At 69.5% G+C, this 57,671-nt stretch carries 48 protein-coding genes, 1 tRNA gene and 2 pseudogenes (1 of these 51 running past the window's edge); 28 read left to right on the forward strand and 23 right to left on the reverse strand.

What is annotated here, in order from left to right; translation table 11 throughout:
* Positions 1-331 (forward strand): tyrosine-type recombinase/integrase (locus tag FVE89_RS22520; protein WP_160536506.1); only part of this gene is annotated, 331 nt, incomplete at its 5' end.
* 2 nt (positions 332-333) lie between these two features.
* Here FVE89_RS22520 and FVE89_RS22525 read toward each other — a convergent pair.
* A tRNA-Sec gene (locus FVE89_RS22525) sits at positions 334-426 on the reverse strand.
* 688 nt (positions 427-1,114) lie between these two features.
* On the opposite strand from FVE89_RS22525, the gene FVE89_RS22530 reads away from it, so the two are divergent.
* From FVE89_RS22530 to FVE89_RS22565, 8 genes are all read left to right on the forward strand, one after another.
* A complete protein-coding gene (locus tag FVE89_RS22530) occupies positions 1,115-3,478 on the forward strand; it encodes a PAS domain-containing sensor histidine kinase (protein ID WP_160536507.1) in 2,364 nt (787 codons plus the stop codon).
* Positions 3,475-4,839, forward strand: coding sequence for a sigma-54 dependent transcriptional regulator (locus tag FVE89_RS22535; protein WP_160536508.1), 1,365 nt, complete (start codon positions 3,475-3,477; stop codon positions 4,837-4,839). Before FVE89_RS22530 ends, FVE89_RS22535 begins: the two co-directional genes overlap by 4 nt.
* A 193-nt stretch (positions 4,840-5,032) precedes the next feature.
* On the forward strand, positions 5,033-5,284 hold the full coding sequence (gene hfq / locus FVE89_RS22540; protein ID WP_007563033.1) for an RNA chaperone Hfq: 252 nt from the start codon (positions 5,033-5,035) through the stop codon (positions 5,282-5,284).
* A 1,279-nt stretch (positions 5,285-6,563) separates the two neighbouring features.
* Positions 6,564-9,965: a family 43 glycosylhydrolase gene (locus FVE89_RS22545; protein ID WP_246731136.1), complete on the forward strand. Its 3,402-nt coding sequence runs from the start codon at positions 6,564-6,566 to the stop codon at positions 9,963-9,965.
* 297 nt (positions 9,966-10,262) lie between these two features.
* Positions 10,263-11,675, forward strand: a complete 1,413-nt coding sequence (gene hflX / locus FVE89_RS22550; protein ID WP_160536510.1) for a GTPase HflX — start codon at positions 10,263-10,265, stop codon at positions 11,673-11,675.
* Entirely contained in the window at positions 11,675-13,054 is a 1,380-nt protein-coding gene (locus FVE89_RS22555; protein WP_160536511.1) for an adenylate/guanylate cyclase domain-containing protein, read from the forward strand. The genes hflX and FVE89_RS22555 overlap by 1 nt, the downstream gene beginning before the upstream one ends.
* A gap of 92 nt (positions 13,055-13,146) precedes the next feature.
* On the forward strand, positions 13,147-13,377 hold the full coding sequence (locus tag FVE89_RS22560; RefSeq protein WP_160536512.1) for a hypothetical protein: 231 nt from the start codon (positions 13,147-13,149) through the stop codon (positions 13,375-13,377).
* A 164-nt stretch (positions 13,378-13,541) separates the two neighbouring features.
* Positions 13,542-13,742 (forward strand): hypothetical protein, encoded by a 201-nt coding sequence (locus FVE89_RS22565; protein WP_160536513.1) that lies wholly within the window; start codon positions 13,542-13,544, stop codon positions 13,740-13,742.
* 226 nt (positions 13,743-13,968) lie between these two features.
* Here FVE89_RS22565 and FVE89_RS22570 read toward each other — a convergent pair whose 3' ends face one another.
* Positions 13,969-15,171 (reverse strand): XRE family transcriptional regulator, encoded by a 1,203-nt coding sequence (locus tag FVE89_RS22570; RefSeq protein WP_160536514.1) that lies wholly within the window; start codon positions 15,169-15,171, stop codon positions 13,969-13,971.
* Positions 15,171-15,842: a hypothetical protein gene (locus FVE89_RS22575; protein WP_160536515.1), complete on the reverse strand. Its 672-nt coding sequence runs from the start codon at positions 15,840-15,842 to the stop codon at positions 15,171-15,173. The genes FVE89_RS22570 and FVE89_RS22575 overlap by 1 nt, the downstream gene beginning before the upstream one ends.
* Before the next feature lie 235 nt (positions 15,843-16,077).
* On the opposite strand from FVE89_RS22575, the gene FVE89_RS22580 reads away from it, so the two are divergent.
* Complete coding sequence (locus tag FVE89_RS22580; RefSeq protein WP_160536516.1) at positions 16,078-16,980, forward strand: putative selenate ABC transporter substrate-binding protein; 903 nt, start codon at positions 16,078-16,080, stop codon at positions 16,978-16,980.
* Between the two features lie 6 nt (positions 16,981-16,986).
* Complete coding sequence (locus tag FVE89_RS22585; protein ID WP_160536517.1) at positions 16,987-17,658, forward strand: ATP-binding cassette domain-containing protein; 672 nt, start codon at positions 16,987-16,989, stop codon at positions 17,656-17,658.
* An 8-nt stretch (positions 17,659-17,666) separates the two neighbouring features.
* On the opposite strand, the gene FVE89_RS22590 is transcribed toward FVE89_RS22585, so the two are convergent.
* From FVE89_RS22590 to FVE89_RS22600, 3 genes are all read right to left on the reverse strand, one after another.
* Positions 17,667-17,900: a hypothetical protein gene (locus tag FVE89_RS22590; RefSeq protein ID WP_160536518.1), complete on the reverse strand. Its 234-nt coding sequence runs from the start codon at positions 17,898-17,900 to the stop codon at positions 17,667-17,669.
* 73 nt (positions 17,901-17,973) lie between these two features.
* Positions 17,974-18,219, reverse strand: a complete 246-nt coding sequence (locus FVE89_RS22595; protein ID WP_160536519.1) for a hypothetical protein — start codon at positions 18,217-18,219, stop codon at positions 17,974-17,976.
* Positions 18,220-18,329: 110 nt separating this feature from the next.
* Positions 18,330-20,195 (reverse strand): glycosyltransferase, encoded by a 1,866-nt coding sequence (locus FVE89_RS22600; RefSeq protein ID WP_342390027.1) that lies wholly within the window; start codon positions 20,193-20,195, stop codon positions 18,330-18,332.
* 265 nt (positions 20,196-20,460) lie between these two features.
* Between FVE89_RS22600 and FVE89_RS22605 the strand changes: the two genes are divergently transcribed.
* From FVE89_RS22605 to FVE89_RS22620, 4 genes are all read left to right on the forward strand, one after another.
* Entirely contained in the window at positions 20,461-21,285 is an 825-nt protein-coding gene (locus tag FVE89_RS22605; protein WP_342390095.1) for a transporter substrate-binding domain-containing protein, read from the forward strand.
* A 64-nt stretch (positions 21,286-21,349) separates the two neighbouring features.
* Positions 21,350-21,577 (forward strand): hypothetical protein, encoded by a 228-nt coding sequence (locus tag FVE89_RS22610; RefSeq protein WP_160536522.1) that lies wholly within the window; start codon positions 21,350-21,352, stop codon positions 21,575-21,577.
* Positions 21,574-21,852 (forward strand): type II toxin-antitoxin system RelE/ParE family toxin, encoded by a 279-nt coding sequence (locus FVE89_RS22615; protein ID WP_160536523.1) that lies wholly within the window; start codon positions 21,574-21,576, stop codon positions 21,850-21,852. Before FVE89_RS22610 ends, FVE89_RS22615 begins: the two co-directional genes overlap by 4 nt.
* A gap of 112 nt (positions 21,853-21,964) precedes the next feature.
* Positions 21,965-23,665: a lysine--tRNA ligase gene (locus FVE89_RS22620; RefSeq protein WP_160536524.1), complete on the forward strand. Its 1,701-nt coding sequence runs from the start codon at positions 21,965-21,967 to the stop codon at positions 23,663-23,665.
* Positions 23,666-23,877: 212 nt separating this feature from the next.
* On the opposite strand, the gene FVE89_RS22630 is transcribed toward FVE89_RS22620, so the two are convergent.
* From FVE89_RS22630 to FVE89_RS22650, 5 genes are all read right to left on the reverse strand, one after another.
* On the reverse strand, positions 23,878-24,201 hold the full coding sequence (locus tag FVE89_RS22630; RefSeq protein ID WP_160536525.1) for a type II toxin-antitoxin system PemK/MazF family toxin: 324 nt from the start codon (positions 24,199-24,201) through the stop codon (positions 23,878-23,880).
* Positions 24,198-24,422: an antitoxin MazE-like protein gene (locus tag FVE89_RS22635; RefSeq protein WP_160536559.1), complete on the reverse strand. Its 225-nt coding sequence runs from the start codon at positions 24,420-24,422 to the stop codon at positions 24,198-24,200. Before FVE89_RS22635 ends, FVE89_RS22630 begins: the two co-directional genes overlap by 4 nt.
* A 108-nt stretch (positions 24,423-24,530) precedes the next feature.
* Positions 24,531-25,430: a transglutaminase family protein gene (locus tag FVE89_RS22640; RefSeq protein ID WP_160536526.1), complete on the reverse strand. Its 900-nt coding sequence runs from the start codon at positions 25,428-25,430 to the stop codon at positions 24,531-24,533.
* Positions 25,427-27,964 carry a circularly permuted type 2 ATP-grasp protein gene (locus FVE89_RS22645; RefSeq protein WP_160536527.1) on the reverse strand — a complete coding sequence of 846 codons (2,538 nt, stop codon included), beginning with the start codon at positions 27,962-27,964 and terminating at the stop codon, positions 25,427-25,429. The genes FVE89_RS22640 and FVE89_RS22645 overlap by 4 nt, the downstream gene beginning before the upstream one ends.
* A 13-nt stretch (positions 27,965-27,977) precedes the next feature.
* Entirely contained in the window at positions 27,978-31,271 is a 3,294-nt protein-coding gene (locus tag FVE89_RS22650; RefSeq protein ID WP_160536528.1) for a transglutaminase family protein, read from the reverse strand.
* Positions 31,272-31,462: 191 nt separating this feature from the next.
* On the opposite strand from FVE89_RS22650, the gene FVE89_RS22655 reads away from it, so the two are divergent.
* Positions 31,463-32,647 (forward strand): putative zinc-binding peptidase, encoded by a 1,185-nt coding sequence (locus FVE89_RS22655; RefSeq protein ID WP_160536560.1) that lies wholly within the window; start codon positions 31,463-31,465, stop codon positions 32,645-32,647.
* A gap of 8 nt (positions 32,648-32,655) precedes the next feature.
* Here the strand turns inward: FVE89_RS22655 and FVE89_RS22660 are convergent, their stop codons facing one another.
* The 3 genes from FVE89_RS22660 to mntR are packed head-to-tail and all read right to left on the reverse strand — an operon-like array spanning position 32,656 to position 33,782.
* Positions 32,656-33,012: a DUF6883 domain-containing protein gene (locus FVE89_RS22660; RefSeq protein ID WP_160536529.1), complete on the reverse strand. Its 357-nt coding sequence runs from the start codon at positions 33,010-33,012 to the stop codon at positions 32,656-32,658.
* Positions 33,009-33,269, reverse strand: coding sequence for a DUF4926 domain-containing protein (locus FVE89_RS22665; protein ID WP_160536530.1), 261 nt, complete (start codon positions 33,267-33,269; stop codon positions 33,009-33,011). Before FVE89_RS22665 ends, FVE89_RS22660 begins: the two co-directional genes overlap by 4 nt.
* 51 nt (positions 33,270-33,320) lie before the next feature.
* Positions 33,321-33,782 carry a manganese-binding transcriptional regulator MntR gene (mntR, locus tag FVE89_RS22670; protein ID WP_160536531.1) on the reverse strand — a complete coding sequence of 154 codons (462 nt, stop codon included), beginning with the start codon at positions 33,780-33,782 and terminating at the stop codon, positions 33,321-33,323.
* A gap of 155 nt (positions 33,783-33,937) precedes the next feature.
* On the opposite strand from mntR, the gene FVE89_RS22675 reads away from it, so the two are divergent.
* From FVE89_RS22675 to FVE89_RS22685, 3 genes are all read left to right on the forward strand, one after another.
* Positions 33,938-35,266 carry an Nramp family divalent metal transporter gene (locus tag FVE89_RS22675; RefSeq protein WP_160536532.1) on the forward strand — a complete coding sequence of 443 codons (1,329 nt, stop codon included), beginning with the start codon at positions 33,938-33,940 and terminating at the stop codon, positions 35,264-35,266.
* Positions 35,267-35,385: 119 nt separating this feature from the next.
* The gene (locus FVE89_RS22680; protein WP_160536533.1) at positions 35,386-35,637 is read left to right on the forward strand and encodes a hypothetical protein; all 252 of its coding nucleotides are present in this window, start codon (positions 35,386-35,388) and stop codon (positions 35,635-35,637) included.
* Positions 35,638-36,258 (forward strand): Shedu anti-phage system protein SduA domain-containing protein, encoded by a 621-nt coding sequence (locus tag FVE89_RS22685; protein WP_160536534.1) that lies wholly within the window; start codon positions 35,638-35,640, stop codon positions 36,256-36,258.
* Between the two features lie 99 nt (positions 36,259-36,357).
* Here FVE89_RS22685 and FVE89_RS22690 read toward each other — a convergent pair whose 3' ends face one another.
* Positions 36,358-38,046 carry a thiamine pyrophosphate-binding protein gene (locus tag FVE89_RS22690; RefSeq protein WP_160536535.1) on the reverse strand — a complete coding sequence of 563 codons (1,689 nt, stop codon included), beginning with the start codon at positions 38,044-38,046 and terminating at the stop codon, positions 36,358-36,360.
* 241 nt (positions 38,047-38,287) lie between these two features.
* On the opposite strand from FVE89_RS22690, the pseudogene FVE89_RS22695 reads away from it, so the two are divergent.
* Positions 38,288-38,557, forward strand: a pseudogene (locus FVE89_RS22695) (acyl-CoA dehydrogenase family protein); the annotation flags it as partial.
* A 485-nt stretch (positions 38,558-39,042) separates the two neighbouring features.
* On the opposite strand, the gene FVE89_RS22700 reads toward FVE89_RS22695, so the two are convergent.
* From FVE89_RS22700 to FVE89_RS22710, 3 genes are all read right to left on the reverse strand, one after another.
* Positions 39,043-41,241 carry a CHASE domain-containing protein gene (locus FVE89_RS22700; RefSeq protein ID WP_160536536.1) on the reverse strand — a complete coding sequence of 733 codons (2,199 nt, stop codon included), beginning with the start codon at positions 41,239-41,241 and terminating at the stop codon, positions 39,043-39,045.
* A gap of 253 nt (positions 41,242-41,494) precedes the next feature.
* On the reverse strand, positions 41,495-42,079 hold the full coding sequence (locus FVE89_RS22705) for a phospholipase A2 family protein (protein ID WP_160536537.1): 585 nt from the start codon (positions 42,077-42,079) through the stop codon (positions 41,495-41,497).
* 232 nt (positions 42,080-42,311) lie between these two features.
* Positions 42,312-43,193, reverse strand: coding sequence for an AraC family transcriptional regulator (locus FVE89_RS22710; protein WP_160536538.1), 882 nt, complete (start codon positions 43,191-43,193; stop codon positions 42,312-42,314).
* 586 nt (positions 43,194-43,779) lie between these two features.
* Between FVE89_RS22710 and FVE89_RS22715 the strand changes: the two genes are divergently transcribed.
* The 5 genes and pseudogenes from FVE89_RS22715 (at position 43,780) to FVE89_RS22730 (ending at position 49,310) form a co-directional block, all read left to right on the forward strand.
* Positions 43,780-45,426 (forward strand): NAD(P)/FAD-dependent oxidoreductase, encoded by a 1,647-nt coding sequence (locus FVE89_RS22715; RefSeq protein ID WP_160536539.1) that lies wholly within the window; start codon positions 43,780-43,782, stop codon positions 45,424-45,426.
* A gap of 116 nt (positions 45,427-45,542) precedes the next feature.
* Positions 45,543-46,706, forward strand: a complete 1,164-nt coding sequence (locus FVE89_RS22720; RefSeq protein ID WP_160536540.1) for a serine hydrolase domain-containing protein — start codon at positions 45,543-45,545, stop codon at positions 46,704-46,706.
* Between the two features lie 230 nt (positions 46,707-46,936).
* A pseudogene (locus tag FVE89_RS30645) lies at positions 46,937-47,146 on the forward strand (IS630 family transposase); the annotation flags it as partial.
* 11 nt (positions 47,147-47,157) lie between these two features.
* Positions 47,158-47,376, forward strand: a complete 219-nt coding sequence (locus FVE89_RS22725) for a hypothetical protein (protein ID WP_160536541.1) — start codon at positions 47,158-47,160, stop codon at positions 47,374-47,376.
* A gap of 341 nt (positions 47,377-47,717) precedes the next feature.
* Entirely contained in the window at positions 47,718-49,310 is a 1,593-nt protein-coding gene (locus FVE89_RS22730; protein ID WP_160536542.1) for an ABC transporter substrate-binding protein, read from the forward strand.
* Between the two features lie 13 nt (positions 49,311-49,323).
* Here the strand turns inward: FVE89_RS22730 and FVE89_RS22735 are convergent, their stop codons facing one another.
* A complete protein-coding gene (locus tag FVE89_RS22735; RefSeq protein WP_160536543.1) occupies positions 49,324-50,790 on the reverse strand; it encodes an amidohydrolase family protein in 1,467 nt (488 codons plus the stop codon).
* Positions 50,791-50,932: 142 nt separating this feature from the next.
* On the opposite strand from FVE89_RS22735, the gene FVE89_RS22740 reads away from it, so the two are divergent.
* Positions 50,933-51,613, forward strand: coding sequence for an aspartate/glutamate racemase family protein (locus tag FVE89_RS22740; RefSeq protein WP_160536544.1), 681 nt, complete (start codon positions 50,933-50,935; stop codon positions 51,611-51,613).
* Positions 51,614-51,626: 13 nt separating this feature from the next.
* Positions 51,627-52,946 carry a dihydroorotase gene (locus FVE89_RS22745; protein WP_160536545.1) on the forward strand — a complete coding sequence of 440 codons (1,320 nt, stop codon included), beginning with the start codon at positions 51,627-51,629 and terminating at the stop codon, positions 52,944-52,946.
* A gap of 13 nt (positions 52,947-52,959) precedes the next feature.
* Here FVE89_RS22745 and FVE89_RS22750 read toward each other — a convergent pair whose 3' ends face one another.
* Positions 52,960-54,246: a hydantoinase/carbamoylase family amidase gene (locus tag FVE89_RS22750; RefSeq protein WP_160536546.1), complete on the reverse strand. Its 1,287-nt coding sequence runs from the start codon at positions 54,244-54,246 to the stop codon at positions 52,960-52,962.
* 133 nt (positions 54,247-54,379) lie between these two features.
* Here FVE89_RS22750 and FVE89_RS22755 point away from each other — a divergent pair, with 133 nt between their 5' ends.
* Entirely contained in the window at positions 54,380-55,114 is a 735-nt protein-coding gene (locus FVE89_RS22755) for an aspartate/glutamate racemase family protein (protein ID WP_160536547.1), read from the forward strand.
* Positions 55,115-55,124: 10 nt separating this feature from the next.
* Here the strand turns inward: FVE89_RS22755 and FVE89_RS22760 are convergent, their stop codons facing one another.
* The 3 genes in view from FVE89_RS22760 to FVE89_RS22770 are tightly spaced (at most 25 nt apart) and all read right to left on the reverse strand, a layout consistent with a single transcriptional unit that may run on beyond the window.
* Complete coding sequence (locus FVE89_RS22760) at positions 55,125-55,883, reverse strand: aspartate/glutamate racemase family protein (RefSeq protein WP_160536548.1); 759 nt, start codon at positions 55,881-55,883, stop codon at positions 55,125-55,127.
* Positions 55,884-55,886: 3 nt separating this feature from the next.
* Complete coding sequence (locus FVE89_RS22765) at positions 55,887-57,428, reverse strand: amidohydrolase family protein (protein ID WP_160536549.1); 1,542 nt, start codon at positions 57,426-57,428, stop codon at positions 55,887-55,889.
* A gap of 25 nt (positions 57,429-57,453) precedes the next feature.
* Positions 57,454-57,671, reverse strand: the final stretch of a protein-coding gene (locus FVE89_RS22770) for an ABC transporter ATP-binding protein (RefSeq protein WP_160536550.1). Its footprint extends 589 nt past the window's final position; the window shows 218 of its 807 coding nt (coding positions 590-807); its start codon lies off the right edge, out of view; the stop codon is at positions 57,454-57,456.

Consider the following 57,671-nt stretch of genomic DNA (forward strand, 5'->3'; position numbering starts at 1 on the left):
TGATCGTCGCTACGTGTTCTGGCACGGGGAGGAGGGTCAGCGGTACACCCACTTCGCCAGCCGCTTCGCCGTCATAGCAAAACGGGCCAAGGTACCGTGGCGATGCCATGATCTGAGACATCGTTTCGCGAGCGTGTTCCTCCAAGAGACCGGGGACCTTGCGGCCTTGCAGGCGATCCTGGGCCACCGGCACATCGCCATGACCCTCAAATACGCTCACCTAAACACCGCGCATCTACATCGCGCCATTAAGCGGGTAGGCACGAAAACCGGCACGGCACCGCTGGTTTCGAGAGAGCCCACGGTGAGTGAGACGATGGTAAGTGCTTGATCTGGCGGAAGCGGATGGGAATCGAACCCACCGTACGCTGTTGGCGTACCGCTGGTTTTGAAGACCAGGAGGGCCACCAGACCCCGTTCGCCTCCGGGATCGGGGTTATGGGCCGCCATCGCCGGGGTCAAGGGCCGACGGCGGCCGGCGCACGCAGCCGCAGGGACGCACCCGGCGGGGCGTGCGCAAAGGTCGCGCCCGAGCCGCCTCCTCTTCAGGTCCCCCGCGCGGCGGGCACGGGCGACAGGCTGACCGACGCCCCGTCCGCGCCGACGTGAAGGCCGCTTCGCGACAGGCCATCACGCGGACGGCCTCCAGCGCGGCTCGCGCCAGGCGCGCATGGGTGTCCAGGGGCGCGGATGTCCAGGCGCGCGCGGGTGTCGTTGGCGGCGGCGATCACCGCCGAGTCCACGACGTCCGCGATGGCGCCGGCCACGACCGCCACATGGGAAGGTCGGCCGCGACCCGGGCGGGATCGTGCGAGCCGATCAGCCGCAGATCGAGCCCTGCGGCGCAGCGGATCAGGGGCGCGTGGAAGGTCCGACCGGCACAGCCGTAACCGATCAGGCCGACCCGGATCGGGCCGTCCGGGGGCGCCGCTGTCATATCCGGCCGCCCGTCGCGCGTCGGACACCGCCGAGGCTGCCTAAGTCGCCACCGGACGACCCAATCGCCCGCGATCGTCCGTGCGGTGGCAGACTCGTGATGAATTCAACCTGTGAGGGTCGCCGCGGAGGGCGACTCGTATTAATTCCGCCACACTGTTGTGGCCCTGCACCACCCATGCCGTTCCTGCAGCGCTCACTGACAGTGGAAGGCCCCGTGCCGGACCCGGAAGGGCCGGGCGAGGGGACCGATCCCGATGCGGCCCTGGCGGAATCGCTCCGGCCGGGCCCCCGCGGCCCGGGCTGGATCGGGGCTGCCGTGGTGGTCACCGCCCTGGTCTCGGCGCTGGCGACCTTCCTGATCCTGGCCGGCGTGATCCGGGTGACGCCGACGCCGGCCTACGGCGTGACGCTGCTCGCCATCAACGCGGCCCTGGTGCTGGGGCTCGCCTTCATCATCGCCTGGGAGGCGCGGGTCTTCCTGCACGCCCGCAAGGCCAACGCCGCGGTGGCGCGCCTGCACACCCGCATCGTCGGCCTGTTCTCGCTGATCGCGATCCTGCCCACCATCCTGCTCGCGGTGGTCGCCTCCGTGACCATCGACCGGGGCCTGTCGCTCGGCTTCACCGACCGGGTCCGCGATGTGGTGCTGAAATCCGTGGAGGTGGCCGACGCCTACCAGGAGAACCAGTGCCAGAGCCTCGCCCGGGAGATCCGGATCCTCGCCGACGACCTCACCCGCGCCCGGCCGAATTTCGACGTGAACCGCGACTGGTTCCAGAACTTCCTGACGACCCGGGCGACCAATCTCGGCCTGCCGGTCGCCCAGATCATGCGCGGCCCCACCGAGGTGGTGGCCCGGGCCAAGATCGACGTGCTGAAGACCAACCGCCTGCCCTCGGCGGCGGCCTTCGAGGATGCGGCGAGCTCGGCCGATCCGATCTGCCTGCTGCCCACCGAGGGAAGGATCTTCGCCGCCCTGGTGCGGATGCCCGCCTATGACGATGCCGTGCTGATGGTGCAGCGGGAGGTGAGCCAGCTCGCCATCGACTTCCCGGGCGTCTCCCGGGCGGCGGCGGCCGAGTACCTCACCTACGATTCCCTGCGCCGCTCGATCCAGATCACCTTCGCGTCGGTGTTCCTGCTGATCGCCCTGATCGCGCTGCTCTCGGCGGTGTGGTTCGGCATGAACTTCGCCAACCGGTTCGTGGCGCCGATCCGCCGGCTGATCAACGCCGCAGACCAAGTGGCCTCGGGCAATTTCTACGCCCAGGTGCCGACCAAGAAGACCAGCGGCGACCTCGCCCATCTCGGCGAGAGTTTCAACAAGATGACCCAGGAGCTGCGCCGCCAGCATGCGGGCCTCATCGCGGCCAGCGACCTGATCGACACCCGCCGCCGCTTCACCGAGGCCGTGCTCTCGGGCGTGTCGCCTGGGGTGATCGGCCTCGACGCGGCCGGCTTCGTCACCATCGCCAACCCGGCCGCCGAGCGGATGCTCGATCTGGAGAGCGACGCCCTGGTCGGCCAGCCGCTGGCCCAGGCGGTGCCGGAACTCGCTCCGGTGCTCGCCGAGAGCGAGGCGCGCCCGCGCAGCCTGCAGCAGCAGCAGATCCAGCTCACCCGGTCGCGCGGCGAGCGGACCATCACGGTGCGGGTGACGAGCGAGCAGGCGCAGGGCGCGTCCCGCGGCTGGGTGGTGACCCTCGACGACATCACCGACCTCGTCCAGGCGCAGCGCAGCTCCGCCTGGGGCGACGTGGCCCGCCGCATCGCCCATGAGATCAAGAACCCCCTGACCCCGATCCAGCTCTCCGCCGAGCGGATCCGGCGCAAGTACGGGAAGGTCATCACCGCCGACAAGGAGGTGTTCGACCAGTGCACCGCCACGATCGTGCGGCAGGTGGACGAGATCAAGCGCATGGTCGACGAGTTCTCGGCCTTCGCGCGGATGCCCAAGCCCGCGATCGCGCCGAACGACCTCACCGAGATCGCCAAGCAGAACCTGTTCATGATGCGCGTGGCGCATCCCGACATCGACTTCGCGTTCTCGGCCCAGGGCGGTGCGGGGAGTGCGGAAAAGATCGTGGCGGCCTTCGACATCCGGCTGCTCAGCCAGGTGATCACCAACATCCTCAAGAACGCCGTCGAGGCGGTGGCCGAGGTGCCCGAGGCCGAACTCGGCAAGGGCAAGATCTCCTTGAGCCTCGCCGTCGAGGACGGGTTCGCGGTGATCGCCGTCACCGACAACGGCAAGGGTTTCCCGGCCGAGGGGCGCCAGCGCCTGCTCGAGCCCTACATGACCACCCGCGAGGGCGGGACCGGGCTGGGGCTTGCCATCGTGAGCAAGGTGCTTGAGGAGCACGGCGGCGGGATCGAGCTGAACGACAATCCCGCCGGCCGCGGCGGCCAGGTCCGGATGCGGATCCCGCGCGAGCACGGGTCCGAGCCGGCCGCGGCGCCGTCTGAGACCCTACCCGTCACGACAGAGGAGAAGGGCGCCGCACCGACGGCCCCCCGGATCGCGGAGATGCACGCATGAGCGCCGATATCCTGATCGTCGACGACGAGGCCGACATCCGCGACCTCGTGGCCGGGATCCTGGACGACGAGGGCCACCGCTGCCGCACGGCCGGCGGCTCGGACGAGGCGCTCGCCGCCATCGAGGCGCGCCGGCCGCACCTCGTCTTCCTCGACATCTGGCTGCAGGGCTCCCGGCTCGACGGCCTGCAGGTGCTCGACCTGATCAAGGCCGCCAACCCCGACCTGCCGGTGGTGATGATCTCGGGCCACGGCAACATCGAGACCGCGGTCTCGGCCATCAAGGCGGGCGCCTACGACTTCATCGAGAAGCCGTTCAAGGCCGACCGGCTGATCCTGGTGGCCGAGCGGGCGCTGGAGGCCTCGCGGCTCCGGCGGGAGGTGCGCGACCTGACGGCGCGCTCCGGCGCCACCAACCGCATCGTCGGCACGTCGCTCGCCATCAACCAGCTGCGCCAGACGCTGGACCGGGTGGCGCCAACCAATGCCCGGGTGATGATCACCGGGGCGCTGGGCTCCGGCAAGGAACTCGCGGCGCGCAGCCTGCACAAGGCCTCAGCCCGGGCGAACGGCCCGTTCGTGCTGCTCAACGCGGCGGCGATCCTGCCCGAGACCATGGAGGCCGAGCTGTTCGGCGTCGAGGGCGAGAGCGGCCGGCGGGTCGGCGCCCTGGAGGAGGCCCATGGCGGCACCCTGTACCTCGACGAGGTCGCCGACATGCCGCGGGAGACCCAGAACCGGATCCTGCGCGTCCTGGTCGATCAGAATTTTCAAAGGGTCGGCGGCACCACCCGGGTCCACGTCGATGTCCGGATCATCTCCTCGTCCTCCCGGGATCTCCAGGAAGAAATCGCCGCCGGCCGGTTCCGCGAGGATTTGTTCCACCGCCTCTCGGTGGTGCCGATCCGGGTGCCCTCGCTCGCCGAGCGCCGGGAGGACGTGCCCGAGCTGATCCAGTTCTTCATGGACAACATCTCGTCCCAGACCGGCCTGCCCAAGCGCCGGATCGCCGAGGACGCGATGGCGGTGCTGCAGTCGCACAACTGGCCGGGGAACGTGCGCCAGCTCAAGAACAACGTCGAGCGGCTGATGATCCTGACCCAGGCCGATCCGGAGCAGGAGGTCACCTCCGAGATGCTGCCCTCCGAGATCGGCGCCCTGGTGCCGACGACGCCGGGCGGCGCGGGCGGCGAGAAGCTGATGAGCCTCGCGCTCCGGGAGGCCCGGGAGATCTTCGAGCGCGAGTACCTCGTGGCGCAGATCGCCCGGTTCTCGGGCAACATCTCGCGCACCGCCGAATTCATCGGCATGGAACGCTCGGCCCTGCACCGCAAGCTGAAGTCCCTCGGAATCGGCCCGTGAGCCGGAGGGGCAAAAGGACGCGTTGAGAGCGGCGCCGTTCCGTTATGGATCAGCTGGGTACAGGGGTTGCTTGCGCCCACGCTTTCACGACGTCATGTTGTATACACGGCCGCGGACGGGGTGATCGGACGATCCGGTCCACGGCAGACCCATCCCGGGCCGAGCGCACCGGGACAACAAGAAGGCCAAGAAGATGGCGGGCGAACGCGCACAGAACCTTCAGGACACTTTTCTTAATCATGTCCGTAAGAACAAGATCCCGCTGACGATCTTCCTGGTCAACGGCGTCAAGCTGCAGGGCGTCGTAACCTGGTTCGACAACTTCTGCGTGCTTCTGCGCCGGGATGGGCACTCGCAGCTCGTGTACAAGCACGCGATCTCGACGATCATGCCGGGCCATCCGGTGCAGCTCTTCGAGCCGGACGAGACCGCCGAGAAGGCGTGAGGGATCCGAAGGATCGCGGCTGCGAGACGGCATAGGCGTCTCGCAGCGATTCGAGACCGGACCGATCCTGCCCCGCAGGATGACGGGATCGTCGCGTGGATCCGCGCAGGGCGGCGATGATGTGCGCCGCCTTATCCATGCCCCTGCGAGCCCGCTTCGCGCCGTGGACAGGGGCGAATGGATGGCTCCCATCCCATGACAGAGCGCGACCTGCCCCCTCTCGCGAGCGGGAGAGGGCTGGGGTGAGGGACGGGACCTCTCAGAATCGAGCGTGCCCGCGCCGCGCGGACAGGATACGCCCCAGCCCTTTTAGGGTGTTGGGCTGAGACCAGAGACGGGCGCCAAACCGGCCTGCACGGCCGTTTTCCCGGGCGCATGCAGCGTCAGCGGAATGCAACCCGGGACCCAGCAGCAGACGTCGCGCAGCGTCCATCTGGATCGACCCGTGCCGCCGGCGCGGCGCTGTATGTGCTGGATCCCGGATCAGGTTCCGCTGTCGCTCCACCTGTCCGGGAAAGGGGGCGCGTCCTGAATCAGGGAGCGCCGCCGCCCTGTCGCGCACGCACAGAATGGCGCGCAAGCCCCGAAACACCTTAAAAGGGCTGGGTTACGCCCCTCCCGGACGCCGCACACGATGTGTGAAGCGGCAAGCCTCTGCGGGGGAGGGGAAGCCGCGGGCAATCATCTTGCCTCCTCCACGAGGAAAATGTGTGAACCTCGCAAGGACGAGGCGCGGGTCGGACAGCCGATCAGAGGCTTCCCGGTTCTGTGTCGTGGACCGTGCGGCCCGCCACGCGCATGGTCTCGGCCGCGCCGGCACGACATCGCCACAGATCATACCCCGCTATAATCAAGATTATTTGTTAAATAATATGTTAAAACGGATCATATCCCGAGCATAGTACAAGACTTATCTTATTTCGTCTCGTTAATTGATAGTTACATAATTTGTCAGACATATCGCCGTGCCGCTGTCATACTCCGCGGCGCGAAAATATAGTTCGGCGGCAACCCACGTCGTTGCACAAAAAATCATAAGACACGCAGCTCTAGCCAAGCAGAGGACAGACAAACTGTACTCAAACGTACGCCATATCCAATTATATCCAGCATATAACCTGATTACGCGCGCAGATTACTCGCGACAAGCTTCGATATCGCGAAGCTACGGCCGCATGGACTGCACGGATACCTTGGAAAGGGGGGCATCCGAAGCCGAACAGACCGACACACAATAAAAACAAATCATCATAAATCACAAATAAAAATCGGGGGAAACATGAGCCGCCCTATAAAAACAGTCGTTGCGACTGCCTTCGTCTGTCAATCAACACTTAATCCCGCCCTGGCAGCCGGCGAATATCCACCCTACGACGGATATCTGCTCGCCTATTTTACTGGCAACAGCGCATCTCAGGAAAGGATCTCGTTCGCGTACAGCCTCGACGGACGGCGTTTCAATAAGCTGAACAACGGAAACCCCGTTATCAATGGGGATCTAACCCAGTCCGGCGGCTTGCGGGATCCCTACATCACCCGCGGTCAGGACGGGAACTTCTACATGACCGCGACCGACATGCGGAGCAGCAACGGGTGGGGGAGCAATCGCGGCATCGTGCTGATGCAGTCTCCCGACCTCCTGCACTGGAAATCATCGAACATCAATTTCGAGACCCAGTTCCCCGGAATGTTTCCCGGTGTCCATGCGGTCTGGGCGCCCCAGGTCGCCTACAATCCCCTGACCAGCCAGAATATGGTCTACCTCACGGTCGGCACGAACGAGCCGTACAAGCCGTACTACGCCCATGCCAACCGCGACTTCACGGGACTGGTCGAGACGCCGAGGCAGCTGTTCTATGCCCGCGATGGCGTCGGCTACATCGACTCCGACATCACCGAGCAGGACGGCAAATACCATCTCCTCATGAAGGCGGAGACGCGCCCGGATGGCAGCACGGCCCCGCTCAGGGTCATCAAGCACGCCGTGTCCGATCACCTCACCTGGGGATACCTCATCCCGTCCAAGGGCCATTTACAGAAGACCACCGAAGCCGTCGAAGGTCCGCAGACCTACAGGCTGAACGATGGCAGCGGCTACATGGTCATGTACGACAAATACATGCATGACTGGAACAGAGGGACCTTCGAGCTGGTCAAGACGACCGATTTCAAGACCTTCACGTTGGTCCAGAACGCCGACATCAACTCGCTGTCGCCGCGGCACGGCGGGGTCGTCTCCCTCACCTCCGACGAGCTTCATCGCGTCCTCGACAACGACACCCGCATCACCGTCCAGGACGCCGCGGCCTCCTCGCCTTCGACATCCACGTCCGCGGCGTCCGGCACGACGGTCTTTGCTGCCCCGGCCTCCGACAGCGGGGTCAGCCGGAAGGATCTCGGCACGCTCAAGGCCGATAACAGCTGGGCGTCCGAGATCTGGGCGCTCTCGGGCGACGGCAGCGTCGCGGTCGGCGATGCGTACACGGACGCCAACGGCGTCAACATGCGCGCCGCCGCGTGGTCGGGAACCGACCTCTCGGTCAAGCAGGATCTCGGCACGCTGAGGACCGACAATACCGGAGCCGCCAAGGCCTACGCCATCTCCAAGGACGGGAGCGTGATCGGCGGCATCGCCGAGAACGCCGACGAGACCCTGCACGCCGTCCTCTGGTCGGGGACGAGCTGGGGCACCAAGACCGATCTCGGCACCCTGACCTCCGATCAGTCGGGCACGTCCGGCATCTACGCGCTGTCCAACGACGGCGTCATCGCGGCCGGCGAATCGAGCGTCGATTCCGGGACGACCCACGCGGCCATCTGGTCGGGCCGGAACTGGACCACGAAGACCGACCTCGGCACCCTGCGGTCGGACAATTCCGGGATGTCGTGGGCCTACGCGCTCGCGTCCGACGGGTCCGTGGTCGGGGGCTATTCCGCGACCGACAGGAACGTGGACGTCTACTCGCACGCCACACTCTGGTCCGGGGCGAACTGGGCCACGAAGACGGATCTGGGGACGTTGCGGACGGACAACAGAGGCACGTCGGTCGTGCGGGCGCTGTCGGCGGACGGCACGGTGGCGGCGGGCAGCAGCAGCACCGATTCCGGATACACGCATGCGGCCCTCTGGTCGGGATCGCGCTGGTCCGACAAGCGCGATCTCGGCACCCTGAGGTCCGACAACAGCGGAACGTCCTGGGTGCGGGCCCTGTCGGCCGATGGCCGGATCGCCGGCGGCACGGCCTCCACCGTCACGGGCTTCGCGCACGGGGTGGTGTGGCACGGGGACGGCTGGCAGACGAAGACCGATCTCGGCACCCTGAGGACCGACGGCCGCGGCGTTTCGGAGGTTCAGGCGCTCTCCGCCGACGGCCGGATCGCCGCCGGTTATTCGGAAACCGACTCGGGCGATCCCCACGCCGTCCTGTGGAAGATCACGTATCCGGCCTCGGCCTCCGTCAGCCAGAGCGCGGCACAGACATCTGCAGTGCAGAGTCAGACCTTGACGGCGGCGGCCCAGAATCCGGGGTCGAGCCAGGCGGCGCAGAGCGCGGCAGCGGCCACCACAAATCAGGCCGCGACCGCGACACAAACGGCACAGAGCCCAACCGCGGCCGCGACACCGGCGGCACAGGACCCGGCGGCCGCCACGACCGTGACGCCGACATCCACGGTCCAGAACGCGGCCTCCTCGACAGCGCAGGCCGCCGCGCAGGCGACGAACGCAATTCCGGCCACACCCGCAGCCGCGCCGGAGGCCCAGACCCAGATCGTCGACGTGACCAACACCCGGCGGACGATCGGGCGTCTGCGCTACGAGACCTTCTCAGCCCTGGAGATCCAGCGCCAGTCGCTCACCTACCTGCAGCAGAACTTCGTTGTGCCCAAAGGCCAGATCGGCTGGGGCGCCAGCACCGGCTTCGTCTCCGACGGCCGGAACGCCGATACGCTGTCCAGCCTGCCCCTGGGCTACGGCCTGACCGACACTCTGACGGTCGGAGGCACCCTCAGCTACGCGCCCTACCGGGTCCTGCCGTCCCCGGCCTTCAACGACAACCGGAACGCGTTCGGGGCCGGCGTCTTCCTGAACTGGCATCAGCCCTACGCGGGCGGTGAGGTGTTCGTGCGCTCCACATTCGCCTTCAGCCGCTACCATGCCGATGTCCGCCGCACACAGATGTCCGGCACCGAGGCGGGAGTCGGCGGGTCGCAGATCACCGGGCTCGCGGGCGCGATCGAGGTCGGCCAGGACCTCCCGCTGTTCTCGGATCTGGTGGTGGGCTGGCATGGCGGCGTCCGGACCAGCCGCGTCACCCGCCAGGGCTACGCGGAAGCCAATGTCAGCTTCCCCGTGCAGTACGGCGACGTGGTCTACCGCAGCACGCTCGCCTATCTCGGCGCGGACATCACCGTGCCGCTGATCCCGAACGTGCAGTGGATCTCCGGCGTCGAGGTCGAGCAGGCGGTGCGCAAGCCGACGATGACGTTCACGGCCCACGCCGACTATATCGGCGATTTCCGATATGGTGCCGATCTGACCCGAACCCGCGGCGAGGCCAAGACCGGCCTGCGGTTCAGGCTGGGCGACAATCTCACGATGTCGGCGACCACATCCGTCAGAACGACCGCCCTGGGCACCACCGCCATCGGAGGCATGCTGGCGTTCGGCGGCCAGCTCTGAACCACGCCTCGCGTCGCGCCCGCCGCCGAGGCGGTGCCGAAACGCGCAGCGCGACGCGGACTCCAACACTTCACCCCGAGGGACCGTCACCGGCCCTCGGGGTGGGGCCCGGATGAGGCCCCTGTGGATCATGAGGCGCGGGTGATCCCGCCAAATCGCACGCGGGCGTCGTCGCCCGGGATATCTGCCGCCGAACCTGTCCGAACGTCTTGGCTGAGGCCGCCCGCATCCCCATTCTGTCGGATCCGACCTCTCCAAGTAAGGCCGCCGGTGATCCGGCGGTCGTCCAAAGGCTGCATGACCGAAACGCTGACGTCCGGCGAAGCCCGCCTCCAGGCGCAGGCCGCCCCCGAGGGCGAGATCGCCGCGGCGACCCATACCCTGGTGATCGGCCCCTATCTGGCGCGCGGCGCCTACGGGGCCGGGACGGGACAGGCCGCACCCACCCGCTCCGTGGAGGCCCGCCTCGACGAGGCGACCGGCCTCGCCGCCGCGATCGAGCTCGACGTGGTCGAGAGCCTCGCGATCAGCCTGCCGCGGATCCGCCCCTCGACCTATCTCGGCAAGGGCCGCGTCGAGGAGATCGCCGGCCTGATCCGCGCCCGGGAGATCGGCCTCGTGGTGATGGACTGCGCCCTCTCGCCGGTGCAGCAGCGCAACCTGGAAAAGGCCTGGGGCGCCAAGGTCATCGACCGCACCGGCCTGATCCTCGAGATTTTTGGGCGGCGCGCCTCGACGCGGGAGGGGACCCTTCAGGTCGAGCACGCCCACCTCGCCTACCAGAAATCCCGGCTCGTCCGGTCCTGGACCCACCTGGAGCGCCAGCGCGGCGGCTTCGGCTTCCTGGGCGGCCCGGGCGAGACCCAGATCGAGGCCGACCGGCGCATGATCCAGGAGCGCATGACCCGGATCGAGCGCGACCTCGACGCGGTGGTGCGCACCCGCGGCCTGCACCGCCAGAGCCGGGCGCGGGTGCCGTACCCGATCGTCGCGCTGGTGGGCTACACGAACGCCGGAAAGTCGAGCCTGTTCAACACGCTGACCCGCGCCGAGGTCGTCGCCAAGGACATGCTGTTCGCCACCCTCGACCCCACCGCCCGGGCGACCAAGCTGCCCCACGGCGAGACCGTGATCCTGTCCGACACGGTGGGCTTCATCTCCGACCTGCCGACCCCGCTGATCGCGGCCTTCCGGGCGACGCTGGAGGACGCCATCGAGGCCGACGTGCTGCTGCACGTGCGCGACGTCGCCCACGTCGATTCCGAGGCCCAGGCCGAGGATGTCGGCGAGGTCCTGCGCGAGCTCGGCATCGAGACCAGCGCCGACCGGATCATCGAGGTCTGGAACAAGGCCGACCTGCTGGACGACGACGAGCGCACCCGTCTCCTGAACCTCAGCGGCCAGGGCAAGGCCCGCAACGACCGCGACAGCGCCGCGCCGGTCCTGGTCTCGGCGCTGACCGGGGAGGGGCTCGCCGCCCTCACCAGCCGGATCGAGGCGCGGATCGGGCGCAACCGCGCGAGCTTCGCGGTGACGCTGCCCCCGGAGGACGGGGCGGCCCTGAACTGGCTCTACGAGAACGCCGAGATCCTGGACCGCCGCGCCGAGGCCGACGGCACCCTGCATCTGGCGGTGCGGATCGCCCCCGAGAAGGAGCCGCGCTTCCTCAACCGGTTCGCGGCGGCCCGGCGGCTCGGCCGGGGCGGCTGATGGCCCTAGGCCGCGCCGGCAACCCGCCGCTCCCCGGCCTGCAGACGGCGCGGGCGCCGGCGGAGTCCGGAGCGCCGCCGGGGCTGGACGACGACGCGGTGCTGCAGGCCATGCAGGCGGGCGGCGGCCTGCGCCTGCTCGGCCTGCGCATCGTCATCGTGCTGGTGCTGCTGATGGCGGCCCAGGCCTATGACGGCTCGCTCCATGCCCTGAGCCACTGGTTCATTCTCGCCCTCTACGGGCTCGGCACGGTCTGGTTCGGGCTGGGCGAGCGCGGCGGGGGGCCCGCCGCGGCGGCCTATAGCTGGGCCGGCACCGGGCTCAATGCCGGGCTCGCCGTCTACGTGCTGATCGAGCACATGCTGGCCGGCGGGGGAGCGGGCCTCGGCGCCGACACGGTGAGCCGCCTGCCGGCCTTCCTGCTCCTGCTCCAGACCGGCCTGAGCATGCGGGTGGCCCAGACCCTGGTGTTCTGCGGCCTCGTCATCGCCTGCTGGAGCGCGACCTTCGGGATCGGGGTGCTGCATCCGGAGCTGTTTCCGAACGCGGACACCTTCCCGACCGCGCAGCTCACGGGGCTCGCGACCTTCACGGCGGCGGGCCTGCTTGTCGTGGACGGGGTGATCCGCCTGCGCGGAGCGGTGGTGCGGGCCCGGCGCATGGAGCACGAGCGGACTTTGCTGGCGCGCTTCGTGCCGGACGCGGTCGCCCTCGACCTCTCGGCCGAGGACGGCGATTCCGCGCTCGGAATCCACCGGCGCCACGCCTGCCTGATGATGCTCGACATCCGCGGCTTCTCCCGGCTCTCGGGCGAGCACCCGCCGGAGGCCATGGTGGCGGCGTTGCTCGCCGTGCGGGCGGCCGCGCAGGCGGCGGTGGCCGAGGCGGGCGGGATCGTCGACAAGTATATCGGCGACGCGGTGCTGGTTCAGTTCGTGATGGGCACGCCCGACGCACAGGCGCGGGCGGCTCTGGTCTGCGCCCTGTCGCTCCGCCGCCGGATCGCCGCCCTCAACGCGGCGCGGGCGGCCGAGGGGCTGTTCACCCTGCGGGTCGTGGTCGCCCTGCACGCGGGCGACCTGCTGGTCGGCGTGTTCGATGACGGGGTGCGGGCTGAGTACACGGTGCTGGGCCCGGCCATGAACGCCCTGTCGCGGATCGAGGTCCAGGCCAAGGCGGCCGAGATCGAGCTCGCCGCCTCGGGGGATTTTTTGGCGTTGCTCGGCGACGCGCTGCCGGATGGCATCCGGGCGGCCCCGGTGCCGCGGGCGGTGCTGCCCGAGGGGCTCACCCTGTTCGCCGTGGCGGACCGGGATCCCGATCCGGCCGGCTCCGCCTTCGCGAGCGGGGCGACGCCGGCCGCCAGCGCCGCGGCCTGAGGCGCCCTGCGGTGCGACGCCCGGTGCCGGAACCGAGAGGACTCTAATCCGTTCGGTCGTCGCGGCGCAGGGTCGCGGAGAACGGAAAGCCTATGAACAAGCTCATCCTCGGCGCGACGCTCGCGCTCGGCCTCGTCATCGGCGCCGCCAGCCCGACCCTGGCGGCCCCCGGCGACGGCCTCGACAAGAACGCCGTCGCCACGGGCAACACCAATATGGGCGGCATGCACCGCAACGCCCGGATGCAGTCGCGGATGATGCGCCACCGCATGATGCACCGGCACCACCACCGCCATCACATGATGCGGCGGCATATGCGCTGAGTGGTGCGAACCGCCGGGCGCCGTGATGCGGCGCCGGCGGTTTTCGCTGATGACACTCGAACGGAGGTCGGACAACCTCTGATTCAGAATAAAACTTCACCCGCTTGACCCGTTCAGCGACAATGAGCAGGAATGGCATAGTATAGATGATTCAGGAGACTGTTTTGAGCGACGTTGAAATCAAGCCCAGCAGCGATTGGCACAACTTCAATCTGAGAAGGTTTGCTGGATCGGGCGTTCAAAAGAACGCCGACAACAGCGTTGCTGTCGCATTCGAAACAGAACAGAATTTTAATATCGACGTGACTATGCCTCGGGAAGCGGCAGAGCACCTTAAGGCGGAGCTAGAAAAAGTTCTCCGGTGATAGTCTCCAAACGTCACGGTGATCCTAGCTAATTCGCCAAGTTCATCCTGGGCGTTGAGATAGGGAGATTAGAAAAACGCGAGCTGACGTCGGTTAAACCAAGATGCCGTAGCCTCAGATCTCGGCCAGCTTGGCAATCAGAAAGGGGGGCGCGCTCGGGCTGAAAGTTACACCCGAGCGCCACGCGAAAATCCTCCGCACAATTGCCGAAAAGCGAACAAAAACTTCAGCGTCGTCCGAACAGTTGAACGACATTTCCAACCACTTGCGCACTTGACGGTTCCTCGCCTTTAAGACGAGGCATTGCTTTTGCGTCCGCCAGCTCGTTTGAGAGCAAGCCTGGATCCAAATCACACAGCTCTTCAATGTCTCGCGGATTTAGGCGAACACCATCGGTAACTTGTGAGACTGATTGAACTTTCTCAGACAACAGAAGCTCAACGCTTCTCCGCAAAAGACGCGGACGCTCTTTCTCGATCTTGCCATCCAATGGCTCCTCTTTCCGCCATCCCCGCCGGTTATAGTTGATCCAAAGTCGCTGCGCTTGCTCTCGATCGAGCAGCTCAAGCGCCTCACAACGCTTAATCATTGCACCTACAGAAACTTTCCACCGATCTTTCAAGGCCATCATGGCATCCAACGTAGGGGCCCATAGTTCGGCGACGAATTGATCGGCAGGCAGCAAGAGAGCGTTGGCAAAGCGATGCGCCTGATCTTCCAATATCTTATTGTCGGCAGCAGTGTTCAGCCGCTTATTTTCAATATTCTTGTGCAACAGTATATGCGCGAGTTCATGCGCAGCATCGAACCGCTGACGAACGGCGCTGGCCTTGTCACGTCCCAAAACAATGAAAGGAATTCCGCCCGAGCGCGAGAGTTGTGAAAATCCATCCTGTTTTTCAGCGCCCATATTAATGCGCGAAACAACGATGCCATGATTTTCGATCTCCAAGAGTAAATCAGGCATAGGCCCGGAACCAATACCCCATTGCGTCCTTAGCTCTGTGGCAGCCGACTCCAGATAATCGGTGTCGATCTCACGAAAATCACGAGGCACATCTAGCTTCGGCAGATCGACACCCGGGAAATCTAGAAACCCTGCTAGGTAACCGAGGATATCTCTCACCCAACGAAGACGGATCTCCGCTCGCTGGCGCGCGACACTGCTAGCGGTAGCTCGGCAGCGCCAAAAAATGGGCGCATCATCAAGAACCGCACTCGAACGCATAAAGTATGAAAGCGGTACGTTGAGGCGTGTTGAAATTGCCTCAAGAACGTCCGCTCGCGGCGTTTGCTTGCCCTTTTCGTACTGAGAAACTGACTGAGGGGTAACACCTATAACTTCCGCAAGCGCAACCCCCGTCAAACCTCGAGCTTGACGCGCCTCAGCTAGCCGATCGCCATTGAACCCTGGCGTGCCGACGTTCATCACTCGCTCCCGGTCTTTTTGATTTCTTGCACCCGCAGCGAAGGCTTAACGCGGTCTTCACGTTTTTCTTCGGTCTTGTAGGAAGCGATAATCTCAGCGAAAGTGAGCTGAACAGCCCAGCTCTTATAATCATCATAGGGAATATAAAAACCAATCGATCCGATAGATTGATCTCCTTCAGTAAATTCCTTGCCGATAGGACTATGAAGAACAATACCACTCAATTGAGACGGTAGAACTAATTCTACAGGCTGATCTCCAAATAAAAAATTTCCCTGGTGATCGAAAGCGTTGACCGCAGCAAGCTGCTTCCGAAATTTAGCTGGGCTGGGCATTTGCCCGCATGATTGAACATATTTCTGCGTCATTTTTACGCCGCCGTGCCCAGCGAGTGCATAGGTGCAACGGTTCTCGGCTATGAGCGTATCGGATGCCTGCACGCCATCTCGCTTAGCCTCATCTATCAGGAGCCATTCCATCGCAAAATGGCGTTCTTGCCATAGCTTGCTGAGCCTCTGGGATTTGTTCAATCGTGGGTCGGCGCTGACAGCGCTAAAGGCGTCCTTGTAGATGCTTTTTGCCCGCTCCTGATACCCTATCCAAAATGGCTCCGGCATTGCCGTCGTGAGCAGCCTCAGAACGTGGGCTCTTCGCTGTTCGCTCGGTTCCATTGCCGCCCCTTGATCCGCGTCGCGATTTAAGGAGATTGCACTTTTATGTTCGAATTGTAAAGTTTTGAGGCGACATTGCGCGAAATGCCAAGCTGCTAGGTGCATAGGGGCCACATAAAACGCCTCACCGCAGCCTACTACCCGCCCTCCCGCCATAGTGCCCGCACTCGCGACTTCTGCTACGCTTTCCGCGCTCGAGCGCCCGCCGGAGCGGGTGCCGCACCGCGAGGACGGAATGCTGGGATCGGGACGGTTGGGGCGGTTCGCCCTGGGATGCCTCGCGGCTTTGGCCACCCTCACGCCGGCCAGGGCCCAGGCCGGACCCCAGACCAAGCCGCTCCCGCCCCTGGTCTTCACCGGCATCCCCGATCAGGACGAGAGCCGCCTCGTCGAGCGCTTCGGCAAGGTCGCGACCTATCTCGAAGCCAAGCTCGGCGTGCCGGTGCGCTACCTTCCGGTGAAGAGCTACCCGGCGGCGGTCACCGCCTTCACCAACGGGCAGGTGCAGCTCGCGTGGTTCGGCGGCTTCACCGGCGTCCAGGCCCGCAAGGCCGCGCCGGGCGCCCAGGCGATCGCCCAGGGCGCGGAGGACGCGGCGTTCAGGACCTACCTCATCGCCAACGCCGCCACCGGGCTGAAGCCGGACAAGGAGTTTCCGAAGGCCATCGCGGACAAAACCTTCACGTTCGGCGCCCGCGCCTCGACCTCGGGCCGCCTGATGCCGGAATACTTCATCCGGCAGGCGTTTCCGGGGAAGAGCCCCGAGCAGGTTTTTTCCCGCGTCGGCTTCTCGGGCGACCACAGCCGCACCATCCAGCTGGTCCAGTCCGGCGCCTTCGCGGTCGGCGCCGTCGATTACTCGGTCTGGGACCTCGATTCCAAAGCCGGCAAGGTCGATTCCAAGGCGGTTTCGGTGATCTGGGAGAGCCCGCCCTTCCCCGACTACCAGTGGACTGTCCGGGGCGACGTGGAGCAGACCTACGGGGCGGGCTTCACCGAGAAGCTTCGGGCCGCGCTGACCGGCATCACCGATCCGGCGATTCTGGAACCGTTCGGACGCTCGAAATTCATCCCCGTGACCAATGCCGCCTACGAACCCCTGGTCGAGGTCGGCCGGTCCACCGGCCTGCTGGATTGACGGCCGGTGTCGGGCGACAGGGCGGCCATCGTCCTCGAAAACGCCGCCGCAGCCTATGACGGGCGCCCGGTTCTGTCGGGGGTCGACCTGACCGTGCGGACGGGCGAGCGCGTCGCCCTGATGGGCCGTTCGGGGGCCGGCAAGTCGACCCTGATCGGCCTGATCCATGGGCAGGCCCCCGACCGGGTGGCGCTGGTGCCCCAGGCCGCCGCCCTGGTGCGGCCGCTCTCGGTGTTCCACAACGTCTATATGGGCCGCCTCGACCGGCGCTCGACCCTGCATAACCTGCGCACCCTCGTCCGCCCGGCGCGGGCCGACATCGCCGCGGTGGAGGCGGTTCTCGACCGGGTCGGGCTGGCGGACCGGCTCTGGGCCAAGGCCGGCGCATTGTCGGGCGGCCAGCAGCAGCGCGTCTCGGTGGCCCGCGCCCTCTACAACGGCCGGCCGATCCTGGTCGGCGACGAGCCGGTCTCCGCCCTTGATCGCCAGCAGGGCGGTCGGATCCTGGCCGAGATGGCCCGGAGCCACGAGACCCTGATCCTGGCGCTGCACGACGTCGCCCTGGCGCTGGCCCATACCGACCGGGTCGTGGTGCTGGAGGCCGGCCGGATCGTCCTCGACGCGCCGACGCTGGGCCTCGACCCGGCGCGGCTCAGCCCCTTCTACGCGGCCGCCTGATCGGGCCGTCAGAGCCCGGCGCCGCGCTCGCGCACCTGCTCGGCCTGGAGCGCGTTGAGATAGCCGGTCAGGCGCCCGCTGACCGCCGGATCGGCGCATTGCACCCAGAGGGGGGCCGGCAGGGCCCGGACGGGCAGGCGCAACAGGAACGCCTCGGCGGACAGGGCCGCCTCCCGCTCGGAGGCGGCGGCCAGCAGGCGCGCCCCCGCCTGCGTGCCGATCAGGATCGCGATCGTGGCCATGATGACGATCCACGGTGATGAGATATCCCCGCACGACAACGATGCGGGCGCGCGAAGCGTTGCGCTGGGATCATCAGCTCGTCGGACGGATGCAGAGCGGCTCCCGGGCCAGCGCGAGGCTGAACCACCACTGGATTCGCCCGAGCGAATCCGTCAGGACCGCTGCGGTCAGCAGCATGCCGGCGGCTTTGACGCAGAGTTCGCGGGCCGCGCGGATCGCGGCCTCCGCATCGTCCGCCTCCAGGGTATCGCTCGCGAAGGCGAGGCCGCAACGGCCGTCCGCGTGCTCCAGCGTGCGACGGAGTCGATAGGCCGGCATCGCACAGACCTCCCTGCAACGCGTCACCACCGGCCCGCGGCGCAGGCGACGATCCAGCATAGGCGCGTCCTGACCGGCCCGCCTGATCCAGGTTAAGGAATGGCGCGTTTTCAGGTCACAGCGCGGGCGCCGGCCTGCCCATGATGTCGCAGACGGCCACTTCGGGAGGTGCGCGCGAGGCCGTGCGCGGTCTTGTTCCAGCGCTCCGGGGCGCGGACCAGTTCGATCAGGGCCAGCCAAGCCGCCAGGCTGACCAGCAGGAAGTAGAGCGGCATCCCAAGGGCGTAGGGGGCGAGATCGCCCCAGCCGCGGCGGACGCAGCCGATCAGGGCGGGGAGGACGAGGGCCCCGAGCCCCGTCCCGAACAGGGTGATCGCGAGCCCCGTACCGAGATTGTCCAGGAAGACCGGGGCGGCCGGAATCTCGAGGACCAGAAAGGACCAGATCGCGGCGGCGAGGCAGGCCGGGTAGGCCAGGGCCGAGATCACCGTGCCGGGGACCAGCGCCACGGCACAGAGCGCCTCCAGCCCGCCGAGGCGGCGCGCGTTGGACAACGGACTGCGCCCGTGGGTGAGGCTCGTCTGGGCGAGCCCCTTGAGCCAGCGGATGCGCTGGCCGAGCCAGGGCCTGAACCGGCTCGGCGCCTCCTCGGTGGTGGCGCTCGGCAGGTCGCTGACCCCGTAGCCCGCGAGCGCGAGCCGCATCCCGAGATCGGCATCCTCGGTGACGTTGAAGGCATCCCAGCCGCCGAGCGCCCGGAGCGCCCGGACGCGCAGGTGCATCGACGTGCCGCCGAGCGGGACCGGCAGCCGGCACCGGGCGAGCGCGGGGTTCAGGACATCGAACAGGCCGGCATATTCCAGCGCGTAGGCGCGGGTGAGCCAGGAATCGTCGGCATTGTCGATCACGAGCCGGCCCTGGAGACAGGCGATCCGCTCGGGCAGGCGCGCGAACAGCGCGGCGGCCGAGCGCAATTGGCCGGGATCGGGAAGATCCTCGGCGTCATAGACCGTGAGCAGGTCCCCGCGGGCCAGCGGCAGCCCCGTATTGAGCGCCCGCGGCTTGGTGCGTGGGGACCCCGGCGGAACCGTGATCACCTCGAACCGGGCGGGGAGGGGTATCGGCGCGAGCACCGCGCGCATCTCCGGATCGTCGGCCTCGATCAGCAGCTTGATGTCGAGCTTGGCCGGGGGGTAGTCGAGGGCCGCCAGCGCCCGCAGCAGGGCCGGAACCACCGCCGCCTCCCGGTAGAGCGGGACGAGGATCGTGTAGACGGGCAGGGCGGCCTCCGCGAGCGGCGGCACCGCGGCCGTGACCGGGGCCGCGATCACCACGGCGGCGAGGCGAAAGGTCGTCATGGCCAGGAACAGGATCTGCGCCGCCAGCGTCACCGCGCGGGCGAGCGGCGCCGGGAGCGCGGCGTAGAGGCAGAGCCCCGCAGTCAGGGCGAGGCCCAGGACCAGCAGCCACCAGACCGTGGGCTCGCGCGCGGTCACCCGCTCCGGCGCGCGCCGCGCGAGATCGTGCGCGGCGTAATCCGCCACCTGCCCGGGGATCGCGGCGAACACCGCCTCGCGCAGGCGGGTCGGGCTGGTGATGGCCAGCGGACCGATCCGTCGCGGGCTGCCGAGGAGGCTGGCGATGCTCCGTCCACGCGGCGCAAGCACCCAGGGCGCCACCGACCCGGGCGCCAGCGGCGCGAGCCCGGTGACCAGATTCTCGGGAAAGCGCAGGCCCGGACCGAACGGGATCGGTCCGTCCAGGTAGGGGGCACCGAGCGCCCGGGCGAGGGCCCGATAATAGGCCGTCTCCTCCATCAGGCCGGCCTGCAGCAGCGCGGTCGCCGCATCCGTCCCGGCCTCGGCCGCATCGGCGGCGGCCCGGATCAGCAAGCGGTCCGCGACGCCCTCCGCGCGCAGGAAGGCGATGTCCGGCGGCAATGCGGCCCGCGCCGCCGACGGGTGCTCGAACGGCACGCCACGCTCCCCCGGTGGCCACAGAACATGATAGGGACCGCGGGTGAGCCAGTCCCCGCCCCCGCGCTCCGGCAGGAGCACCGCCCCCATCTTAGAGCCGCCCCCGAGTGCGGTACGTTCAACGACGGCTCTAAGCCCTTGTTTAAGCCCGCTCTCTTGCGCTGACCTTGCGTCCGGTCCGGAGGTCGTCCGCACGACGAGGGACGGCGGGCGGCGCGTTCCCGTCCGGCTCGCGGCGGCCCTGATCGCCCTCGCCCTGTGCGGCATATGGGCTGGGCCGCAGCGGGGCGCCGCCGCCGCGGAACCCCAGGCCGCGACGCCCGCCGTGACGGTGCCGGATTTCTGGAACCCGCGCAGCCGCGGCGAGCGGGTGGAGGCGCCCCAGACCGGCCGGGCGGTTCGCTTCCTCACGGACGACGAGTTCCCGCCGCTGCACTTCGCCGGCCCCGACGGCAACCCGACGGGCTTCGTGGTCGAGCTCGCCCGCGCGGTCTGCGAGAAGCTCGCGATCACCTGCACGGTGCAGGCGCGCCGCTTCGACACCCTGCTCGACGCGCTGGACAGTAAGCAGGGCGACGTGATCGCCGCCGCGATCCCCCTGACGGCGAAGCTGCGCGAGAAATTTTTGGCGACCCGGCCGTATTTCCGCTGGCCGGCGCGCTTCGCGGCACGGACCGACAAGGGCCTGCCGGTCCCCTCGGCAGCGGCACTCGCCGGCCGAAGCGTCGGGGTGATCGGCAACAGCGCGCATGCGGCCTACCTGAAAGCGTTCTTCCCGAAAGCCGTCCCCAAGGACTTCACCGATCTGACGGCGGCCGAGAGCGCGCTCAAGCGCGGCGAGATCGACTATCTGTTCGCCGACGGCCTGAACCTCGCCCTCTATGTCGGCGGCCAGGACGCGGAAAATTGCTGCGCGCTCACCGGCGGCGACTATCTGGAGAACCGCTATTTCGGGGAGGGGATCGGCCTGATCACCCGCCAGGAGGATGCGGCGCTCTCCCGGGCGCTGGACGACGCACTCCAGCGGGTCTGGGACGACGGGAAGTACACCGAATTGTACCTGCGGTTCTTCCCCGTCAGCCCGTTCTGAGGGCTTTCATCGCCGGCGGGAATCGGGAATCCTGTCCGGCGTGCTTCGGCTGTCGGATGGCACCATGACGGATCTGCTCGAAAAGGCCGTGGCGAAGGCGCGCGACCTGTCGCCGGACCTTCAGGACGAGATCGCCCGCCTGATGCTGGCCTTCGTGGGGGATGAGGATTCGGTCTACCGGTTCACCCCGGAAGAGGCAGCCGAACTCGACGAGTCCGAGGCCGCCGAGGCGCGGGGCGACTTCGCGACCGAGGCGGAGATCCGCGCCATCTGGGCCAAGTATGGTCTGTGAAGCTGCGGATCACCCGCCCTGCCGCAGCCCAGCTCGATCGGGTGCTTACCTATATCGATCAGCGGAACCCGCAGGGCGCGCGGCATGTCCAACACCGCGTTCAGGCTGCGATAGACCTGCTTCTGCACCATCCCTTCGCGGGCACCGTGACCGCGCGGCCCGGTATTCGGCGCCTTGTCGTGCGCCCCTACCCATACGCGATCACGTACCGCGTCCGCGCAGATGAGGTTGTCCTATTGGGCTTTCGACACAGTGCGCGCCGGTCCCACGTCTGACCCCACCCGCATCGTTGCGGGCAATAACGACGCCGGTTGCCCCCCGGGCGTTCCGCTCCGGTGCGAACCGCTCTAGGGTGCGCGCTCCGCGTTTCCCTCACATCCCGAAGACATGTCCGCCGCACCCCCAGCCCTGACCCTCGATCCCGACACCATCGAGGCCGCCGCCAACGCCGCCGCCTGGCCCTTCGAGGAGGCGCGCAAGCTCGTGGCCCGGCTGGAGAAATCCGGCAAGCGCGAGGTGCTGTTCGAGACCGGCTACGGTCCCTCGGGGCTGCCGCATATCGGCACGTTCGGCGAGGTCGCCCGCACCTCGATGGTGCGCCACGCCTTCCGGGTACTGACCCGCGACGCGGTGCCGACCCGGCTGATCGCCTTCTCGGACGACATGGACGGGCTGCGCAAGGTGCCCGACAACGTCCCGAACCGGGAGATGCTGGCCGCCCATCTCAACCAGCCGCTCACCCGCGTGCCGGACCCGTTCGGCACCCATGACAGCTTCGGGGCGCACAACAACGCCGAACTGCGCCGCTTCCTCGACGCCTTCGGGTTCGCCTACGAGTTCCGCTCGGCGACCGAATGCTACCGCGCGGGCGTGTTCGACGCGACGCTCCTGCGCGTGCTCGAACGCTACGATTCCGTGATGGAGATCATGCTGCCGTCGCTGCGCGCCGAGCGCTCGGCGAGCTATTCCCCGTTCCTGCCGCTCCACCCGGTCACCGGCCACGTGATGCAGGTGCCGATCGATGAAGTGAAGGCCGGGAGCGGCACCATCGTGTGGCGCGATCCCGAGACGGGCGAGCGCTACGAGACTCCGGTGACCGGCGGCCACGCCAAGCTGCAATGGAAGCCCGACTGGGCGATGCGCTGGGTCGCGCTCGGCGTCGATTACGAGATGGCCGGCAAGGACCTGATCGATTCGGTGAAGCTCTCGGGCAAGATCGCCCGGGCGCTCGGCGGCGAGCCGCCGGAGGGCTTCAATTACGAGCTGTTCCTCGACGAGAAGGGCCAGAAGATCTCGAAGTCGAAGGGCAACGGCCTGACGATCGACGACTGGCTCAAATACGGCACGCCGGACTCGCTCGCCCTGTTCATGTACAACAAGCCGCGGGAGGCCAAGCGGCTGTTCTTCGACGTGATCCCCCGGCACGTGGACGAGTATATCGGCTTCCTCGACCGCTATCCCGGCCAGGACGCGAAGCTGCGCCTCGGCAACCCGGTCTGGCACCTCCATGCCGGCAACCCGCCGGAGCCCGAGCGGGTCGAGGGCGCGAGCCTGACCTTCGCGATGCTGCTCAACCTCGCGGCGGTGGCCAACACCGAGGATCCGGCGGTGCTGTGGGGCTTCATCCGCCGCTACGCGCCGCAGACCGGGCCGGAGACCCATCCGGGCCTCGACCGGCTGGTGGTCCACGCCCTGAAGTACTTTTCGGATTTCGTGCGGCCGGCCAAGACCTACCGGGCGCCGACATCCGAGGAGCGGGCAGCCCTGGAGGATCTCTCGGAGACGCTCAAGGAGCACACCGGCTCCACCGATCCGGAGGCCCTGCAGGCGGCGGTCTACGAGGTCGGCCGGCGCCACTTCCCCGACACGTCCGGCAAGGCCAAGAGCCCGGACGGGCGGCCCGGCGTGTCGCAGGCGTGGTTCACGAGCCTCTACAACGTGCTGTTCGGCGAGGCGCGGGGACCCCGGTTCGGCTCCTTCGTGGCCCTCTACGGGGTGGAGGAGACGCGGGGGCTGATCGCCTCGGCCCTGTCGGGGGCGCTGGTGGCCGAGCACGAAGCCTTCGCGGCGGGCAAGACGGCTGCCTGAGCCCCGCGATGATCGTCGACAGCCTCGCGGCGCTGGAGGCGATCTACCACGCGGCGCTGGCGGCCGCCTCCACGGCGAGGTGGCGGCCTTGGTCACGCCGGACTACGCGGCGCTGATCGCGGGGGAGGTCGGTGGCCAGCGCTACGATGCGGAATGGCCGGAGCGGGCCGCGAAGACGATGTGGTGAGGGCCGGGTTCGGCAGCCGTCGACGCTACGCGACGCCGAGAAATAGCGCGAGGGATCGGGTCACGGCCAATAGGGTCGCGTCATCAAGGCGCCCGATTGGCGGCCCGACTCTCACCCGCCTCACCGTCATGACCTTGTCGATCTGAATTTGAGACGGCTTGTTCAAGCCGTTCTGAGGTGTCGGCTGCACGGACAGCCGGATCAGCGGTGCATCCATTTGCGTCGACGAGAGCAGCAGGACCGTCACTGAACTGGTCTGTGCGAAGGTGTCAGCCTGGATCACGAGTGCCGGACGAGGCTTTCCGGAATCGCCCGCCATAGCGACGGTGACGAGATCGCCGCGCCTCACGGCTCGGCCGGATCGTCGAGGTCGGCGAGAGCGGCGTCGAGGAAGGCGTTCAACTCATCATCGGCCGCATCGGCCTCCGCCACGAGCAGTGACTGGCGCCGGCATTCGTCGGCGAAACCTGGCTGGCTCGAGTCCGGAACCCAGATCTGCACCGGCCGGAGCCCGGCCGCGCGCAGAGCCGCTCGACGCTTTCGAACTCTCTCGACGACAGGCGTGCCCATCCGCATCTCGCATTCAGTTACATGTAACATGCAAGAAGGCGGGTTGAAGTCCGTCAAGACGAAGAGGGCAGAACCCTGGACCTTCCCATCTTCGCAACCGGACTCGCCTCACCCCACCAGCGCGAGATCCTGCGTCTCGGTATCCGGAATGACGTCCACCTCGACCTTGAGGCGCTGCTTGCCCGAGCCGCTGACGATGCCGTCGACCGGCGCCACGTCGCCGTAATCCCGGCCGCGCGCCACCACGATGTGGTCGTCCCGCACCGCGACGCCGTTGGTCGGATCGAGGCCCATCCAGCCCGCGCCGCACCAGACCGCCACCCAGGCGTGGCTCGCATCCGCCCCGCGCAGGCGCGGGCGGCCCGGCGGCGGCACCGTGCGCAGGTAGCCGCTGACATAGGCGGCCGGCAGGCCCATGCCCCGCAGGCCCGCGATCATCACGTGGGCGAAATCCTGGCAGACCCCGGCCCGCAGCGCGAAGGATTCGGAAAGCGGCGTGTAGACGTTGGTAGCCCGGGAATCGAAGCGGAAATCCCGGCCGATCCGCAGCATCAGGTCATGGGCCGCCCCGTAGGCGCTGCGGCCGGCGGAAAAGCTCGGCCGCGCGTAATCGGTCACCTCGGGCAGCAGCGGAACCCGGCCGCTCGGATACAGGAAATGCACCGGCGCCCGGCCGCCGAGGTCGCGGCCCGCCACCACCGCGTCGCGGACCTGCTCCCACGCCGTCCCGGATTCCGGCGGCGGCGGCTCGGGGCGCTCGACCCGCACGGTGGACAGCGCCTCGACGCTGAACGTGGTGTGGGGCGTCTCCAGGGTGATCGCCAGCGCGTCGATCCCGAAATAGTCGTGCCGCGTCACCGCGGTGGCGGGGCTCGGGTCGATCGTGACGGCGCTCGCCAGCACGCTCTGGCCCTCGCCGTCCTGCGGCTTGAGCCGGAGGGTGCAGCGGGCGAAGCGCACCGGCCGGCCGTAGCGGTAGGTCGTGCGATGGCGCAGCGTGTAGATCACGCGAGGCCTGTCAGTTTTTCCGGGCGCAGGGCGTTCGGCCCGGCGGGGAAGTAGCGCGCCGCGATCCCGTCGGCGAGGCGTTCGAGGTCGGTCTCCAGGGTGGTGAGGCGGACGGCATCGAAATCGGCCGCCTCGCCGCTGCGCAGGTCGGCCAGGATGCGGGTCGCGAGGCGGTGATGCGGCTCCGGGATGCCGTCGGCGGCGAGCGCCGGCAGGTCGGCGAGGTGCCGGGTGATCGCCTCCGCCTGGAAGGCGATCGAGCGCGGGTTGTAGGGGTCGAGCAGCACCATGTCGCGCACGGGATCGAGGGAGGCCCCCTGCAGGTAGCGGCGGCCGTAGCTGATCTGCGAATCGCAGAGCGACAGCATCACCCCGAGGCAGCCCGGCGTCGCCTCGTCGTTGGCGAAGGCCAGCGCGAAGGTGCAGGTGTTGATCGCCCGCTCGATCCGCCGTCCGAGCTCGACGAAGTGCCAGCCCTCCGCCCGGCTCATGTTCTCGTGGGTGAGGCCGGAGAGCGCCGCGAGCTGGCTCAGAGCCCGCTCGGCGCGGCCCGTGAGCTGGGATTCGGTCAGCGCCCGGTCGGTGTCGAGGGAGAGGAGCTCGCTGAGATCCGCCAGCACCCGCCAGACCTCGCCGGAGAGGCGGGCGCGCAGGGCGGCGGCGTTGCGGCGGGCCGATCCGATATGGGCCCAGGCCGAGCCCGGCCGCTCGCGCCCGGAGAGCGCCTCCTGGGCGAGGCGGGCGGTGGGCAGGTCGGCCGCGCCGATCGCGGCCCATTCGTGCAGGAGACCGCGCAAAGCCAGGGCGGCCGGCGTGTCGAGGGCGCCCGAGATGTCGGTGCCGACCGCGTCGCCGACGCTGCGCAGGTGGGCCAGCACCAGCCGGATCACCGCCTCGGCGCGCTCCAGGTAGCGGCCGAGCCAGAACAGGCCGTCGGCCGCCCGGGCGGGGAGGTGGCCGCCGACCCGCCGCACCCGTGGCGCCGCGTGCGAGCCGATCAGGGGCGCGGCGATCGGCTTTTCCGAGAGCACCCAGACATCCGCCGAGCGGATGCCGAGCCGCAGCTCGATCGGATCGACGTCCTCGCGCTCCGAGACCCGGCAGAAGCCCCCGGGCATGACCTGCCAGCCGAGGGGCGTGCGCGTGGCGAAGACGCGGACCACGAAGGGGCGGGGCACCAGGGTGAGCCCGTCCGGGCCGCGCTCCCAGCCCGGCATGGTCGAGAGCGGCGCGGCCTCCTGGGCGACGTAGTCGAACGGCCGGTCGCGCAGGGCCGCCACGACCCGCGCCCGCTCCGCCGCCAGGGCCGGACCCGCCAGGATCGCGTCGCGCCCGGCCCCGCGCTGGGGCGTGGCGGCCGGGCGCAGGGTCAGGCTGTCGAGATTGGCCTGGGCATACGCCAAACCCTCGAGGTCGCCGCACCACCATGTCCGCGGATGGCCGAGCCGCAGGGGCTCGCCCAGCACCCGGCGGGCGATGCCATCGAGATAGGGGGCGAGCGCCGCCGACTCGACGAGCCCCGAGCCCGGCATGTTGGTCACCACCAGGGAGCCGTTGCGCAGGGCCTCCAGGATGCCGGGGACGCCGAGCCGGGAGGCCGGGTTCAACTCCAGGGGGTCGAGGAAGTCGGCATCGATCCGCCGCCACAGGGCGTCGGCGCGCTTCAGGCCCGAGACGGTGCGGACATGCAGGCGCCCGTCCTGCATGACGAGGTCGTCGCCCTCCACCAGCATCAGGCCGAGATAGCGGGCGAGCGCCGCCTGCTCGACATAGGTGCTGCTGTAGGGGCCGGAGGTCAGCAGGCAGATCCGCGGGTCGATCCGCTCGGCCCCCAGCGTCAGCCCGTCGCGAAAGGCCTGGAAGAAGGCCGGCAGGCGCTCGACGTTCAGGTCCTGGAAGAACTCCGGGAAGGTCCGGGCCAGGACCATGCGGTTCTCCAGCGCCCAGCCGAGGCCCGAGGGCGCCTGCGTCCGGTCGGCCAGGACCTGCCAGCGCCCGTCCGGCCCCCGGCCCAGATCGGCGGCGTAGAGCTTCAGGTAATGGCCGCCGGGGGGCACGACCCCGTGGAGCGGGTGCAGGAATTCGGGCGTGCCGGCCACGATCGCGGCGGGGAGCAGGCCCTCCGCGACCAGCCGTCCATCCCCGTAGACGTCGGCGAGGATCGCCTCCATCAGCTCCGCGCGCTGGACGATGCCGGCGCTCAGCGCCTCCCACTCGGCGCCCTCGATCACCAGGGGCAGGCAGCCGAGCGGCCAGGGATGCTCGCGCTGGTCGCCGGCGATGCGGAACGAGATACCCGCGTCCCGGATGTGCCGCTCCGCCGCGACGAACCGGGCCATGATCTCCGGCTCGGTGAGGCCGCCGAGATGGTCGAGGAGGCGCGGCCAGGCCCCGCGGGGCTGGCCGTCGGGACCCAGGAACTCGTCCGGCCGGCCCGGGGCCGGGCGGTAATCCGCGGCCCAACGAGCGACGCGCGCCCGCGGATCCTCCGCCGGCTCGGTCCGGGCGAGGCTCTCCGCGAGCGCCGCCTCCATCACGACCCCCCGGTCATTGCGGGGCCGGCGTGCGCAGGTCGAGGGTCAGCGGGAATTCCGCGCTCGATTCCGGCCGGGGCATCTCGACCCGGCCCGGGGTGTGGCCGTGCGGCTGGAACCGGGCGAGGCGCCGCCCCTCGGCCTCGTAGGCGTTGACCGGATGGGTCTCGTAGTTGCGGCCGCCCGGATGGGCGACGTGGTAGCGGCAGCCGCCGAGCGAGCGCCCGCTCCAGGCATCGAGGATGTCGAAGGTCAGCGGTGCGTGGGCGGGGATGGTCGGGTGCAGCGAGGAGGCCGGCTGCCACGCCTTGAAGCGCAGGCCCGCCACGGCCTCGCCGCCGCGGCCGGTTCCGGTCATGGGCAGGCGTCGGCCGTTGCAGGCGATGACGTGCCGCTCGGGCACGAAGCCCTCGACCCTGATCTGCAGCCGCTCGACCGAGCTGTCGACGAAGCGCACGGTGCCCCCGCTGGTCCCTTCCTCGCCCATCACGTGCCAGGGCTCCAGCGCCTGGCGCAGCTCCATCCGGACCCCGCCCTGCTCGACCGTGCCGAAGACGGGGAACCGGAACAGGGCCTGCGCCTCGAAGGCGACCGGGTCGAAAGCGTAGCCCGCCGTCCGGAGATCCTCCAGCACCCCGAGGAAGTCGGACCAGAGGAAATGCGGGAGCATGAAGCGATCGTGGAGGTTCGTGCCCCAGCGGACACAACTCCCGGTCTGCGGCTCGCGCCACAGCCAGGCCACGAGGGCGCGGAGCAGGAGTTGCTGCGCGAGGCTCATCCGCGCGTCCGGCGGCATCTCGAAGGCCCTGAATTCCAGGAGGCCGAGGCGCCCGGTCGGGCCGTCCGGCGAGTAGAGCTTGTCGATGCAGATCTCGGCCCGGTGAGTGTTGCCGGTGACGTCCACGAGGATGTTGCGGAAGATCCGGTCGACCAGCCAGCGCGGGATGTTGGGCGCGTCGGGGGCCGGCACCTGGGCCAGCGCGATCTCCAGCTCGTAGAGCCCGTCGTGGCGGGCCTCGTCCATGCGCGGCGCCTGGCTCGTCGGCCCGATGTAGAGGCCCGAGAACAGGTACGAGAGCGCCGGGTGGCGCTGCCAGTAGAGCACGAGGCTCTTCAGCAGGTCGGGCCGGCGCAGGAACGGGGAATCGTCCGGCGTGACGCCGCCCATCACGACGTGGTTGCCGCCGCCGGTGCCGGTGTGGCGGCCGTCGACCATGAACTTCTCCGCGCCGAGCCGGGTCTGGCGGGCCTCGGCGTAGAGGTCGGTGGTGATGGCAACCGCCTCCCGCCAGGAGGCGGCCGGGTGGACGTTCACCTCGATCACGCCCGGGTCGGGCGTCACCTTGATCACGCCGATCCGCGGATCGTAGGGCGGCTCGTAGCCCTCGATCTGGATCGGCAGGTTCAGCTCCGCGGCGGCCGCCTCGAGATGCCCGGCGAGTTCGAGATACTCGTCGGCGCGCTGCACCGGCGGCATGAACACCCGCACCACCCCGTCCCGGGGCTCGATCGACAGCGCCGTGCGCACCGCGACGCCGGCGATCCCCGCGCCGTTGGCGGTTTTCGCGCCGGGATGCCCGTCGGGGAGGGCGGCGCGGGGCTCCAGGGGATCCTGCGGCTGGTAGTAGGGGTAGTGCTCCGGCGGCACGTAGGGCAGGGACGACAGGGGCAGGCGGAAACCCACCGGCGAGTCCCCCGGCACCAGGAAGGCGGCCCCGCGGCGGAAATCCCACCTCTCCGAGATCCAGACCCGATCGCTATCGCCGGCCTTGCCGGTGGGCAGGCTCGCCAGCGGCAGGACGTAGCCCGCCGCCTCACCCAGGCCCCGCGCGTAGACGCGCCTGATCCGGGCGTCGAACTCCACCGAGCCGGACCGGGCCGCTGCGGGCGTGACGTTGACCGGCAGCGCGGCGACCTTCTTCTCCCAGAGCTCGCCGTCCTCGAAGGCCGGGAAGACGAAGTCGGAAAGGCCGAGGCGGCGGGCCAGCGCGTCGGCGAGCGCCTTCGCCTGCGTGATGGTGGCCTGCGCGGTGGCGGCTTGGCCCTCCTGGCCCGCGACCACCTCCGGCGCGATCAGATCCGGGTTCCGCCAGATCGGCTTGCCGTCCTTGCGCCAGTAGAGTGCGAAGGCCCAGCGGGGCAGGCTCTCGCCGGGATACCACTTGCCCTGGCCGTAATGGAGCAGGCCGCCCGGCCCGAACCGGTCGCGCAGGCGCCGGATCAGCTGGTCGGCGAGGCTGCGCTTGGTCGGGCCGACCGCGGCGATGTTCCATTCCGGCGATTCGAAATCGTCCACCGACACGAAGGTCGGCTCGCCGCCCATGGTGAGCCGCACGTCCTGCGCCACGAGGTCGGCATCGACCCGCTCACCCAGCGCGTCCATGGCGGCCCAGACCGTATCGGAGAACGGCTTGGTGATCCGCGGCGTCTCGGCGACCCGGGTGATCGTCATCTGGAAGTCGAACTCGGTCTTGGCCGGCTCCATCGCCCCGGAGATCGGCGCGGCCGAGCGGTAATGCGGCGTGGCGGCCAGCGGGATGTGGCCCTCGCCGGTGAGCAGGCCCGAGGTCGCGTCCAGGCCGACCCAGCCGGCGCCCGGCAGGTAAACCTCGGCCCAGGCGTGCAGGTCGGTGAAGTCCGCAGACGCGCCGGTGGGGCCGTCCACCGCGGTCGTGTCGGGCACGAGCTGGATCAGGTAGCCGGAGACGAACCGGGCCGCGAAGCCGATCCGGCGCAGCACCTGCACGAACAGCCACGCGGAATCCCGGCACGATCCGCTCTTGAGCCGCAGGGTCTCGGCGGGGGTCTGGACGCCGGGCTCCATGCGGACGCCATAGGCGGTCTCCCGGGCGATCTGGGCGTTCAGGGCCACCAGGAACTGGACGGTGCTGGGCTCCTCGGGGAGCCGCGCGAGCAGCGCCTCCATCTCGGGGCCCTCCGCATCGACGGGGGTGCGGTAGGGGGCCAGCTCCTCGGCGAGGTCTGGGTCGTACGCGAAGGGCCGAACCTGCGCGTAATCCTCCACGAAGAAATCGAACGGGTTGATCACCGCCATGTCGGCGGTGAGGTCGACCTCGATCTTCAATTCGTCGGTCTTTTCCGGGAAGACGAGGCGGGCGAGCCAGTTGCCGCTCGGATCCTGCTGCCAGTTCAGGAAGTGGTTGGCGGGCGTCACCGTCAGCGCGTAGGCCGGGACCTTGGTGCGCGCGTGCGGGGCCGGGCGCAGGCGGATCACCTGAGGGCCCAGGCTGATCGGCCGGTCGTAGCGATAATGCGTGACGTGGTGCAGGGCGGCTTTGATCGACACGATGGCTCCGTCGAAAGAATCGAACGCGGTTCTCGATGCCGGTCCCGGGCGCCGGACCCCACCGCGCCGTTATGCGCTATAGACCGGCCGACAAGCAATTTCCGTGCGGCGGCTCGGGCTTCTGGCAGGAACTTTGCCACGCGGCCCCGCTTGACCGGCAGATGGGCCGGATGCCGGCCCGGGGCGGCCCGATGAAGATCTTCCAGTGCCAGGCCTGCGACCAGCCGGTCACCTTCGAGGCGACCGCCTGCGAGAGCTGCGCCCGGCGCCTCGGCTACGTGTGCAAGGTCCACGAGGTCTCGGCCCTGGAGCCGCAGGGGCTCTCGGCGCACCCGCGCATGGGCGGCGCGCAGGTGTTCCACGCCTATGCGGATCCCGGCGGCCGCTACCGCCTGTGCAACAACGCCCTCTCGGAGGCCTGCAACTGGCTGGTGCCGGAGGACAGCCCGGACATCTTCTGCACCGCCTGCCGCCACAACCGGGTGGTTCCGGACCTGTCGCAGGGCTGGAACCTGACCCGCTGGCGCCAGATCGAGGCCGCCAAGCACCGGCTGTTCTACTCGCTGCTGCGCCTGGAACTGCCGCTCGCCACCCGCGCCCAGTATACGGACGGGCTGGCCTTCGACTTCCTGGTCGACCCCGCCGAGAGCTTTTCCGGCGGGCCGCCGGTGCTGACGGGCCATATCAACGGCCTGATCACCATGAACATCGCCGAGGCCGACGATGTCGAGCGGGAGCGCCGCCGGATCCTGTTCGGCGAGCATTACCGCACCCTGCTCGGCCATTTCCGGCACGAGATCGGGCATTATTTCTGGTATCTGCTGGTGCTGAACAGCCCCACTTGGGAGCCCTTCCGGGCTTTGTTCGGCGACGAGCGCCACAACTACGTCCAGGCCCTGCAGGACCATTACGCCAAGGGGGCGCCGTCCGACTGGGACGAATCCTACGTCTCGGCCTACGCCACCGCCCATCCCTGGGAGGATTTCGCCGAGACCTTCGCGCATTACCTGCACATCGTCGACACGGTGGAGACCGCCTCGACCTTCGAGCTGCATGTCCGCCCGCGCCTGCGTCAGGGTGCCCAGGCGCCGACGGTGATCGATTTCGACCCCTACAACACCCTCGACCTCGACCGGCTGATCGCCGCGTGGCTGCCGCTGACCTACGCGATCAACTCGCTGTCCCACAGCATGGGCCAGCCGGCGCTCTACCCGTTCAAGCTGACGCCCACGGTGATCGCCAAGCTCGCCTTCGTGCACGAGCGGATCTACGCGTCGCGCACCGGCACCCTGCCGGATGCCGGCGAGGCGGGGGCCGAGATGCTGCGCGCGGTGATCATGGGCCTGCGCCAGAAGGTGGCGGCGCCGACGGTGTGAGGACAGTTTTACCGGCGCGGGAGCGGTTTCAGGGTAATGAACCGGGCCGTCCGCGACGGGTCGCCGTCATCGATCTGCCAGACGGTTCTGACCTGCGGGTCCAGCCCAATCAATGCTGCGAGCGGCCCCTCGAAGTAGAGCTTGATGGCCTCATAGCCGGGACGGACGCCCCGGAAATTCGCCCGGCAACAGTGCCTGTGTAGCGCGTCCCTGAGGTCATTCGGGTTGTTCGGCGTGAAGCCGAATGCCGCGAGGAAGCGGCATTTCGCGGCGCCGTCCTTGTGATCCGGATTGAGCAGATAAGCCGTTATCTTGGCGGGGGCGATGAGAAAGCGGGATGGCCAGTCCGCTTCACCCAGGGTCACCTGACCGCCCGTTCGACGAGGCGCACCGCAGCGGCCTCGACCGTCGCCAGCGTGTCGACGGGCTCCGTAAACTCGACCTCGAACGCCGCGCCGTCGGCATAGACCGCGACCACGGTTCCCGTCGCGCCAACCGGCACCGTCAGGTCGTCGTCGCCCGTTACGGCCTGGAGAACCCGCACCCGATCGAGTTCGCGGACCGGACCGTCCGTCTCAACCCCGACGGGCGGCACCGGCGTTTTCGGAAGCTGGGCTCGCATGGCGCACACGATAATCCTCTGTCTCTCAATCGCAACGCAGACCCTTGCCCCTCACGTCCGCCCATGCCGCTCCGCGAAGGCGCGGAACGCCGCGAGCGTCTCGGCGCTGACATGGTGCTCGATCCCCTCGGCATCCCGCCGGGCCGTCTCGGAACTCACCCCCAGCGCGCAGAGGAAGCGCTCGACGATCCGATGGCGCTCCCGGGCCTGGGCGGCAAGCCGGCGGCCGGACTCGGTCAGGAACACGCCGCGATAGGGCCGCTGCTGGACGAACCCGTCCTCGCACAGGCGCTTCAGCATCTTGGCGACGGTCGGCTGCGCCACGCCGAGGCGCGCCGCGATGTCCACCTGCCGCGCCTCGCCGCCGTCGCCGATCAGGTCGTCGATCAGCTCGACGTAATCCTCGACGAGCTCGGAGCGCCGGGCCTCGCGGGCCTGACGAAAACTCTCGACGTGGCGCTCGGGATCGACCAGCGCGGTCTCGGGCGCGCCCTGCTCGGACGGTTCCTGCATGGGCTCTCCCTCTCGGCACGCATGCGCCGCCTCGCCCCTGTCTAGCAAAAACCCGCACCGGCAGGGGAGTCCCGCAGACGCGATACGAGCCCCTTGAATCTGACGGCCGCAGCCCTGAATATAGCCTACGCTATATCTTTGAGGAGAGGGTTCGCATGGTGGCGCCGAACGCCGCGACCGCCCCGGTTCGCGCCGCGCCGGGGGCGATGAGCCGGCGGACCGAGGGCGCGATCCGCGACGTCCTCGACGGGCGCCGGGGCGGCCGCGGCCGGTTCCTGCTGTTCGTAGGCCCCGCCGTGACGGCGTCGATCGCCTACATGGACCCCGGCAACTTCGCGACCAACATCCAGGCCGGCGCCCGCTACGGCTACGGCCTGCTCTGGGTGGTGCTGCTCGCCAACCTCACCGCGATGCTGTTCCAGGCGCTCTCGGCCAAGCTCGGGATCGTGACCGGAAAAAACCTCGCCGAGCATTGCCGGGACGCGACGAGCCGCCCGGTGCGCCTCGCCCTGTGGGGCATCAGCGAGATCGCCGCCATGGCGACCGACCTCGCGGAGTTCCTGGGTGGCGCCATCGGCCTGTCGCTGCTCACCGGCATGCCGCTGATGGCCGGCATGGCGGTCACGGCCATCATCACCTACGCGTTTCTCCTTTTGGAGCACGAGGGTTTCCGGCCGCTGGAGATCGCCATCGGCGCGATGGTCGGCACGATCGGCCTCTGCTACGCGGTCGAGCTGCTGGTGGCGCCGGTGGCCTGGGGCGCGGCGGCCAAAGGCCTCGTCACCCCAAACATTCCGGACGCGGAGGCGCTGACCATCGCGGTGGGGATCATCGGCGCCACCGTGATGCCGCACGCGCTGTTCCTGCATTCGGGCCTGACCCAGGGGCGGGGCAATCCCCGGACCGAAGCCGACCGGCGCCTGCTGGTGCGCTACTCGAATCGCGAGGTGGTGGTGGCTTTGCTGCTCGCGGGCCTCGTCAACATGGCGATGGTGATCATGGCGGCGGCGGCCTTCCATCTCGGCCACAGCGAAGTGGCCGAGATCGGCGAGGCCTACCGGACCCTGACGCCGCTGCTCGGGCCCGCCGCGGGGGCGGCCTTCCTGGTCTCGCTGCTCGCCTCCGGCATCTCCTCCTCGGTGGTGGGGACGCTCGCCGGGCAGATGGTGATGCAGGGCTTCACCGGCTGGCGCATCCCGCTGCTCGTGCGCCGGCTCGTGACCATGCTGCCGGCCTTCGTGGTGGTGGCGATCGGCATCGACCCGACCCGGGCGCTGGTCCTGTCGCAGGTGGTGCTGTCGCTCGCCCTGCCGGTGCCGATGGTGGCGCTCGTGGTGTTCACCCGGCGCCGGAGCGTGATGGGGCCGTTCGCCAACGGTCCGCTCACCCAGGTGGCAGCCGTGGCGGGGGCGGTGGTGGTGTTGGGGCTCAACGCAGTGCTGCTGGCGGCGGCCTTCGGGGTGCCGGTGCCGGGGTTGGGGTGAGCCCGGCTTTCCGGCATCGTCACGGCCACGTGGGCCGGCGATCGCCAGTCGAACACCGGCGCCGGCCCGTAAGCATGACCCTCGCGGAAGATCTCCATCCGTGCTACGAGAGTCGCGTCATGAGAGCAGGCAAGTTCAAAGTCAGCTATCCGGCTTCTACACAGCTCGCGTTGCTGGCGAATGCCGAGAAAGCAGCGTTGACGCGCCTGTTCTCAAGCGATGAGATCGAACAGCCGGAAACGACAAAGCCAATCAGCGGTGGCCGATTCGTATCCCGCCTCGGAAGCAAGCGCGTGCTTTGGCAGCGACAATCCGCCGACAGCCAGCCGGAGATCCTCTCGATCGTCGACCATTCGTTCGCTCAAGCCTGAATGAGCAGCTTCGAGAGAATCAAGTTCGACTTGCGGCATGCTGACACCGAATTGATCTCTTTCAAGGCGTGGCTCGCCACCGCAAGCTTCGTTGGCGAGACCGTGATTGTCGCCGAGATCAAGAAACGGCGGCACATGGCGTGCCTGTTGGCGTCGACGTTGGGCCTGCCGGCTCCGGATATGATCAAGTTCGAACTCGCGCTGAAAGGGATGTTCCGCACCGATTTGGTTCTGGGCAATGACGGCCAGCGCCGGTTCGGGCTCGTCGAATTCGAGGATGCGGAAGCGACGAGCATCTTCAGGAGGGGGACCGTCCAGTACCGTTTCTGGTCGCCCCGGATCGGGCATGGCTTCAGTCAGATCCTCGACTGGGCTTGGGTCCGGTCCGACCATCCGAACGATTCGGTCCTACTCGCCGGCTTCGGCGGCCCGATCACGACCAGCGCGTACGCCGTCATCTGCGGACGCGATGCGAGCCTCGCCGATGATGTGGAACGCAAACGATTCAAGCATCGGCGCGATCACCTCAAGGTAGAAGGTCAGCCGGCTCTCGTACTGACCTATGATGAGATGGTGCGCAGCATGGAGGACAACCTCGCAGCGGCGAAGACTTGGTCGTGACGACGGCATAGCGCGAACGAGCCGCGGCCGGATCAGGGGTCTCCCATGCCGGTGGGGACAGACATTCTCCGCGAGCAGAGCCCGTCGGCAGCGTCCCGCTCACGTCGCCCGCACCACCACCTCCACCAGATTGGCGCCCCCCGACCGGATCCCCGCCTCGATCGCCGGGGCGATGTCGGCGGCGGCCGTCACCCGCCGGGCCGGGACCCCCATCGAGGCGGCCAAGGCCAAAAAGTCGATCCGCGGGTCGGTGAGGTCCATGGCGATGAAGCGGTTGGCGCGCACCGAGGCGTAGTGCGCCTGGCCCTTCATGAAGGTCTTGAGGATGTTGTACTCGGCGTTGTTGATCACCACGAAGGTGACCGGCAGCTTTTCGTGCGCGGCCGTCCACAGGGCCTGCGGCGAGTATAGCGCGGCGCCGTCGCCAACGACGCAGACCACGGGCGCGCGGTCGAGGCCCAAGGAAAATCCGACCGCGGCCGGCATGCCCCAGCCGAGCACGCCGCCGCGCATCGCCGCGTATTGGTGGGCCGAGGGGCTGTCGAGGAAGGTGCGCAGGTGGGTCAGCGTCGCCGGCGCCTCGTCCACGATGGTGGTCTCGGCCCCGACCGCGCGGGCCACCTCCCGGGCGGCGACCAGCGGCGCGATCACCGGATCCGCGAAGGCCGCATCCGCTGCGGCGGCGAGCTTCGCCCGGCGCTCGGCCCGGGCGGTCACCGCCTGCGCGCGCAAGCCCGCGAAGGCGTCGGCCCGGTCGGCGAGGCGGGGCCTGAGCAGCGGCAACAGGGCATCGAGCGAGGCGCGGATGTCACCCACCGTCGACAGGCAGGTGGCGTAGGTCCGCCCGAGGTCGCGCACGTCGGCCGAGAGCTGGAACACCTGCACCCCCGGCGGCACCGCCGAGACCTCCGAGTAGAGCACGGTGATCAGCGACTTGCCGCCGAGCGCGAACACCGCGTCGTAGCGCCCGAGGATCTCCGCGATGGCATCCGCCCGGGTCGGCAGGTTGCCGGCCCAGAGCGGGTGGGCGGTGGGGAAGGGGATGTGGGCCGGCCAGGACGAGCCGTAGACGGGCGCCGCCAGGAGGTCGGCGAGCGCCACCATCTGCGCCGAGGCGTCGGAGGCGTCGATCTCGTCGCCCGCGATCAGGGCGAGGCGGCCCGGCGCGATCGCGGCGAGCTTTTCGGCCAACCGGTCGAGGGATCCGGCCACCGCCCGCTGGTCGATGGTCGAGGTCTCGCCCGCCGGGACCGTGCTCATCGCCTCCATCACGTCCATGGGCAGGGACAGGAAGACCGGGCCGGAGGGAGCCGCCCCGGCATCGTGAAAGGCCCGGCGCAGCAGGATCGGGATCTGGTCGGGGCTCGTCACCTCGCGCGCCCATTTCATCACCGGATCGGCGATGGCCACGAGGTCGCCCATCAGCAGCGGGTCGGTGAGCGCGTGGCGCAGATCCTGCTGCCCGGCGGTGACCACGAGCGGCGTGCCCGAGACCTGGGAGTTCACCAGCCCGCCCATGGCGTGGCCGAGGCCGCCGGCCGTGTGCAGGTTGAGGAAGGCGGGCCGCCGCGCGCCCTGCGCGTAGCCGTCCGCCATGGCGACCGCAGTCGCCTCTTGCAGGGCGAGGATGTAGGCGATGTCCGGCGCCTCGGTGAGCGCGTCGATGAGCGGCAATTCGGTGGTGCCGGGATTGCCGAAGATGTAGCGCACGCCCTCCGAGCGCAGCACCTCCACCAGGAGGTCGGCGCCCCGGCGACGGCTCGTCGCTTCCACAGTCTCGATCGCCATGTACGCCCCCGCAGAATCGGACGCGAGGCTAGACCACGCGCGCTTCGGAGCAAGCCTCGGAACCGGACCCGACGCCGGGGAACCCGCCCTTAACCTGCGTCAAGGGCCCGGGCACGCGGCTCTTGGTCGGCTGGCGCACCTCCTGGTCGTAGATAGCAATGGCCCATGAACCGGGGGGTTCGGATAGGCGATCGATCGCGCGGCTGAGAGGCCGCCTGACGCGATCCGTCGGAAGGACGCCATGGACCAGCGGACGCCGCCGGATCTGAGCCGCGATGCCGAAGCCGCGGCGCGCGCGGTGTCCCTGTCGGCGGCGCACCGCGCCGGCGCCCAGGATCGCGACGGCGGATTTCCGAGCGCCGATATCGCCGACCTCGCCCGGCTGGGCCTGCTCGCCGCGCCGGTGCCGGTCGCGCTCGGTGGGGCGGGTCTCGGCGAGGAGCCCGGCGCCGGCACGCTCGCCGAGGTGCTGCGCCTCATCGGTTCCGGCAGCCTCGCGCTCGGGCGGCTCCTGGGGGCGACGTTGTTCGCGCTCGTCCTGCTGCGCGGCGCCTGGGGCTCGCCAATCTCCCGCGCCGCCCGGTGCATCCGGGCCGCCTGGGTCGCGCCGCGGTGGCGGCTCCGGAAGGACGGCGTGCCGGCGCGGATGACCGGGCGCACCTGAGACGGCTGTCGGGGCAGGCCGCCGCGGATCCGGAAGCCTGGATCTTCGATGGCGGTTTCGCCCTGCGCTGTCCCAGCCCTGTGCCAAGCGTCGGGCTCCTCCGGCGCGACTTCGCGGCCGATCGCGCCGGGGCACCAGCCCGCGGCGTTGACTGCGTCGGGGCGGGGCCGTCCGGGTGCTTGTGGCCCGCACCGTGAGCGGCTTCTTGTGCCCGGGCCAAACCGGCGCTCCGGCGGGACGTTTGGCTCCTCACGCGGGGGACAGGCCTCCAGGCCCTGAAGTGTCGGGTCGGCCGGCCGCGGCCTTCCCGGCGTGTCGCCGAGCGGCCCGGCTCATCGCGCGAGCATCGCACGGATGCGGTCGGCCAGGACATCGACCGCGAAGGGCTTGGTCAGCACGGCCATTCCCGGATCGAGATGACCGTCGCCGAGCACGGCGGCCTCCGCGAATCCGGTGATGAACAGCACCTTCAGGTCCGGCCGGCCGACCCGCGCCGCATCCGCCAACTGGCGCCCGTTCAGGCCGCCGGGCAAGCCGACATCCGTCACCAGGAGGTCGACCCACGCGTCCGACTGCAGCACCCGCAGCCCGCCCGCCCCGTCCACGGCCTCCAAAGCCAGATAGCCGAGGTCGCTCAGCACGTCGGTCACCAGCATGCGAACCGTCGGCTCGTCGTCCACGATCAGCACGGTCTCGCCCGCCTCGGCCCGGGCCATCGGGCGCTTCGTCGGGGCCGGCCCCTCCGCCTCCACCTCGCCCCGGTGCTGCGGCAGGTAGATGCACACGGTCGTGCCGGCGCCGACCGCGGAGGTGATCCGGACCTGGCCGCCGGACTGCTTGGCGAACCCGTAGATCATCGACAGGCCGAGGCCCGTGCCTTCGCCCATCGGCTTCGTGGTGAAGAACGGGTCGAAGGCCCGGGCGACGACGTCCGGGGGCATGCCGGTGCCGGTGTCGGACACGCACAAGGACAGGTACTGGCCCTCCGGCATGTCCTGCGCCGCAGCCTGCCGACGGTCGATCCAGCGGTTTTCCGTCTCGATGGTGATCCGGCCGCCGTCCGGCATCGCGTCCCGCGCGTTGATGCACAGGTTCAGGAGGGCGTTTTCGAGCTGGGACGGGTCCGCCAGCGCGGGCCAGAGGCCCTCCGCGCCGCGATGCCGGATCTCCACGCCCGGCCCGACCGTGCGCTGGATCAGGTCGAGCATCCCATCCACCAGCCGGTTCGCGTCGATGGCCCTGGGCGCCAGCGTCTGGCGGCGTGAGAAGGCGAGCAGCCGGTGGGTCAGGGCCGCAGCCCGCTTCGCGGCCCCCTGGGCGGCGGCGATGTACTTGCCCACATCCTTGACCCGCCCCTGGCCGACACGGGTCTCGATCAGCTCCAGCGAGCCCGAGATGCCCGCCAGCAGGTTGTTGAAGTCGTGCGCCAGCCCGCCGGTGAGTTGGCCGACCGCCTCCATCTTCTGCGATTGGCGCAGCGCCTCCTCCATGCGCGTGCGTTCCTCGCCGGCCTGCCGGAGGCGGTCGGCCGCTTCCTGGAGGTCGCGCGTCCGTTCCTCGACCCGGGCTTCCAACGTGGCGTTGAGCTGATGGATCTCGTCCTGCGTGCGGCGTTGCCGGTATGCGGCGAAGGCCAGCAGCGCCGTGGCGAACAGGCCGCCGCCGCAGACGAGCCAGATCTCCGGAAGCGTCGAGGCCCGCTTCGGGGAGAGGCGCTGCTCGAAGAGGGCGGTCCAGGTGCGACCGCCGAGTTCGAGGCTGACCTCCCGTTTCAGGTGGCCGGGCGCGACGGTGGAAGCCCCGGCGGACCGGTGCAGCAGGGTCGCCGGGTCCGGTGCGCCGTCGTAGATGGCGAAGGCGGCGTCCTGCTCGGCCTCGGCCGCCACGATGGTGCCGAACAGGTCGTCGGCGCGGAACGCGCCGAAGACGAAGCCGAGGAATCGCAGGCGCCGGTCGTCGACGTCCGGGGGCACGACGCCGCCGGCATAGACCGGCACGGCGACCAGGAAGCCGGCCTGCTTGTTCGCGTCGATCTCCTGCACGAGCTGGATGCGCGCAGAGGCGGCCGGCAGGCCGGTGTCGCGGGCGCGCTCGACCATGTCGCGCCGGACCGGGTCGGACATCACGTCGTACCCGATGGCGGCCAGATTGCGCGGGTTCGGCGGCTCGGCGAACAGGACCGGGCTGATCGCCGGGTTGTCCGTCGGCGGCCGCACGCGGACATTCGCCACGCCCAGCGCCTCGGCCCGCGCGGGAAACCGCTCCCGCTCGGAGGCCGGCAGGGTCGGCGTGAAGCCGATGCCGAGGATGCCGGGATACAGGCTCTGGAACTCAATCCGCCGCACATACGCTCGGAACTCGGCCAGCGTGACGGTATCGCCCTGGGCGGCGAACAGGCCGGCGCCGCCGCGCAGGAGGGCGGTGTAGGTGCGGAACTGATCCTCGACCGTGCGCAGCTCGATCTCGGTGGCGTGCTCGAAGGTCAGGCGGTCGCGCAGATGCGCCGCCCGCCATGTCAGTGCGGTGCCCACCGCCGTCGCGAGCAGGCCCGCGGCCAGGATCGCGGGCGGTATCCGACGGGCCGCTTTCGCCGCCTGCGACTTTGTCGGGTCCGTGCTCTCGACACGACCCTGCGGCTGGGAAGAACGATACAAGGCGCGACCGGATGGAAGAGCGGTCCGTTTTCCGGACCGGCAGGGACATGCGAGCGCATGATGGCGTCACGGGGGCCATTCGGCGCTCCGCCGCACGAGGCGGGGCGGGAGCCGTCGGGAAACCGGACCTTCAGGGCGCGCGGCAATCCATGGCCGCCGTTGCCTCGATCACGCTGAGCGCGCGCCGGCGCACTTCCAGCGACACGGCCGGGCTGTCCGAAACCGTCGCGGCCTCGCGCCTCAGCGTCGCGTCGCAGGCGCACGAGCTGTATCCGGCCGAATCGTAGCAGGCGTCGTGGTGCATGCACGCGGCGTCGAGCGCGTCGGTCGGCGGCAGGCCCTCGCCGCGCTGGCCCTTTCCGCAATAGTTGCCGTGGAACAGCTCCGTGCCGGCGATGACCCGGCCGAGGTCGCCCTTCGGCGGTGCCGGGGCCTCGGCCCTGCCATTGGGGTTCAGGTCGTTGGCCGGGCCGCCGGCCTTCGATCCCGACGCGCGGAGCGCCTTCGGAATGCCGGAGCGCTCACCGGCCTCGTTCAGGGGCTCTCCCGCCCGTCCGTTCGGGTCCGAGATGTCCGGCAGCGGCGGGGGTGGCCCCGGGCGGGGCTCCTCCACCTCGACGGTCGCGGCCGGCGCCTCCTGCACGCCCTGCGCCTTGGACGGGTGCGGACAAGCCGCGAGCAGCAGCCCCAGCACGGCGAGGAGAGACGGTCTCACGGATGGCCCCCGGATCAGCGCCCCTCAACGCGAAGCCCGGTTTTTCCGTTCCGGCTCCCGTCCCGCCACGGTTACGAGGACCTTGCCGCCCCGGGGCGCGTCCCTCCCGCACCGTCTCATGCCCGTGCCGGGCCGCTTCCCCCGGGATCGCGCGACAGCCGCCCCGCCCTGCGGGCAAGCGGGGCCCCGATCGACCGCGCGCTCCGTACCGCCTCATCCCGGGCCCGCACATCTAGGCCTGGTTCCGATAGGAGGCCGGCGTTATCTGAAGGCGCGTGCGGAAGACGTGCGTCATGTGGCTCTGGTCGGAGAAGCCGCAATTGGCCGCGATCACCTTGATCGGGAGGTTCGTGCGGGCCAATTGATGCTTGGCGCGCAGGATCCGTCGCTGCATCACGTAGGCGTGCGGTGAGCACCCGAATTCGCTGCGGAACTTGCGCGTGAAGTGAAACACGCTCAGCCGGATGACGCCGGCCAGGTCCGCCAGGGTGATCGCCTTGTCGAGATTGTCCTCGACGTAGCGCACCACCAGCCGTCTTTGCGACAGGGACAGGCCGCCAGGGGCCGTCGACGCCCGGAACTGCACCTCGGTGTAGTGACGCAGGAGATGGATGCAGGCGCAGTGGCGGATGGAATCGACGTAGAGGGAACTGCCGATCCCGCGCTGGCGCGTCTCCTGCGCCAGAGCCATCACCAGCCCCGCGAGCACGGGATCGTCCGCCCGCAGCACGTCGCGGAGGTTCACCGCGGCGATCTCGCGCTCGAACAGGTCCGATGCCGCCGCCTTGAGGAGCGAGGGCGAGAGATAGAGGTGAAGGACCTCCGTCGGCTCCGTCCAGCGCCAGTGCGAACGGATCTCGTGGCTCAGGAAGGAGATGCTGCCCGGCGCCACGAGGTCGTTGCGCCAATCGCCCGCGCAGCGGCGATGCATCGGCGTGGCTCCGTCCATGTAGACGACGACGAGCAGATCCTGGAGCGGCGGGATGGGCACGTCCGAGGGCGCATAGCGGTAGCCGCGGACGCGTATCTTGTCCCAATTCAGCGTCGCGCTGTCGACGGTCACCTCGCCGGGTACCCAGATCGGTAATTCGTCGGGTGTGATCAGCGTGCTCATGGGATCCGCGTCGAAGCTCCGGAACGGGAGCGCTCGCCGCCGAAGTGGAGGCCGGCTCGGCGCGCGAGAGCGCATCGAAACAAGGGCTCAGGGCGGTGAACGACGGCAACGCGACCGGGCACGGCCCCAGACGGCGACACATCGCTCCTTCCAGCGGTCGCCTGGGATGACGACACGAAGAGAATCACGCTTTTTGTTTCCAGGCTCGGCGCTGGCGTGACGCCGTTCGCTGAAATATATTGCCGTACGCTATCGTGCAAGCCACCTCCGGCGGCGGTCTGCGACCGTGCCGGCCGAACCGGCGCCGCCATCCCGACCGGGGTTTGACGACGGGGCGGACAGCAAGACCAGACAACACGCCGCCGCCGCGCGTCCAAGACCGCGACACCGCATCGGTGCCTACATGGCGTTGCGGTTCCATGGGCCGCGATTCCGTGGGCCGCTTGGGGAGGTCATCGCCGCCGGAACGAGGACATGCGCGGCCAAGTGTCCGCCGTCAGCGGTCCCGTTCCAATGGGCCGTTCCGACAAGTCGACGCGCGTCCATACGACCAAACATCTCAAAAAATACGATCAGGGAGAAAACGATGTCTGACGTGATCCGTCCCACGGAATCGGGCCGTGCGACCGGGGCGACCTTGACCCTGGACGCGATGATCATCGGCACCGGCGTGGCGGGCTTGTACGAACTGCATCTCCTGCGGCAGCAGGGCCTGTCCGTGATGGCCTTCGACACCGCCTCGGATGTCGGCGGGACATGGTACTGGAATCGTTATCCGGGCGCCCGCTTCGATTCGGAATCCTATATCTATCAATATTTATTCTCAGAAGATCTATACAAAGGCTGGAGCTGGAGCGAGAAGTTTCCCGGCCAGCCGGAAATCGAACGGTGGATGCACTACGTCGTCGACCGGCTCGACCTGCGCAAGGACATACGCTTCGACACCACGGTCACGGAGGCGCGCTTCGACGAGGCGATCGGCCGGTGGCGCGTGAAGACCGACCGGGGCGACGTGATCGACACCCGCTACCTGATCACCTGCTGCGGGATGTTGTCGGCTCCGCTGGCCTCGCTGTTTCCCGGCCAGGAGGACTTCGAGGGGACGCTGTTCCATACGGCACGCTGGCCCAAGACTCCCGTCGACCTCTCCGGCAAGCGCGTCGGCGTCGTCGGCATCGGCGCCACCGGCATCCAGGTGATCCAGACCATCGCCGATCAGGTCGGCCATCTCACGGTCTTTGCACGCACGCCGCAATACACGCTGCCGATGAAGAACCCGGCCTACGGGCCCGCCGAGCAGGACGCCTACAAGGCGCGCTTCCGGGCGTTGGCGGAGCGGCTTCCAAACACCGTCACCGGTTTCGAACACGAGTACGAGAACGGCGCTTGGGCCGACCGGACCCCGGAGGAGCGGCAGGCGATCATCGATGAGACCTGGCGGGACGGTTCGCTCAAACTCTGGCTGGCCTCCTTCGCGGAGATTTTCACCGACGCGGAGGCCAGTGAGGCGGTGTCGGAATTCGTGCGCGCGAAGATGCGCGAGCGGCTGAAGGACCCCCGTCTCTGCGAGATCCTGATCCCCTCGGATTACGGCTTCGGAACGCACCGCGTACCGCTGGAGCGCGGCTTCCTCGAGGTGTTCCACCGGCCGAACGTCACGCTCGTCGGCCTGCGGCAGACCCCGATCGCCGCCATCACACCGAAGGGGATCCGACTCGCGGACGGAACCGAGCACGCGCTCGACGTGATCATCCTGGCGACCGGCTTCGATGCCGGGACCGGGGCGTTGACGCGGATCGACATCCGCGGTCGTGACGGCCGCTCCCTCAAGGAGGAGTGGTCACGGGACATCCGCACCACCATGGGCCTTCAGGTCCACGGCTACCCCAACCTCTTCATGACCGGCGCGCCCCTCGCGCCCTCGGCGGCCCTCTGCAACATGACGACCTGCCTGCAGCAGCAGGCGGAATGGATCAGCGACTGCATCGCCCACATGCGGTCCAGGGACGTTCAGGTGATCGAGGCGACGAAGGCGGCACAGGACGGGTGGGTCGCGCATCACGACGCCCTCGCCGAGGCCACGCTCGTGGCGAAGACCCAATCCTGGTATACGGGCTCGAACGTCCCCGGCAAGCCGCGCAGGCTCCTGTCCTATATCGGCGGCGTCGGCACCTACCGGCAGAAATGCACGGCCGTGGCGGAGCACGGCTATCCTGGCTTCACCTTCCGCTGAACCCGCGCGATCGATCCGGACCGTCGATGGATACGGGGCACGACCCGCGATGCCGTGCCCCCGCTCTTCAGCATCATGGGAAACAGGACATGACAGGGATTTCGACATCGGACGGCATGCGCGATTCGCTCGACGCGATCCTGCGAAACGCCGTCGCGGGCGCCGCGAAGGTGCCGGGGGTTGTCGCGATGGCGACGGACCGGCGCCAGACGTTCTACGCGGGGGCGGCCGGCCGCAGCCGCATCGACGGCGACGCCCCGATGACCACCGACGCGGTCTTCGCGATCTTCTCGACGACCAAGGCGATCACCGCCACGGCGGCGCTCCAGCTCGTCGAGGAGGGACGGCTCGACCTCGACGCGCCGGCCTCGACCTATGCCCCCGACCTCGGGCGGATCCAGGTTCTCGACGGCTTCGATGCCGCCGGCGAGCCGCGGCTGAGGGCGCCCAAGCGTGCCGTCACCACGCGGATGCTGCTGCTTCACACCGCCGGCTTCGGCTACGATTTCTTCAATCACAGCTATGCGCGTCTGGCCAAGGAGCGGGGGCAGCCGAGCGTCGTCGCCGGCACGAAGGCTTCGTTGATGACGCCACTGCTGTTCGACCCGGGCGACCGCTGGGAATACGGCAGCAATCTCGATTGGTGTGGGCAGGTCATCGAAGGCATCACGGGGCGCCGCCTCGGCGAGGTGCTGCAGGCCCGCATCTTCGAGCCCCTCGGCATGCGCGAAACCAGCTTCACGCTGACCGACCCCATGCGCCGGCGCCTCGCCGGCATGCATGCCCGCAATCCCGACGGCACCCTGACCGCGATGGATTTCGAATTCCCGCCGGAACCCGAGATCCAGATGGGCGGCCACGGCCTCTACAGCACGGTCGGGGACTACATCCGGTTCATCCGGATGTGGCTGAACGACGGAGAGGGCGAGGACGGCCGCATCCTCCAGCCGGAGACGGTGCGACGAGCCGCGCAGAACCATCTGCAGGGCCAGGCCGTGACGATGCTGCCCGGCGTGATTCCCACGCTCGCGAACGATGCGGAGTTCTTCCCCGGACAAAAGAAATCCTGGGGCCTCAGCTTCATGATCAACGACGAGGATGCGCCGACGGGACGGCCAGCCGGCTCGCTCGGCTGGGCGGGTCTCGCCAATCTCTTCTACTGGATCGACCGCCGGAACGGCATCGGCGGCTTCTGGGCGACCCAGATTCTGCCGTTCGGAGATCCGTCCTCGTTCGGCAGCTATCTCGCCTTCGAGACGGCGATCTATCGCAGCCTGTAGAGCCACCCCGCTGCCTTCTCCGAAATTCCCGCACGGGATCCTGAAGGCAGCGCCGGTTCATGCCTCGGGGGCGGAGGATCGCCATGCGGGCATGCCGTCAGCGTGCACCCGGCCAGCCGGACGGTGTGGCCCGCTATCGTTGAACGGATACCGGTCGACGGTGAGGCGGACTCACGGGTTTTGCAGCGTGGCGGCAGTGATGCGATGGGGCGAACCCGAAGGGTTTTGCCATGTCCGCTGCCGGATCTCTCCGCGAGGACTTTGCTGCCGACGATCTTCGGCGACGGGCCCGGGCGAGCCGGGACACCAGCCAGAGCCGCCGGCTTCTGGCGCCGGCTGCGGTCTACGACGGCGGAAGCCGTACCCAGGCGGCGCGGATCGGCGCGCTGGGCCTGCGAACGGTGCGCGACTGGGCGCTGGTCTTCAACGCAAGAGGGCCCGGGACGTCATCGTGCCGGACACCATCACCCTGCTCAGGCGGCCGCCCTGCGCGCCCGAACTCGTGCCGGTGGCGAACGTCTGGCACGTCATGCGCGGCAACGGGCTCGGCGATCGGGTCTTCGCCCCCACGACGACATCGTCGATCTGGGCTGCCTGCCGGGAGGCGCCTGATCGACCACCTTGGAAGATCATGTCCCTCGGCCTGCGCATCCGGGCCTATCGGTCATGATCACCACCGATCGGTCGGAGTCAGGCCCCGATCGACCGCCGGGCGCAATTCCTGAACCTCCGGCCGCTGTGCGGGGTCTCGATGCCCAGGCCCGGCCACGCCGCGCCTGCGCCGGCCTTCCCCGGTGCGCCCCGCCGCTCGGGATGCCGGTTCGGAGGGCCGGCCGCACAGGAATTCGAGCCTCCGGACGCAGACAGACCGACCGGATTGCGGAGGCGGTTTCTCTCCGGCCGGGCCGCGGCCTCGTTCCTGCAAGCCTGCGGGTCGCCGGGTTCGGTGATCGCACCGGACCACCGCGAGCGGCCCTACGATGGCCGCCCGAGCAGAGTGGGAGTTGTCCGATGAAGCGGCGTACGCTGCTGCAGGGAGCCGGGGCCTTCATGGCGAGCGCTGTCGCGGCACCATCCCTGGTCCGTGCGGAGGCCGCCACGACCCTGCGCTTCATCCCGCAGCAGGATCTCGTCACGCTCGATCCGGTGACGACCTTTGCGTACATCACGCGCAACCACGGCTACATGGTGTTCGACACCCTCTACGGCATGGATGGCGCCTACCGCGCCACGCCGCAGATGGTCGAGGGTCACCGGATCGAGCAGGACGGGCGCCGCTGGGACCTGACCCTGCGCGACGGCCTGCGCTTCCACGACGGCACGCCGGTTCTCGCCCGCGACTGCGTCGCCTCCCTGCGGCGCTGGGCCAAGCGCGACCCGTTCGGCGGCTCGCTGATGGCGATGACGGACGAACTCTCGGCGCCCGATGACCGGACCATCCGGTTCCAGCTCAAGCAGCCGTTCCCGCTCCTGCCGATCGCGCTGGGCAAGGCCTCGGTGCCGGTCTGCGCCATGATGCCGGAGCGCCTCGCCGTCACCGACCCGTTCCAGCAGGTGCCCGAGCTGATCGGCTCGGGGCCGTTCCGCTTCAAGGCGGACGAGCGCGTGCCCGGCGACCGCACGGTCTATACCCGCTTCGAGGGCTACGTGCCCCGCAAGGGCGGGCCGCTCACCTGGACCTCGGGTCCGAAGGTCGTTCACTACGACCGGGTCGAGTGGCGCGTGATCGGCGACACCTCCACGGCGACCTCGGCGCTGGTCGCCGGCGAGGCCGATTGGCAGGAATACGCCTCGCACGACCAGCTCGGGCTGCTGAAGGCCGCGAAGGGCGTGACCACCCGCGTGCTCGACACGACGGGCTTCGTCACGATGCTGCGGGTCAATCACCTGCAGCCGCCCTTCAACAACCCGGCGATCCGGCGGGCGCTCTGGGGCGGGATCGACCAGACCGCCTGCATGCAGGGCGTCGTGGGCGTGGACGATCCCGGCCTGTTCCACGTGCCCCTCGGCTTCTTCTGCCCCGGCACCCCGATGGCCTCGACCGATGGGCTCGGGCCGCTCAACGGTCCGCGCGACCCGGATCGCGTGCGCGCCGACCTCAAGGCCGCCGGGTACAAGGGCGAGACGGTGCTGCTGATGGTGCCGTCGAACTCGGCGCCCCTGCTGGCCCTCGGTCAGGTCGCCGCCGACCTGCTGCAGCGGGTCGGCATGAATGTCGAGGTCTACGCGGTCGAGTTCAACGCGATGCTGCAAAGGCGCAACCGCAAGGGGCCGGTCTCCGAGGGCGGCTGGAGCGCCTTCGTCACCAACTGGTCCGGCATGGATTGGCTCAACCCCGCCGGCTACATCGCCCTGCGCGGTACCGGCGAGACCGGCTATGCCGGCTGGGCCACGACCCCGCGGATCGAATCCTTGCGCGACGCGTGGTTCACCGCCCCGGACGAGGCGGCCCGCGCCGCGCTCTGCCGGGACATCCAGCTCCAGGCGATGCAGGACGTGCCCTACTACCCGCTCGGCCAGTACCTGCAGCCGACCGCCTACCGCTCCGGCCTCACCGGGATCCTCGACGGATTCCCGACCTTCTGGAACGTGCGGCCCGCCTGAGGCGCCCGGGGCCTTACAAGCCCGGGAAGGTCGGCGGCGCGATGGCGTCGGGGCCGCGCCCGGCCCAATCGAGCTGCCGGATCTGCGCCAGCGCGCGGCCCTGCGCCTCCTCCAGGGCGGCAGACGCCGCCGCGTAGTCGATCGTCAGGGGGCGGCCGTCGCGCACGATCTCGCGGCCGCCGACGAAGACCTGCCGGACCGCGCGATCGCCGGCCGAGTAGATCAGCGACTGCACGGGATCGCGGCACGGGCGCATGGCCGGATGCGCGCAGTCCACGAGCACGAAATCGGCTTGGCAGCCCGGCTCCAGCCGGCCGATATCGGTGCGCCCGAGGGCCTTCGCGCCGCCCACCGTGGCGGCGTGGAACACGTCGGCCGCGCGGGTGTCGCGCGGGTTCTCGGCCACGACCCGGGCGAGATACGAGACGAGGCGCATCTCATCCAGCATGTTGTGCGGGTAGACATCGGTGCCGATGCCCATGTTGACGCCGGCCTTCAGGTAGCGGCCGAAATGGTGGAGCGCGATGCCGCGCCGGGCGAAGACCGTCGGGCAATGGGCGATTGTGGCGCCGCGCTCGGCCAGGCGCCGCATATCCGCGCCGGGGCTGTGCCAGTGGGTCCAGGGATGGTCGTCGAGGAAGATCCCGTGCCCGATGATGGTGCGCTCGGTGAGCACGCCGAGATCGTCGAGCCACTCGATCGGCGTCATCCCGGTGCGGCGGGTGATCTCGTGGAACTCCGACAGGGATTGCGCCGCGTGGGTGTGGAGGCGCAGGTCGCGCTCGACCGCTTCGCCATGGGCATCCCGCAGCAGCTCGGCCGTGCAGGTATCGACCTGCGCCGGGCAGAGCATGCCGAACAGGCGCCCGCTCGGATGGCGCTCCGCCGCCGCGATCTCGGTGAGCGCCTGCTCCAGGCCGCGATGGCCCGCCGCCTCGTCCCATTCGTAGTCCACGCTGTGGCCGTTCCGGGTGAGCCAGCGCCCGGAGCGGAATATCGGGGCGATGCAGACCCGCAGGCCCGACCCGCCGAGGAGATCGAGCCAGCCCGCGCTCGGCAGGGCGAGGTCGCAGACGGTGGTGACGCCCGACAGCGCGAGCTCCGCGAGCGCCACCCCGTAGGCCGCCCGCGTCCCCTCCGCGTCGGGGCGCAGGATCGGCAGGTATTCGTAGAGCGAGGTGTTGTAGAGGCGCTGGCTGCCGACCTCGTCCCACATGCCCTTGTTCATCGGCTCCGAGAACAGGTGCGTGTGGATGTCGACGAGGCCCGGCATGACCAGGCAGCCGGCGGCGTCGATGGTGCGGTCCGGCGGCGGCCCCGCGTAGCCCGGCCCGACATGGGTGAGGACGCCGTCGGCGAACACCACATCCGCGCCGGTCCGGTAGACGTGCCCGCCGCTGTCGGGGTCCCAGGCGACGACCCACCGGGCCCCCTGCACCAGGGTGACACCGGCCGTCCCGTCCGCTGCGCCGTCATGCATCGATCACCTCTCCCTTGGGTCGGTGGGGTGGGCAAGATCGGTGCCTTCCGGGTTGCACCGAGGACGGTCCGGCCCGGGTTTCGCATTGCGGCGGCCACGATCGTCGGCGGCAGGCCATCGCGCCGGTTCCGCAGGAGGCGGCATGCAACATCCCGACGCCGGCAGATCCGCGCGCATCCTGGTCATCAACCCGAATTCCTCCCCGGCCGTGACGGCCGCCATCGACGCGGCGCTGGACCCGCTGCGCCTCGCCGGCGGACCCGCCATCGCGGTAACGGACCTGCCCGAGGGGCCGACGAGCATCGGATCCCAGCAGGACGCCGATTCCGTGGTGATGCCGCTCGCCCGGCGCATCGCGGCGGAGACGGCCGATGCCTTCGTCATCGCCTGCTTCAGCGATCCGGGCCTGCACGCTGCCCGGGAGGTCGCCGGGGGCCGGCCCGTGATGGGCATCGCCGAATGGGGCCTCCTCCGCGCGCTCACCCTGGGCGAGCGCTTCGGCATCGTCGCCCTGTCGGAGGGCAGCGTGCGGCGCCAGCGCCGGATGGTCCGCCAGATGGGCCTCGGCGAGCGCTACGCCGGCAGCCGGCCGGTGGAGGCGCGGGCGGACGAGACCGCGGGCGCGGCCATCCGGGATCGCCTGATCGCGGCCGCGCGGATCCTGGTCGAGCGCGACGGGGCCGACGCCATCGTACTCGGCTGCGCCGGCATGGCGCCGCACCGGGCCGCGGTCGAGCGGGCTATCGGCCGGCCGGTCGTCGAGCCCTGTCAGCAGGCCGTGGCGGCCGCCCTCGGGGCGGTGCTGCTCCGGGCGGCCCCGTAGGGTGGACACGGCCATGCATTACGACCTCCTGATCCGCGGCGGCACCTGCGTCACCCCCTGGGGCACCGCGGCGATCGACCTCGGCATCCGCGACGGGCGCATCGCGGACCTCGCGACGCCGGCCGATGCCACCGCGGAGGCAACGATCGACGCTACGGGCCTGCACGTCCTGCCCGGCCTGATCGACAGCCACGTCCACCTGCGCGACCCCGGCGACCCGGCCGTGGAGACGCTCGAGACCGGCACGCGGGCCGCGGTGCTGGGCGGGATCGCCACCCTGTTCGACATGCCCAACACCGTCCCGCCGATCGCCGATATCGAACGCCTCACCTGGAAGCGCGACTACGTGGCAGGCCGGAGCTGGTGCGACATCGGCCTCTATGTGGCCGGCACGAAGGGCAACATCGATGCCCTTGCCGCGCTGGAGCGCGAGCCGGGGGTCTGCGCCGTCAAGGTCTTCGCGGGCAGCTCCACGGCGGCGCTGATGATCGAGGACGACGCCCATCTCGAGCGGGCGATGCGCGCGGGCCACCGGCGCATGGCCTTCCACAGCGAGGACGAGGACCGGCTTCAGGCCCGCAAGGCGCTGTTCAGCCGGGGCCAGCCCTACCGGACACACATGGAATGGCGCGACGAGGAATGCGCCTTCCTGGGCACCCGTCGGCTCATGGCGCTCGCCCGCAGGACCGGGCGGTCGACCCACATCCTGCACGTCTCGACGGCCGAGGAACTCGCCTATCTGCGCGATTTCCGCGACGTCGCCACCGTCGAGGTGCTGGTCAACCACCTCACCCAGGTCGCCCCGGACTGCTACGACACGCTGGGCGGATTCGGCGTGATGAACCCGCCGATCCGCGGCGAGCGGCATCGGGCGGCGGCCTGGGCGGCCGTGCGCGACGGGACCGTCGATACGATCGGGAGCGATCACGCGCCCCATGCGCGGGCGGCCAAGGAGCGGCCCTGGCCGGACTGCCCGGCCGGCCTCACCGGGGTCCAGACCCTGGTGCCGATCATGCTCGACCACGTGGCGGCCGGACGCCTGTCGCTGGCGCGCTTGGTCGACCTGATGGCGGCCGGGCCGGCCCGGGTCTACGGCCTGACGGCCAAGGGCCGGATCGCCGCCGGCTACGATGCCGACTTCACCCTCGTGGACCTGAAGGCGCGCCGCCGGATCGAGGAATCCTGGATCGTCTCGCCCTGCGGCTGGACGCCGTTCGCCGGCACCGAGGTCGTCGGCTGGCCCGTCGCCACGATCGTGCGCGGCCGCCCCGTGATGCGTGATGACACGGTGCTCGGCACGCCGATCGGCAGCCTCGCGCGCTTTTCCGCCTGAGGGGTGCCGGCCGTCAGGCGGGGCAGGTCTCCGCCACCAGCCACGCGGTGAGGATCGCCACCGCGTCGAGGAGATCGTCGATCGCCATGTCTTCGTCGGGGTTGTGGCTGCCGTTGGCGTTGCGCACGAACAGCATGGCCATCGGCACGCCGGCCTTGGCGAAGGCGGCCGCGTCGTGGGACGCCGGGCTGCCGAGGGGCCGGGTGGGGATGCCGAGCGCCGTCGCGGCCGCCGCGAGCCCGTCGCGGATCCGGGGACAGACCGCACCGATCCCCGCCTCGGCGCGCGATCCGAGCGCTACCGTGACGCCCCGGCGCTCCGTGACCTCCGCCACCGCCGCCAGGAACGCGGCCTCCAGCGCCGCCAGCACGTCGGGCGCGTAGGCCCGCATGTCCAGACTGAAGCGGAACGCGCCGGGGACGGTGGTCAGGCCATGGACCGCGGCATCGGTGTGGAACCGGCCGAAGGTGACGGCCATCGGGCAGCCCTCCGCCTCGCGCTCAGCCCAGACCCGGTCGAGGGCAAGCGCGATCTCCGCCCCCGCCATGGCGGCGTCGTGGCGGAAGCGGCGGGGTGTGCCGACATGATCGTGGCGCCCGACGATCCGGACGTCGGGATAGCGGATATTGCCCGGGATTCCGGTGCAGAGGCCGACCGGGATCCCGGCCTCCTCCAGGCTCGGTGCCTGCTCGATATGCACCTCCAGGAAGGCGTGGATCGCGGCGGCGTCGCGGGCGGGCGGGCCGCTGCGCAGCGCGTCGGGATCGCCGCCCGCCCGGGCGATGTGCGCGGCGAGGCTGAGGCCGCTGTCGATCCGGGCGGCATCGAGCGCCCCATCGGGCAGGGTTCCGAGGGCCGCGCGGCTGCCGATGTAGGAGACCTGGAACCAGACGCTCTCCTCGGCGCGGATGCCCATGACGACGATGTCGCGCTCCGGCGTCAGCCCCATGGCGCGGAGCGCCGCGACGGCGGCGAGGCTGGCCACCACCCCGGCGGCGCCGTCGAAATTGCCGCCGTGGGCCACGGTATCGAGATGCGATCCGATCAGGATCGGGGGCAGGCTCCCGTCCCGTCCGGGCAGCGTCATCGTGGTGTTGGCGGCCGCGTCCCGGTGGATCGCGAGGCCGAGATCGGCGGCGCAGCGCGCGGCCACGGCGTGGGCCTCGGTCTCCTCCGGGCTGTAGGAGGCCCGCGTGAACCCGGGATCCGTCCGTCCGCACCGGGCGAGGTCGTCGAACAAAGCCGCCACCCGGTCGCGTTGTGCGCGCACCGCCGTGCCGATCGCCGATACCCTGTCCATGCCGAGGCTCCCGGGGCGCGGCTCCGGGGCGGGCCGCGACGGCACCACCCTGCCACTCCCGTGCCATCCGCGCCGGAACGATCCTTGCCACGGGCCGGCCGGGCTCGCGCCGAGCCGCAGCGGAGGGGTCCGGATGGTGGACACGCGGCCGACGGTCAGGCTCGGGATGCTGACGCCGTCCTCGAACAGCGTTCTCGAACCGATGACGGCGTGCCTGCTGGCAGACCAGCCCGGGGTCACGGCCCATTTCGCGCGCCTGCGGGTGACGCAGATCGGGCTGTCGGGCGCCGCCCTCGGCCAGTTCGATCGGGCGCCGATGCTGGCCGCCGCCGAGCTGCTCGCCGATGCCCGCGTCGCCGCGATCCTGTGGAACGGCACGGCGGGTGCGTGGCTCGGCTTCGCGAACGATTCGGCCCTGTCCGACGCGATCACGCGACGGACAGGGATACCGGCCTCGACCTCGGCGCTCGCGTTCCGCGACCTGTTCCGGCGGCGCGGGATCCGGCGCGTCGGGCTGGTGACGCCCTATACGGGGGATGTCCAAGCGCGGATCCAGGCGAACTGGCTGGCCGACGGTCTCGACTGCTCGGCCGAGCGGCACCTCGGCCTGTCGGAGAATTTTGCCTTCGCGGAGGCCGACGCGGCCGAGATTGCCGGGATGGTCCGTGCCGTGGCGGCCGAGGGTGCCGAGGCCGCCGCCATCGTCTGCACGAACCTCGCGGGGGCCGCCCTCGCGCCCGCCCTGGAGGCGGAGCTCGGGATCCCGGTCTACGATTCCGTCTCCGTCAGCCTCTGGAAGGCGATGGACCTCGCCGGACGGGATCCCGCGGCGATCACCGGCTGGGGCAGCGTGTTCGCGCCGGTTTGAGCGATCCGCCTCAGGGATCGTCCGCGTCGCCCCGCTCGATCCAGCGTCGCAGCGCCGGCGCGAGGCCGGTGGCGGGCTTGGCCGGGGGCCGGGCGAAGCGGCCCGCGAAGGGCGGCCGCGTGCCGAGCCGGACCAGGGCCTGCGCCTGGCCGAGGGCGGCCGCCAGCGGATCGACCAGCGGCACCGGCACCGCGTCGGTGACCCGTGCGGCGAGTCCGGTGAGCGGGGCGCCGGCCAGGATCACCGCGTCGGCCCCATCCTCGGTGACGGCCTTGTTGGCGAGGGCGACGATCTCGGCCTCCAGCTCGTGCTGCACCTCCGTGACAGAGCGGAAGCCGGCCGAGACCGCCCGGACGCAGGCGCAGCGGGCCGACAGGCCAGCGAGGGCGACCGCATCCTCGTACCAGGGCACCAGCGTGGTCGAGAAGGTCACGATGCCGAAGCGCTGGCCGAGCTGGCAGGCGGTCAGCATCGCCGCCTCGGCCATGCCGACCACCGGCAGGTCGAACAGCTCCCGCGCCGCGATCAGCCCGGGATCGCCGAAGGCCGCGATCACGGCCGCGTCGTAGCCCACCTGATGGTCCGCCAGGGTCTCCAGCACCGCGGCCCCGGCAAGCTGCGCCTCCGCGCGGCTCGCGATGTAGGGCAGCCCCCGGGCGGCCGTGATCGCGGTGAGCGCCGCGTCGGGTGCGAGCAACGCCGCCGCGGCCGCCTCCATCCGGGCGGTCATGGCCGCCGATGTGTTCGGGTTGAGGAGAAGGAGCTTCACGCCTCAGACGCGCGAGCTCGGGCGGTAGAACGGTTCGTGCCGCGACGGGTCGATGTAGTCGGCGTAGAAGCGTTTCGCGTGCGGCAGCAAGGCCTTGGAGAGCTGGCGGCGCTCGACCTCGTCGTCCGAGAGCGCCCGCGACAGGTCGTCGTGGAGCGCCTTCAGGGCGGCGTCCCGGTCGACCCGGGTGAAGCGCCCGTCCGCGTAGAGCACCTCGCCCTCACACAGCACCGTGGTGACGCCGCCGGTCTTGGCCCGCTGGATCACCGCGTCGAGGAGCGGCGTCTCCGGGTCGAGGTAGGGGTAGGCGATCTGGTCCCAGTCGAGCAGGACGAGGTCGGCGCCCTTGCCCACCTCGATCGTGCCCAGGGTGTCGCCGTAGGGCGTGGTGCGGGCGCCGCCGATTGTCGCCATGCGCAGCACCTGAGCCATGCTCGGCACCTCGGCCTCGTCCATGCCGGGCACCCGGTGGGCGCGCAGCACGAGGCGCATTTCCTGCAGCATGTCGCGGTCGTCGTTGATGCCGGCCTCGTCGAGGCCGATCGCCGTGTTGACCCCCTTGGCCTCGAACCGGTTGAGCGCCGCCACGCCGGAGCGCAGCCGGAAGTTCGAGGAACAGTTGTGGCAGATGCAGGTGCCGGTCGCGGCGACCCGGTCGATGTCGGCTTCGTTGAGCCAGACCCCGTGGCCGAGCGTCAGGCGGGACCCGAGCATGCCGAACCGGTCGAGATACTCGAGGGCGGTCCCCCCGCCGCGCTTCTCCGCGTAGGCCTTCTGGTAGGCGGTCTCGACGAGGTGCATGTGCATCGGCACGTCGTAGGATTCGGACAGGCCGGCCAGCCCTTCAAGGGCCGCGTCGGAGCACCAGTGCAGGTTGGCGGGCGCGAGCTGGATCTTGGCCCGGCTGGCGCCTTCCTGGCCACTATGCAGGCTGCGGAACAGGGAGAAATTGTCCTCCAGGGACATCTGGAAGCGCTCGAACCAGCGCTTCATCGGGTCCTGCAGCGGCGCCGGCAGGCTCGCCACGAAGTCCATGTCCGCTTGGTAGACGAGGCGGTTCTGGTCGCGGACCGCGAAGCAGTACGAGACGCGCATGCCGATGTCGCGATAGGCGCGCAGCACCTCGTTGGAGCGCGCCTCGACCTCCTGCAGGCTGCCGGGCATCCAGCCGTGGATATGCTGGACCGTGGTGATCCCGGAGCCGACCATCTCGAAGGCCGAGTACAGGGTGTCGAGGTAGAGGTTCAGGTTGCGCGCCACCATGCGGGTGACGAACCACAGCTCCAGGGGCATGTCGGGGGAGCCGAGCTGCACCGGCGTCAGGCCGACATGGTGGTGGCCGTTGACGAAGCCCGGCAGCAGGATCTCCCGGCCGGAGCCGATCACGGGGGCGTCGGGGTAGCGGGCATGCAGGTCCGCATAGGTGCCGACCGCCGCGATGATTCCGTCCTTCTGGAGCACCGCGCCGTCGGCGATCTCCTCCCAGCGATCGTGGTCGAGGGTGCGGGTGATCATCCGCCGGCTGCGGATCAGCGATGTGGCCATGGTCGTGTCCGTATTGGGGGAGGGGTCAGACGAGCGCTTCCTGCTCGGCGAAGGCCCGGTCGACCTCGTCGCGCAGAAGCTCGGTGAGATGCCGCCGCATCGCCTCGGCCCCGGGGGAGAACGGGTCGCGCGGGCGGGCAAGGTCGTTGCGCACGATCGTCTTGATCCGCCCCGGCCTCGCGGTGAACACCACCACCCGGTCGGCGAGCGCCACCGCCTCGTCGATGTGGTGGGTCACGAACA

It is taken from the genome of Methylobacterium sp. 2A, from assembly GCF_009806555.1.
GTDB lineage: Bacteria > Pseudomonadota > Alphaproteobacteria > Rhizobiales > Beijerinckiaceae > Methylobacterium.

Excerpts from the sequence above, each read along its gene's own strand:
- FVE89_RS22530 (WP_160536507.1), top strand. The coding sequence starts at position 1,115 with ATGCCGTTCCTGCAGCGCTCACTGACAGTGGAAGGCCCCGTGCCGGAC.
- FVE89_RS22535 (WP_160536508.1), top strand. The coding sequence starts at position 3,475 with ATGAGCGCCGATATCCTGATCGTCGACGACGAGGCCGACATCCGCGAC.
- hfq (WP_007563033.1), top strand. The coding sequence starts at position 5,033 with ATGGCGGGCGAACGCGCACAGAACCTTCAGGACACTTTTCTTAATCAT.
- FVE89_RS22545 (WP_246731136.1), top strand. The coding sequence starts at position 6,564 with ATGAGCCGCCCTATAAAAACAGTCGTTGCGACTGCCTTCGTCTGTCAA.
- hflX (WP_160536510.1), top strand. The coding sequence starts at position 10,263 with ATGACCGAAACGCTGACGTCCGGCGAAGCCCGCCTCCAGGCGCAGGCC.
- FVE89_RS22555 (WP_160536511.1), top strand. The coding sequence starts at position 11,675 with ATGGCCCTAGGCCGCGCCGGCAACCCGCCGCTCCCCGGCCTGCAGACG.
- FVE89_RS22560 (WP_160536512.1), top strand. The coding sequence starts at position 13,147 with ATGAACAAGCTCATCCTCGGCGCGACGCTCGCGCTCGGCCTCGTCATC.
- FVE89_RS22570 (WP_160536514.1), bottom strand. The coding sequence starts at position 15,171 with ATGAACGTCGGCACGCCAGGGTTCAATGGCGATCGGCTAGCTGAGGCG.
- FVE89_RS22575 (WP_160536515.1), bottom strand. The coding sequence starts at position 15,842 with ATGGAACCGAGCGAACAGCGAAGAGCCCACGTTCTGAGGCTGCTCACG.
- FVE89_RS22580 (WP_160536516.1), top strand. The coding sequence starts at position 16,078 with ATGCTGGGATCGGGACGGTTGGGGCGGTTCGCCCTGGGATGCCTCGCG.
- FVE89_RS22590 (WP_160536518.1), bottom strand. The coding sequence starts at position 17,900 with ATGGCCACGATCGCGATCCTGATCGGCACGCAGGCGGGGGCGCGCCTG.
- FVE89_RS22595 (WP_160536519.1), bottom strand. The coding sequence starts at position 18,219 with ATGCCGGCCTATCGACTCCGTCGCACGCTGGAGCACGCGGACGGCCGT.
- FVE89_RS22610 (WP_160536522.1), top strand. The coding sequence starts at position 21,350 with ATGACGGATCTGCTCGAAAAGGCCGTGGCGAAGGCGCGCGACCTGTCG.
- FVE89_RS22620 (WP_160536524.1), top strand. The coding sequence starts at position 21,965 with ATGTCCGCCGCACCCCCAGCCCTGACCCTCGATCCCGACACCATCGAG.
- FVE89_RS22635 (WP_160536559.1), bottom strand. The coding sequence starts at position 24,422 with ATGGGCACGCCTGTCGTCGAGAGAGTTCGAAAGCGTCGAGCGGCTCTG.
- FVE89_RS22645 (WP_160536527.1), bottom strand. The coding sequence starts at position 27,964 with ATGGAGGCGGCGCTCGCGGAGAGCCTCGCCCGGACCGAGCCGGCGGAG.
- FVE89_RS22655 (WP_160536560.1), top strand. The coding sequence starts at position 31,463 with ATGAAGATCTTCCAGTGCCAGGCCTGCGACCAGCCGGTCACCTTCGAG.
- FVE89_RS22665 (WP_160536530.1), bottom strand. The coding sequence starts at position 33,269 with ATGCGAGCCCAGCTTCCGAAAACGCCGGTGCCGCCCGTCGGGGTTGAG.
- mntR (WP_160536531.1), bottom strand. The coding sequence starts at position 33,782 with ATGCAGGAACCGTCCGAGCAGGGCGCGCCCGAGACCGCGCTGGTCGAT.
- FVE89_RS22675 (WP_160536532.1), top strand. The coding sequence starts at position 33,938 with ATGGTGGCGCCGAACGCCGCGACCGCCCCGGTTCGCGCCGCGCCGGGG.
- FVE89_RS22680 (WP_160536533.1), top strand. The coding sequence starts at position 35,386 with ATGAGAGCAGGCAAGTTCAAAGTCAGCTATCCGGCTTCTACACAGCTC.
- FVE89_RS22685 (WP_160536534.1), top strand. The coding sequence starts at position 35,638 with ATGAGCAGCTTCGAGAGAATCAAGTTCGACTTGCGGCATGCTGACACC.
- FVE89_RS22690 (WP_160536535.1), bottom strand. The coding sequence starts at position 38,046 with ATGGCGATCGAGACTGTGGAAGCGACGAGCCGTCGCCGGGGCGCCGAC.
- FVE89_RS22710 (WP_160536538.1), bottom strand. The coding sequence starts at position 43,193 with ATGAGCACGCTGATCACACCCGACGAATTACCGATCTGGGTACCCGGC.
- FVE89_RS22715 (WP_160536539.1), top strand. The coding sequence starts at position 43,780 with ATGTCTGACGTGATCCGTCCCACGGAATCGGGCCGTGCGACCGGGGCG.
- FVE89_RS22720 (WP_160536540.1), top strand. The coding sequence starts at position 45,543 with ATGCGCGATTCGCTCGACGCGATCCTGCGAAACGCCGTCGCGGGCGCC.
- FVE89_RS22730 (WP_160536542.1), top strand. The coding sequence starts at position 47,718 with ATGAAGCGGCGTACGCTGCTGCAGGGAGCCGGGGCCTTCATGGCGAGC.
- FVE89_RS22735 (WP_160536543.1), bottom strand. The coding sequence starts at position 50,790 with ATGCATGACGGCGCAGCGGACGGGACGGCCGGTGTCACCCTGGTGCAG.
- FVE89_RS22740 (WP_160536544.1), top strand. The coding sequence starts at position 50,933 with ATGCAACATCCCGACGCCGGCAGATCCGCGCGCATCCTGGTCATCAAC.
- FVE89_RS22745 (WP_160536545.1), top strand. The coding sequence starts at position 51,627 with ATGCATTACGACCTCCTGATCCGCGGCGGCACCTGCGTCACCCCCTGG.
- FVE89_RS22750 (WP_160536546.1), bottom strand. The coding sequence starts at position 54,246 with ATGGACAGGGTATCGGCGATCGGCACGGCGGTGCGCGCACAACGCGAC.
- FVE89_RS22755 (WP_160536547.1), top strand. The coding sequence starts at position 54,380 with ATGGTGGACACGCGGCCGACGGTCAGGCTCGGGATGCTGACGCCGTCC.
- FVE89_RS22765 (WP_160536549.1), bottom strand. The coding sequence starts at position 57,428 with ATGGCCACATCGCTGATCCGCAGCCGGCGGATGATCACCCGCACCCTC.